The sequence below is a fragment of the Vibrio splendidus genome, assembly GCF_003345295.1.
Lineage (GTDB): Bacteria > Pseudomonadota > Gammaproteobacteria > Enterobacterales > Vibrionaceae > Vibrio > Vibrio splendidus_K.
In genome coordinates this window covers 113452-171122 of sequence record NZ_CP031056.1, presented here as the reverse complement: position 1 = coordinate 171122, position 57671 = coordinate 113452, and the positions used below count along the sequence as shown (strand labels likewise).

The following is a 57671-nucleotide window of genomic DNA, read 5'->3' as shown; positions in this document are numbered from 1 at the left end:
GCGTACTTTACCGTTTCTGATCTTAGCCTACCTGCTCTATTACGGTTTGCCTCAGGTTGGTATTCGATTGGACGCAGTGACAGCGGGAATCATAGCGCTCAGTCTCTATCATGGTACGTATTTCTGTGAGATTTTCCGCGGTGTGCGTAAAGGGTTAGAGCCTGGTTACATCGAAGCAGCGCACGCTTATGGCTTTTCTAAGCTGAAAACCTTCACCCGAGTCATCACGCCCAACGTGTTATTTAAGTCGGTTCCTCTGATCACTAACCAACTCATCATCTGCTTAAAAGACACCGCATTTCTCAGCATTATTACGGTCGCTGAAATTACCGCGGCAGCTAACAGTATTCAATCCACATATTTTATCCCATTGAATGCGTTCATCATTGCTATCGCGCTCTACTGGGCTGTGAGTATTGCACTCGAAACCATCACCAAACGAATCCAAACCAAAGTTGAACTTAGAGGACTAAGCCATGCTTAAACCATCGAAAATTATTGAAACGGAAGCTCCTATTAGCCCTTCTATGGGAGTGAGTTTGGAAGTGATTGAGTGTGAGCCAAAACCGGAAGCACTAGAGACGATTATCAGCATTGAAAACTTGTCCAAACAGTTTGACGGAATTGAGGTGCTACGAGACATCAACCTGACCATTAACAAAGGCGATGTGGTGAGTATTCTTGGTTCATCGGGTTCAGGTAAGTCGACACTATTGCGCTGCATGAATTGGTTAGAACAACCTGAACGCGGCACGATTTTTATGGGTGATGAACGAATTGGGATCAACTCAGAAACGGGTAAGCCACTAAAATATAAAGAGCTTGCGAAACTCAGAGAGCGCCTTGGCATGGTATTTCAAAGCTTCAACTTATGGCCGCATCTAACCGTGTTGCAAAACGTTATGGAAGCGCTGGTACAAGTGAAAAAGATAGCAAAATCTGACGCAGAGGAGATGGCTCGTAAGCAACTTGATAAGGTTGGCATGTCTCACAAGCTAGAGAGTTATCCAAGTATGTTATCGGGTGGACAAAAGCAACGTGTCGCGATTGCTAGGGCGCTCGCGATGGAGCCGGATGTGTTGCTGTTTGATGAGCCAACCTCCGCGCTCGACCCTGAATTGGTAGAAGAGGTGTTACTGGTAATGAAGAAGCTATCGCAAGAGGGCTACACCATGGTGGTGGTGACACATGAAATGGAGTTTGCGCGTCAGGTGTCGGATCAAGTGGTATTTCTTGAGAAAGGCATACTGATAGAGCAATCTAACCCAGAGAAGTTTTTCACTAACCCAGACTCAGCAAGGGTAAGACAGTTCCTTAAGCTCGATTCATGAGCTAGATGGCTTGCACAACTTCAAGGTTCGACAGTTAAAAACTCCGACAGAACCAGTCGGAGTTTTTGTATGTGCTCGTTTTTTTCTTCCTAAGCCTAAACCTAGGCAAATAGTCATGTGACGCTAACCAATGCTATCAATATGAATCACTACAGAATCGGGTCGCCAGTACTCCAATTCGCAATCCATCAACTCGCCGTCTTGTTTGTAGTTCACTCGGCAGATCTTCAATACTGGCTGCCCTTCTGCCAAATTCAACGCTTTGGCGACATGCGCAGGGGCAGAGGTTGGAATCACATCAAAGCGCGAGCGTTGGGTCTCGTAGCCATACTTTTCTCGGTAGATACCTGTCAGTGACATGGTGAGGTTTTCCGACAGCACACCCTCAAACAAGGGGGCTTTTAGGATGTTTTCAACAAATAGTACCGCTCTGCCATCAATAAAGCGCAGGCGCTCTATCACGTGTATTGGTGTTATTTGTTCTATCTCTAGTGCTTTGGCGTAATTGCCCGCTGCCATTTCTGTGCGAGTACCTAGTAATTGAGTTTCTGCAATACGATGTTGCTCGCGAATCATTTGATGAAAGTGAGAACGCGACAATGGGTTATAGCGAATTCGTTCGGGTGACACATACCAGCCACGGCGCTCTTCTCGGTATATCAAACCTTCGGTTTCCAGAGACACCAACGCATCTTTGAGCGTGATTCGTGTGGTGGAAAACAGTTCGCTGAGGTTTCTTTCTGATGGCAACTTTTGCCCCTCGGTGAAGATACCTGATTGAAGTTGTTCTCTAATGCTCGCCTTAATTCTTCCTAGTTGTGTCCCTGATTGCCCGGTACCCAATGTTCTCATTGCTGATCTAGTCCATAAGTTCGTGTACTTAATAAGGTAAACCATGGAGTTAACAGGAATGTGACAGTAAACAATGGCTTATTGTCATATGAGTGAAATATAACTGCCACGTAAATGCACTCGAACTGTCAAATAACTTGCGGCAAACCGTCACATTCCGGCTATAGCATACAAAACGAACTTACTGACCTAGTCCAGAAGGATAGAGACAATGAAAACTTTGCTTAGCCGTTCAACTGTATCGCCAGCCAAACTTATGGGTTCATCTACAAAGCTAATAGGTGCAACATTAATAACGGCAACACTTTCAATGCCAGCGATGGCGAAAGATGCTGATCTTGAGTCACTGATTGAAGCCGCTCAAAAAGAAGGTGCGGTTTACAGTGTGGGTATGCCAGACAGTTGGGCAAACTGGAAAGGCACATGGGCTGACCTGAAAGCAAACTACGGTTTGAAGCATCAGGATACTGACATGAGCTCGGCTCAAGAGATCTCGAAATTTGAAGCAGAGAAGAAAAACGCAACCGCTGATATTGGTGATGTGGGTTTTGCATTTGCACGTGTGGCAGTGAAGAAAAACGTCACTCAGCCATACAAACCAACCACTTGGAATGACATTCCAGACTGGGCAAAGGATAAAGATGGTCACTGGGCTCTGGCTTACACCGGTACTATCTCGTTCATCTCAAACAATAACCTTGTTGAAGATGCGCCGAAAACTTGGAGCGACCTACTAGAAGGTGACTACAAAGTAACAGTCGGCGATGTCGGTGTAGCAGCGCAAGCAAACAACGCGATTCTAGCGGCTGCGTTTGCTAACGGTGGTGACGAGTCAAATCTAAAGCCGGCGATTAAATTCTTTGGCGAGCTAGCGAAGCAAGGCCGTCTGTCTTACACAGACCCAAGCATCGCGAACCTTGAAAAAGGTGAAGTGGAAGTGGCAATCATGTGGGACTTCAACGCACTGAACTACCGCGACAAGATCGACCGTGAGCGCTTTACAGTCAGCATTCCACAAGATGGCTCAGTGATTTCTGGTTACACCACCATCATTAACAAATACGCACAAAACCCAAACGCGGCGAAGTTGGCTCGTGAATACATCTTCAGCGACCAAGGCCAAATCAACCTAGCAGAAGGTTACGCACGCCCAATCCGCAGCAACATTACGCTACCTCAATCAGTACAAGACAAGCTGATCTCAAACGATGAATACAGCAATGTTCACCCAGTGACTGACTTCTCAGCATGGGAAAAATCAGCACGTCGCCTGCCACGTCAATGGCAAGAAAGCGTATTGATTCACCAGCAATAACTCCGCTTAACACGCCACCTTCAGTAGGTGGCTTTTAGAAACAAGCAATAGAGAATAGACCATGAGCAATAAGGTTATCCTTGTTGTTCTAGATGGATTGAACTATCAGGTAGCCCGTGATTGCATGGGCTACCTGAACGGTCTTCTAGAACTAAGCGATTTGCAGACAAAACAGGGCGATTCGCAAAGCAACCAAGGCGATTTGCACAATAAACAGAGCAACTTGCAAAACATGAGCACGCAAAAAAACAAGCTGCGTGCCACGCTTTACCCTGTGCAGTGTGAGCTGCCGTCAATGTCCCGTCCATTGTATGAGTGCATCCTGACCGGTGTTCGCCCTGTCGAGAGTGGCATCGTCAACAATCAAATTGTGCGTTTGTCGAATCACGAGTCGGTATTTAGCTTGGCGAAGTCGCAGAACAAAGTGACGGCAGCTGCGGCTTACCATTGGGTGAGCGAGTTATATAACCGAGCGCCATTTGATGCAGTACGCGACCGTTTCACAAACGATGAAACCATGAACATCCAACACGGTTGTTTCTACCACTGGGACCACTACCCAGATGAAGCCTTGTTCTTGGATGCAGAGCATCTGCGCGTCACTCATCAGCCGGACTTCTTGTTGATTCACCCAATGAACATTGACGACATAGGGCACAAGCACGGGCTGGATTCTCGCCAATACCGTAACAGTGCTCGTGGCGCGGATATCTACCTGTCGAATTACCTTGAGAAGTGGGTAGATGATGGTTATCAGGTGATCATTACCAGTGACCATGGCATGAACAATGACTTGTCTCACGGTGGTATTCTGCCTGAGGAACGTGAAGTGCCTTTCTTTGTGATTGGCGATAAGTTCACACACCAAGAATGTTCAGTGAAACAGACCGACATCTGCGGCAGCGTGTGTCAGTTACTCAACCTTGAACACGATAAATCTTACACTCAGGAATTGTTGGCCCTATGAGCAGTTCTGTAATCATGCAGAGCGATGGCGCTGCGCTTAAACCCAAAACCAAATCTTTGTTTCAACGCTTCAAGCCCGCCTTGTGGCTTGCGCCTTTCGCACTGTTTTTCTACCTGTTCCAACTGGCTCCTATGGTTTGGGTGCTGATTAATAGCTTCTTCTATGACGACGAGCTCTCTCTCGAAAACTACGCCGAAGTCTTCGATTCTGCTTTCATGATGCAGGCCTTCGGCAACAGTTTGTGGCTGTCGATTTGGTCGAGCATTGTTGGCTTGGCGATTGCGACTCTGCTCGTTTCTTCACTGCGCCGTGTTGATTCTAAAATCCGCGATGCGGTGATTGCCTTCACTAACATGAGTAGCAACTTCTCAGGTGTGCCTCTGTCGTTTGCTTTCATCATCATCCTTGGCACAAACGGTGCAATCACCTTGCTGCTAAAGCAGTACGGGCTATTGGGCGATTTTGACTTGTATGGCAAGTGGGGCTTGCTGGCGATTTACATCTACTTCCAGATCCCATTGGCGGTTCTATTACTCTATCCAGCGTTCGATGCACTGAGTGACGACTGGCAAGCAGCCTCAGCACTGCTTGGTGCGAAAACTTGGCAATACTGGACCAAAATTGCGCTGCCTGTGTTATCTCCGGCTTTGTTTGGCACCTTTATCATCTTGATTGCCAATGCGATTGGCGCGTATGCGAGTGTGTATGCGTTAACCTCGGGCAACTACAATGTGATTACGATTCGTATCGCGAGCTTGGTATCGGGCGACTTGTTCTTAGAGCCTAACCTAGCCGCAGCAATTTCCGTAATTCTGATGGCGATGTTGGCCTTTATTACCGTGATTAACCAATGGCTGATCAGCAAAAGCTACGCAGGGAAGAGAAAGTAATGAACACCGTCAATACTCGCTTTCACAAAACGGTTGTCTATTCGATTGTCGGCATCATGATGATTCCGATCTTAGCGACCTTTATCTACTCGATCTCTTCACGTTGGGGCGCAACGATCCTGCCGGATGGCTTCACGTTAGATTGGTACATCAACCTGCTGACGGATCCTCGCTTCTTACAAGCCTTTGGTCGTTCACTGTTTATCTGTGTGGTGGCGTTGTCACTGAGTGTGGTGTTGGTTCTACCTGCGATTTTCGTGGTGTTTTACTATTTCCCGAAGCTCGACAAGGTAATGAATATCCTGATCTTACTGCCGTTCGCGGTGCCGTCTGTGGTGTCATCGGTTGGTTTACTTCAATTGTATGCAGACAGCGAAATCTCACTGATAGGCACGCCGTGGATTTTGATTGGCACCTATTTCACCATCGCGCTGCCATTCATGTATCGCGCGATTGCCAACAGCTTTGAAGCGATTAACTTGCATGACTTGATGGACGCAGCACACCTATTAGGTGCAAGCACCACCAAGGCATTCTTGTTGATTATTCTGCCAAACCTTAAGAAAGGCTTAATGGCGTCACTGTTCTTGTCGTTCTCGTTCCTATTGGGCGAATTCGTGTTCGCCAACATTTTGGTAGGAACACGCTATGAGACACTGCAAATTTACCTATACAACATGCGTCAAACCAGTGGTCACTTCACGTCAGCCCTTGTGATGACTTACTTCCTGTTTATTTTCTTACTGACTTGGTTGGCAAGTCGTTTCAGCCAGGGAACCAAATAATGAGTTATGTAAATGCGAAAAACCTCACCAAGCGCTTTGGTGACAATACGGTTTTTGAGGACATTGAATTTTCCATCGAAAAGGGTGAATTCATCACGCTTCTTGGCCCAAGTGGTTGTGGTAAATCGACTTTGCTACGCAGCTTGGCGGGCTTAAATCCTGTTGATGGTGGCGAGATCTGGGTCAACGGCGAAGAGATTACTCACCAAGTGCCGCAACAGCGTGGCATCGGCATGGTGTTTCAATCTTATGCGCTATTCCCGAACATGACGGTTGAAGGCAACATTGCGTTTGGCCTCAAGATGAAAAAGCTTGCTGCCGATGAAATTAAACGCGAAGTCGCGAAAGTCATTGGGCTGGTGGACTTAACGGGCAAAGAGAAGTTTTACCCGCATCAGCTATCAGGCGGTCAGCGTCAGCGTGTCGCTTTGGCAAGAGCCTTGGTGGTGAAGCCGCGTATCCTATTGCTTGATGAGCCGCTTTCGGCGCTGGATGCGAAGATTCGAAAGCACCTACGTCAGCAGATCCGAGATATTCAAAAAGAGATGAATCTGACCACGATCTTCGTGACTCATGATCAGGAAGAAGCGATGATCATGTCTGACCGTATCTTCTTGATGAACAAAGGCGAGATCGTGCAAGCCGGTACACCTGAAGAGATCTACACTCAACCTGCCAATGAGTTCGTGGCAGGGTTCATGGGGCACTACAATTTGGTGCAAGCGAACAAGGCTAAACAGCTGTTCAACATTGAAACGGAGTGGAAAGTGGCGATTCGACCTGAATCTATCTACGTTAAAGAGCAAGGTCGACAGTATGGCGAGCATATCTCTGCGCCGAAAACTGGCACCATTCGTAACCACCAGCTCTTGGGTAACGTTATTCGATACCAAGTGGACGTTGATGAGTGTGAATTAACGGTCGACCTGCTTAACCGTTCTTCTGAACGACTGTTGGCAAATGGCAGCCAACTTGAACTCCTGTTTAACCTTAACGAAATTCAACCTGTGAGAGCCTAAGATGTTCAAACCTTTGTATGTATTTGATATGGACGAAACGCTGATCAATGCTGATGCAGCGATGCTCTGGAATGAGTTCTTGGTTGAAAAGGGCATTGCCACTGCGCCCAACTTTATTGAAGAAGATAAGCGCTTAATGGGCCTGTATTCGGAAGGCAAACTGAACATGGAAGATTACCTCACGTTTTCCATGCAGCCTTTAGCCGATATGCCAACAGAGCAAGTCACAGCATTGGTCGAAGAGTGTGTTGAGCACTATATTTTGCCTAAACAGTTCAAGCAGTCGAAACCTTTGATTGAGCAGCTAGAGAATGATGACATCGACATGTTGATCATCTCGGCTAGCGTGACTTTCCTAGTAGAAGCGGTCGGTCGCAAGATTGGTATCGAGAACGCACTCGGTATCGATTTGGTCGAAAACCAAGGCCGTTTCACGTCTCAGATCTCAGGCGTACCAAGCTACCGAGAAGGTAAAGTAACGCGTTTGAAAGAGTGGTTAGACAATCAAGAAACCAACTACTCAGACATTCACTTTTATACGGATTCAATCAACGACTTACCTTTGTGTGAACACGCTGATTTTGCCTATCTGGTGAATCCGTGTCCGCGTTTAAAAGCAATAGCCGATCAACCGAATTGGTCGATTCTCGACTGGGATTAATGCGAATCTTATATTCGAATTAGCTTCGTTCTAGAACTCATCAAGCCGCTGACACAGCGGCTTTTTTACGTCATCAGTCTAATGTTCGATTTATTACCTTAGCTGGCAAAAGTACGTCTGTAACAATTCGATAACATCCATTCCTCTGCTGTAAATCAAACCACCACTCTTCAATCCCTTGATAGCACTCACTTTCTTGTTTTAGCAATTCGCGTGTAACAAATATTTTACAAATTGACGGGGTTTAAGCGTTATTGCCCATTTCCTTCCATCCATTCCAATCTGTCGGCTTGTGGGCCAAATTTAATTAAGGACAAAAAACACACAACATCTAATCACGTAATAGAAAGTACGTAATAAAAAACCACGTAATACAAACCAATAGGTACAAGGAGAAAGTTCATGGTGGATACATACAACCCGCTTGGCACGGATGGATTCGAGTTTGTTGAATACACGGCCGTTGACCACAAGGGAATTGAGCAACTTAAAGCGTTGTTTGTGTCACTTGGTTTCGCTGAGGTCGCCAAGCACCGCTCAAAAGAGGCTTGGCTGTATCGACAAGGTGACATCAACTTTATCGTCAATGAACAGCCACACAGCCAAGCGGAAGCGTTCGCCAAGGTACATGGTCCATCGGTATGTGGCATGGCTTTTCGTGTCAACGAGGCAACGGCTGCAATGGAGCAAGCTTTCAAGGGCGGTGGTGAAGAGTACAAAACAGAAATAGGGCCGATGGAGCTGAGCATTCCGGCTATTTACGGCATCGGTGAGAGCCTGCTCTATTTTGTGGATCGTTATGGCAAGCAGAGCATCTATGACGTCGATTTCCGATTCTATGACGATGCGGAAGAGCGTATGGCCGAAGCCAATGTTGGTTTGTTCGAAATCGACCACCTCACGCACAACGTTAAACAAGGCAACATGGACGTGTGGTCTGGGTTCTATGAGCGTCTTGGCAACTTCCGCGAGATTCGCTACTTCGACATCGAAGGCAAGCTGACAGGCCTTGTGAGCAGAGCCATGACCTCACCGTGTGGCAAAATCCGCATCCCTATCAATGAGTCTTCCGACGACAAATCACAAATCGAAGAGTTCATTCGTGAATACAACGGCGAAGGTATTCAACACATCGCGCTCGCTACGGATGACATCTACAAAACCGTGAAGACTCTGCGTGATCGCGGCATGGACTTTATGCCAACCCCAGATACCTACTATGAGAAAGTTGACGATCGTGTAAAAGGCCACGGTGAAGACACTGATCTGTTGCGTGACCTACGCGTTCTGATTGATGGAGCACCGACCAAAGATGGCATCTTGCTGCAAATTTTCACGCAGACAGTAATCGGGCCTGTGTTCTTTGAAATCATTCAGCGTAAAGGCAACGAAGGCTTTGGCGAAGGTAACTTCAAGGCGCTGTTTGAATCGATTGAAGAGGACCAGATTCGTCGAGGAGTATTAGACGATGCATAAATGGATCTCGTTTCCTCATCGGGAGGGGGTGTGCTCTAAACAAGCGCACGCCGACTTCCCCGAAGAGGCAATTTATGAGCGAGAAGCGGGTCGGAGTGGTTTCTTCGGCCCTGCTGCTCACTTTCATCACCAACATGCCCCAACAGGTTGGTCGGAGTGGGAGGGCGATTTACGTCCTCGCGCTTTTGATTTTACGCTGGTGGAAAAAGCCAGCCAGATAACGCCTTGGGCTGTGCCTCATCTTTTGCACAATGCGGACTGCAAAATTCGTGTGTGGCGAATGGATGAGAAGATGGATTTCTTGGTGCGTAATTCCGACGGTGATGAGCTGTTGTTCATTCATCAAGGCAGTGCTGATCTCTATTGCGACTATGGCCATTTAGAAGTGAGTGAAGGGGATTACGTGATGATCCCGCGCTCAACCAACTGGCGTTTAGAGCCAAGCGAGCCGATGTTCATCTTGATGATTGAGAATACAGATGCGGCTTACTCCCTGCCAGAGAAAGGCATGGTCGGCAATCACGCGGTGTTTGATCCTGCTGTGCTCGACATCCCTTCGATCAATGATCAATTCCGCGCTCAGTATTCAGAAAACCAAACTCAGGTGCAGGTAAAACGCCACGACAAAGTCAGTGTGATCACTTATCCGTTCAATCCATTGGATGCAATTGGCTGGCATGGCGACTTAGCAGTGGTGAAAGTGAATTGGCGCGATATCAGACCGCTGATGTCGCATCGCTACCACTTGCCACCCTCAGCGCACACGACGTTTGTTGGCGCAGGATTTGTGGTGTGTACCTTTGTGCCACGTCCGATTGAGAGCGATCCTGGGGCGTTGAAAGTGCCGTTCTACCACAACAACGATGATTACGATGAAGTGCTGTTCTATCACGCTGGTGACTTCTTCAGTCGCGACAATATTGAAGCGGGCATGGTGACTTTTCACCCTGCGGGTTTTACGCATGGGCCTCACCCAAAAGCCTTTAAGGCTGGGCAAGCGTATAAGAAAAAGTTCACCGATGAAGTGGCTGTGATGATTGATACTCGCCACGCGCTGCAGTTTTCTGACGAACTCGATAGCGTTGAAAACAAAGAGTATGTCTACAGTTGGCAAGAGAAGTAAGGGGCAACAAGGATGAAATTAGCAACCAAGAAAAATGGTACTCGCGATGGGCTGTTGATGGTCGTGAGTAAAGATCTCAAACAGTGTGTGCCAGCGACTGATATTTTCCACGCGATGCATCTGGCGCCTACCATGCAGGTAGCCTTGGATAACTGGGACAGCGTTGTTTCTCAGTTGGAAGAGTTATACACCTCGCTCAATAACGGACATGTGACAGGCAGTGAAGTGTTTGCATCTCAGTATTGTGAATCACCTCTGCCACGCGCATATCAATGGGCTGATGGCAGTGCTTATGTAAACCACGTTGAACTGGTGCGTAAGGCTCGTGGTGCTGAAATGCCAGAAAGCTTCTGGGTCGATCCATTAATGTATCAAGGCGGCTCAGATGCCTTTATCGGCCCTCGTGACAACATCGAATTTGCCAGCGATGAGTGGGGTATAGATTTCGAAGGAGAAGTCGCGATTGTGACCGGTGACGTCCCTATGGGCGCAAGTGCTAAACAGGCGCACGAGTCGATTCGTTTACTGATGTTGGTGAACGACGTGTCACTGCGTGGCTTGATTCCCGCTGAGCTTGTGAAGGGCTTTGGCTTCTTCCAGTCTAAACCGTCTTCGGCGTTTTCTCCGGTTGCCGTCACACCCGATGAACTTGGTGAACAGTGGAAAGGCAGTAAGGTACATTTACCATTAATATCGACCTACAACGACCAACCTTTTGGTTGTCCGAATGCGGGCGTGGATATGACCTTCAATTTTGCAGAGTTGGTCGTGCATGCCGCGAAGACTCGCCCACTGTCGGCAGGCGCGATTATCGGTTCAGGCACGGTTTCTAATAAGCAAGGCACTGACCACGGCACTTCAATTGCCGAAGGCGGTGTAGGTTATTCCTGCATTGCCGAAGTGCGAATGATTGAGACGATTCGTGATGGTAAACCGTCGACTCAATTCATGTCGTTTGGTGACTCGATTAAGCTTGAGATGTTTGATGCAGCGGGTGACTCCATTTTTGGTGCGATTGACCAAAAAGTGAGCCAGTATCGAGCGCTATAATCCACGTAATAGGATTTCTGTATGAGCGAGAGCATCGTGAACAAGAACATTATACTTTACGGTTACTGGCGCTCGTCCGCAGCCTATCGAGTGCGTATTGGATTAAACCTGAAGCAACTCAACTACGAGTCTAAATCGGTGCATTTGGTGCGTAATGGCGGCGAGCAGCATGCTCCACAATATCGCGATCTCAATGCCAGTGAATTAGTGCCGGTGCTGGTGGATGGTGACGTTCAACTCAATCAGTCGCTGACGATTTTGCAATACTTGGACGAAAACTATTTGTGTGAGAGCAGCCCAGACAACTTGTTGATTCCAGAGCAAACACCATTGCGCTATCAAGCACTGGCGATGGCTCAGGATATTGCGATGGAAATTCATCCTCTGAACAACCTGCGCGTGTTGCAGTATTTGGAGAGAGAATTATCTTGCGAACAAGAGATGAAAATGGATTGGCTTCACTATTGGATGAGCCAAGGTTTCCGTGCACTAGAAGAGAAGTTAGCGAAGCACAGAAAAACACATGGAGATTCAGTTTATAGCCTCACCGATTCACCATGCATTGTCGATATCTGCATAGTGCCGCAGGTGTATAACGCGTTGCGCTTTGGCGTTGATATGTTGCCGTATCCGCTGATTAACTCGATTGTCGAAGCGTGTAACCAATTACCCGCGTTTATCGAGGCAATGCCGGAGAACCAAGCGGATGCGAATGCACCGATGTGAACGTATTGAATTGTTTTCAATGAACTGGAAACGTTATTTGGATTAAGTCACGTTATAATTAATATTTGGTATATTTCAAATGTCATGTATTCATTCTTTTCAGGTTTAATTAGCTAACCGTATGAATATTTATCTAAATTAGCCATTGAAATGGCACTAACAAAACAAGCCTCATTATAATTAAATTAAGAGGCTTGTTTAATGGCTTTATATTGGTGACGCTTATTGCTCGATAATCTTAGTAATAAACAATACCTTCGCCTTTTGTAATCAGAGTACCAGCTTCATTGGTGATTATTTTATCTAAATCAAATAATGAACCAATCGCCGCATTACCCAATCCAGCTTCAACGAATTTACAAACGGCATCAATTTTTGGCCCCATAGAACCAGCAGGGAATGAAAATTCTGCTAAACCAGCAGGCGTTGCTTGCTTCATTTCTGCTTGGTCTTCTTTACCATAGTTACGGAAAATCGACCCATCGGTTAAGATAATAAATAAGTCGGCATGGATTTTTTCAGCCAGTAGTTCAGCCGTAAGATCTTTGTCAATTACGCACTCTACACCACTACTCTTACCTTGCTCAATACTCACGGGAACACCGCCGCCGCCACAAGCGATAACAAGGTTTTCTGTATCTAGAAGTGTTTCAATTTGCTGAATTTCAACAATGCTTTTTGGCATAGGAGAAGGCACAACGCGTCGGTAGTACTCGCCATCAGCTTTAAATTGCATTGTGCTTTGAGCCATTAATTCTTTAGCTCGTTGCTCTGTATATACAGGGCCAACAAATTTAGTCGGGTTAGCAAACGCAGGGTCTTTTTTGCATACTTCAGTTTGCGTGACTAGCGTCGCTACGTCTAATTCAGGGTCAATGTTTCTTAACTCTTGTTGTAACATGTAGCCCACCATGCCACAGGTTTGAGAGCCGAGTACATCCATTGGGTATGGGGTAGTCTCTGGCGAATATTCGCTATAAGCCGCGTTTTGTTCCATCAACAAACCTACTTGTGGGCCATTACCATGAACGATAACAATCTCATGCTCGCGTGCGATTGCTGCAATACTCGCCGCTGATTTGATTATATTTTCACGTTGGTTCTCAGCCGTTAATGCTTGGCCTCTTGCTAAAAGAGCGTTACCGCCTAAAGCTAATACTATCCGCATGATAATGTCTCCGATCATTTAATAATGATTTTATTTATTTTACGTAGGGATTAACCGCTTGTTTATAATTAAACTCAAGCTTATTAATAACAATGACTAGGTTTTTTAATTACTCTTAAGTAATTGACATGCCGAGATAGTATGGGAAAATAACTGTTCTAAATGTGATAGCTATCAAATTATCATTTCACTAGAAATAGAGCTGTGGGAGCGGAAATTATTATAATTCGATTAAATATCCATAAGCTGGGATACAATCCAGTGGTGGACTCTTTTTTTGTATAAATGATTCGTCTTTAGTGAATATTATCTCAGCCAAAAAAATGAATAATTTAACATTTTTGTTTTAAATATGACGTTCAGATCTCATTAAGAACTTTAGAAACGGTACGGGGCAAAACTGAGGTGGGGGTTCACGAGCTTAAAGAGTAGTTTAGATTCGGTTTTTATTGGCCAATCAAGGGCTGCTTAAAGTGTTCAGTGTTTAATGCTTCTCCCGTTGCTTGCTTCACTCAGTCATCGGTTTTCAATCGGCTGCCTTTACTCTAGATGTTATCTGACAGCCAAGTGAAAATTGGAGATAGCTCGCCACGTTCTTGGTCTAAATACTAAGGCGAAACAACACGCTTTATCTCTTCCAAAACCTCGGCGTTAGCAATGGCACCGAGATTTTCTACACTCTTGCCATTGATCACCTGTTTCACCGCCAGTTCTACCAGTTTTCCTGAGCGTGTTTTTGGCACGTCGCTGATCGCAAAAATTTGGCTTGGCACATGCCTTGGTGAGCATGATGATTTGAGCTTCCTCTTGATGGCTGTCAGTAACGTTTCATCTAGACTCACACCTTGCTGCAGTTGAACGAACAACCAGATCTGCTCATTGCGGTCGACATCTTTACCCACAGCGATGGAGTCTATGATGCCCTCAATGGTGTTCACTTGTTGATAGATTTCAGCGGTACCAATTCGCACGCCACCAGGATTGAGTGTGGTGTCACCTCGTCCATAGAACAGGTAGCCACCATGCACGCTCTGTGCGACTTCGTCACCGTGATGCCACACATTATCGAATCTATCCCAATAAGTGCTGTGATAGCGCTCTCCGGTGTCATTCCAGAAGCCAACAGGGAAGTTGGGTAGGGAATTTACACACACCAGTTCGCCGCGTTCGTGATTGACCTTTTGACCCGACGAATTGAACACCTTGATGTCGACGCCAAGCCCGGCCTGTTGGCACTCACCGCGATACACAGGCGAGATAGGGTTGCCTAAAACAAAGCAGCCACAAATGTCCGTACCGCCAGAAATGGACGCTAAATGCAGGTCTTGTTTGATGTGGTTGTAAACATAATCAAACTGCTCTGGGTAGAGCACAGAACCCGTCGAGCACAGTGTTCTCAAATGAGGAAGCGAGTGACTGTCGATCGGTGAGAGTTCCGCTTTCTCAATCGCCTCTAGATACTTGGCTGAAGTGCCAAATGTCGATACATCAGCTCGCTGCGCTAAATCCCACAGAACGTTAGGTTGCGGATAAACTGGGCTACCATCAAATATCACCAAACACGCACCACTGGCGAGCGCAGAGACGTGCCAGTTCCACATCATCCAACCACAAGTGGTGTAGTAGAACACGCGATCGTTTGGCTTTATATCACAGTGAAGTTGATGCTCTTTTAGGTGATTGATGGTAGTGCCGCCGACAGAATGCACAATACACTTTGGCTTGCCCGTGGTGCCAGAAGAGTAGAGTACAAACAGAGGTTCATTGAAGCCGACACGAGTAAATCGAAGAGGTTTTGGTTGATAGTAACTAATGATGTTTTTCCAGCTTTGGATCGACACATCATGTTCAACTTTGTTTTTCTCTAAATCGCGCTTCTCTAAATGGCTCTTCTCTAAATCACGAGTCGGTTTCAAATAATCGATCTCACACACCTGTTTTAATTCGTTTAAGTGCTCGATGATTTCACGGTTTTTGTCCGTCATATCGAACGTTTTGCCATTGAAGGTGTAGCCATCGCAGGTGAACAGCACCTTTGGTTTCACTTGGCCAAAGCGCTCAATCACACTCTCGACGCCAAAATCAGGCGAGGTTGACGTCCAAATTGCGCCTAAGCTGGTGGTTGCTAACATCGCTATTACGGTTTGTGGTAGGTAAGGCGTATAAGCGGCAACCACATCGCCTTGTTGAACGCCACAATCCACGAGCCACCGTTGAATACGAGAGATTTCTTCAGATAGGGTTTGCCATGTATAACTCTGTTGTTCACCTCGCTCATTCTCAAACCAAATCGCAAGCTCGTTTGGCAACGTTTTTGATGAATGCAGCAAGTTTTCGGCATAGTTTACATGAGCATTCGGGAACCATACCGCATCGCGATTCGATTTTGGTTGCTGCCAGCGGCTCTCGCCTTGAGTTTTTATGAGCTCTCTTTGTGCGTTATCAATACTGTCCTGCGACCCCACCATTCCACAAAACTGCCATACGTTCTGCCAAAACGACTCGGGATGTTCCACAGACCATTGATGGAGATCCGTGTAGTTTTTCAATTTCCGTTCGAGTATGCCCTGCTGATCGAGGCTATCCATAAATCGGGTTACGTTGGCGTGTGCGATACGCTGGTCGCTAGGTTGCCAAATTGGCTTATTGCTCTCGTGCATTCCTTTACCTTTAACAAAAAGTTAACGATTTCAGTCTGGTATTTAGGTTTTACAAAGTCAAAAGATCAGCAAAATAAGGGGATTTCGGAATTGTGTAAATAAAATGTTACACGATCGCTTGTTTCGAAAAATAGCGCAAATTGGCGGATATAAGGAGTGGAGATAGGCTTAAAGGGAGACATTCGAAAGGAGGTGTGTAATGACTCAATATCATTCTAAGCCCGTGAGCCAAGAGGGATGGGTTGAGTGGAGCCTCGAAGAAGACGCCATTTGGCACGACTTAGTGAGAAGGCAACTGGACGTCATTAATGACCGCGCATGCGATGCCTATTTGCACGGTTTGACCCTGCTGGATCTGCCATTAGACAGAGTTCCCCAGCTTCCAGAGATAAATAAAGTGCTAATGGAAACAACGGGTTGGCAGGTACAGCCTGTACCTGCGTTAATCGATTTCGACCGTTTCTTTGATTTGCTCGCCAACAAGAAATTCCCAGTCGCGACATTTCTGAGAACGCGAGACGAGTTCGATTACTTACAAGAACCTGATTTCTTTCATGAAATTTTTGGCCATTGTGCCATGCTGACTAATGCCGATTTTGCGAAATTCACTGAGCATTACGGAAAATTAGGCCAAGCAGCGACAGCCAAACAACGCGCGTATCTTGCCCGTTTGTATTGGTTTACAGTCGAGTTCGGTTTAGTAAAAGAAGGTCATAGGCTGAAAATCTATGGCGGCGGCATTCTTTCGTCTCCGGCGGAAACCATGTATGCGTTGGGAGGGGACTTGGCCGTTCGTGAGCGGTTTGACCTGCAAACCGTGCTAAGAACGCCTTATCGTATCGATATTATACAACCGAAATATTACGTGATTGATGAGCTGTCTGAGCTCTTCAAAATCAGTCAGGAAAACCTATTGCAGCAAGCAGATCTCGCTATAGACGAGGGATTACTACCACCACTTTTTGAACCTAAGGAACCAACACATGTTGAATGAACAAAAATGCGAAGCCTGCAGTATCGACGCGATTGCCCTCAATAAAGATGACCAACAATCTTTACTGTTGGAGCTATCTGATTGGCAGATCATGGAAAGAGATGGCATCCCACAGCTTGAGAAGGTGTTCAAGTTTAAGAACTACAAACAAGCATGGGCATTCAGCAATAAAGTGTCAGAGTTAGCAGAAGAAGAATTCCATCACCCTTCGATCTTATTGGAGTGGGGCAAAGTGACCGTAACGTGGTGGAGCCACTCAATCAAAGGCCTACACAAAAACGACTTCATCTGCGCTTCACGCTGCGATGTGTTCTCGGTGAGTGAATAGTCCTTCTGGGCTGGAGAAGTACTTCTCCAGCCTCAATGATTTGAATATCCCATTATTCGACTCACTTTATGATTTGAATAATAATCTTAAACGGCTCATAATGTGATTTGAATAAGTGTGACTTTCGCATCATGGGGCGTAATATGTGGATTTGGCAGCAAGATAATTGGCCAAACTTTGTTTGGGATAATCAGAAAATAGGCGTGAGGTTAAGAGAAGTACGGCTTAATCAGGGCATTCTATTAGGCAAGATAACCTCTCAATCCGCAGATCAAACGCAAACAATGCTCGATACTTTGCTAGCTAACATTGTCCACTCCAGTGCGATAGAAGGAGAAAAGCTGAATGCCTTCTCTGTTCGTTCTTCTTTAGCCAACAAACTTGGCGTGAGTGAAGAGCGACCTTTTCCTACGACAGAACAAACCGATGGTTTAGCTGAAATTATGTTGGATGCGGTGCAGAACCTCACAGAGCCACTAGCGCTTGATAGGGTTTTGCATTGGCACGATAGGCTGTTTCCTCAGGGCTACACCATGTTTAACCCTGTAGTTGGAGGTCAGCTACGAGGTGACGCTCCGATGCAAGTGGTATCAGGAAGAATTGACCGCCCAACTGTGCACTTTGAAGCGCCTAGCCGAGACATTCTTGATGCTGAGTTAGATACATTTATCACATGGTTTAATGATTCACTTACCGACGCTACACTCGATCCCTTACTTAGAGCTGCGATAACTCACCTTTGGTTTATTACCTTACACCCGTTAGATGATGGTAATGGTCGTATTACTCGATTGTTGACCGACTTGGCGTTAGCACAGGCCGAGCAGCAGTCGGTACGTTTCTATGCGATGTCGGTGGGGATTCTCGCTAACCGCAAGCATTACTACGAGATATTGGAGCGTACCCAGAAAGGGGGGCTCGATATCAGCGATTGGTTGATGTGGTTCTTAGATACGTTAGACGAGACGTTTACAGGTGTTTTTGCTGAGGTCGATCAAACGGTTTATAAGACCAATTATTGGCGAAGTGTTGATCAAACCAAGCTGACGGCAGAGCAAGTAAAAGTGTTGAATAGGATGCTCGATGGTGATTTTTCAGAAGGTATAAATGCTAGTCAATATAAAAAGGTAGCAAAGGTAAGTAGTGCCACTGCAACACGTCATTTGAACGCTTTGATTGAGCATGGCTGCTTAGTCAAATCTGGTTCTGGCGGACGAAGCACCCGCTATCTATTGCCTGAGTAGGGTTTATGCCTTTGATGTATCTCAGGGTAAGTTTGACCTAGCTATTAGCGACCACATACCCCTGCTCTGCTTTCAATTTAGCGTATCAAAAACTCATAAATCTCAAAAGAATAATGTTATGCAACTGCAGTTCTATATTGGTATTATGATACTTTGATAAGCGTGATGAATCGAGTTAAATGATGCAGTTAGATGAGTATATTAAAGAGACGTTAGTACAGATAGTAAAAGGCGTGAATGATGCTGCTCAAGAGGTTTCTTCGTTAGGTGGCACTGTTAATCCTCATGCAACGTTTATTGATGTTGGTTTTGATGTACACCCTGAAAAGCCACCAAAGCAAACTATTAAATTTGATATAGCAATCCAAGTAAAAGAAAGCACTGATGTTGATGCTAGCGCAAAAGCCAAATTATCAGTTTTCTCTATCGGAGGCGGTATTAAAAACTTAGATGAATCAAACATTGCTCATAGAGTCACTTTTGAAGTTCCTTTAGACCTCCCTTGCCAAGCTTTTACTAATATAGAGTAAGCGTGTTAGTTATGCTGCTGCTTTTCTCGAAATGCAGCAGTATTGGCCATACAAAGATAACATTTACCCCCCTACTTTTTATCTTGTAACGGCTCTTTAGCCAAACGCACTTTCCCAAACTAGCTTGACCTGCATCAGTGACTTGTTGCTTTCTCGTCCGACAACCCCCTCTATTGCTCATAGTATTGGTTTTATGAGGCTGCTCTATGATATATTTCTCGGCCAAGTGTATTACAGACGAAGGCTAATAATGTCTATCAACCTTTCACTCCTTCCACCCAGTGAGAAAAATAAAATCGAACTGGATAAGCAGGCATCGTTTCTTGTATGGAAATTGAAGCAGGCGAAATGTGGCCCTGAAGCCATTGTTGAAGAAGCAATGAAGCTAGGTGACCCAGAAGAAAAGGCTTGGTTTGATCAGTCTGTAGAAAAATACAAACGGGTAATGGGTGTCGCATAAACGCACATAAACCTTACCCAGCAAAGCTGTAGAATTGAAATGACACAGTAATTTGCTAGAATTTGCTCCGTTAATTGAATCAGAGAGAAGATCCCGATGGGAAGAAGTTTTGAAGTGCGCAAGGCCTCAATGGCGAAAACTGCAGGCGCAAAAATTAAAGTTTATTCTAAATACGGTAAAGAGATTTACGTACTGGCTAAGAACGGCAGCTCTGACCCAGACATGAACTTACCTCTTAAGCACCTGATTGCTAAAGCTAAGAAAGACCAAGTACCAGCTCACGTTATCGACAAAGCGATCGATAAAGCGAACGGCGGCGGCGGTGAAGACTTCCAACCAGCTCGTTACGAAGGTTTCGGCCCTGGTGGCACAAGCGTAATCGTTGACTGTCTAACTGACAACGGCAACCGTACTTTCCAAGACGTTCGCCAATGTTTCGTTAAAACTGGCGCGAAAATCGGTGTTGAAGGTACTGTTTCTCACATGTTCGCTCACCAAGCTGTATTCCAGTTTGCTGGCGAAGATGACGAGATCATCCTAGAAACGCTAATGATGGAAGACGTAGACGTGACTGACGTTGAGCTAGAAGACGGTGTTATCACTGTATTCGCTCCAACGACTGAGTTCTTCAAAACGAAGACTGCACTACACACTGCGTTCCCGGAGCTAACTCTGGACGTTGAGGAAATCACTTTCGTTCCTCAAACAACTACGCCAGTAGCTGAAGAAGATTCTGAGAAGTTCCAGAAGTTCTTAGACATGCTTGACGACTGTGATGACGTTCAGCAGGTTTACCACAACGCTGAGCTATAATATCAATCTATAATTGATAGCTTTGCTCTTGTGAGTAGAATGTAGAATACAAAAAACCGAGCCTAGTGCTCGGTTTTTTTATGCCGTTGATTCAGAGATAGAAGAATTTGAAAGCGTGCCTCTGAGTGTTGGCTGTTTTCTTTGGTCTGCTTCTGTGATTGCTTACTGTTTTTATTCACTGTACCCGTTCGTAGTATCTGTTCGGAACCGCTGGTCGAATTCTCCTTGATCATCGTTCCATGATAGCGACATGATCCGCCTGGCCTCGTGATCGACTTAGTTAGTCGTTTCAGTTGAAATTAATGGGTTAGGTATCGTTTTAGTTCTTGGCTTACATATCCACGCTGCTAATTTTCGAATCAATGGCAGTACGGTTAGGTTAAGTGTTAATGCGCAAGGCCAAGCAATAAAGAAGCTTTGTAGCCAAATAGGCGGCCATTCGTGGCTGAACCCCATTTTGTAGCCTGAGATAACCCCAGACATAATCATTGCCATGGTCAGGGAAGATAAAATAGCAGTTACCCAAAATTGTTTATTGTTCATTGTATGTTTCTCCCGTGATTTTCTGTTGTTGATGAGATAAAGTTACATCTATCCATTAATGAGAAAAATAGGCACATATAGAAGTATGAATTCCATATTTGGAAACATTGATGATCTGTTCTTATTCTGTGCAGTGGTTGAAGAGGGTTCTTTGCTTTCGGCATCGAAACGCCTGCAATTACCTGTGTCGACCATGTCGCGTCGATTAACCGCATTGGAAGAGCGCCTGAGTATCCGACTTTTAGAAAAGAAAGGTCGTGAGTTGGTGGCCACTAAAGATGGCGAGGCGGCCTTTGCTGCGTTGAGCAGCGGTATGGAGTCGCTGCATCAAGGATTCAGTAGCTTGTTGGAAGAGCGCGATGCGATTCAAGGTAAGATAAAGCTTGCAGTGCCTCATAACTTCTACAGTGGCTTTCTACGTTCGACCATTGAGCAATATCTTGTTGAGTATCCCAATGTGCAGCTTGATTTAACTCTGAGTCAGCAGCAAGTGGTTCCTCAAACTGATCGTGATTTGTTGATTACGTTTAAGATTTCCGACATGGAAGGCATGATTGCTCGGCCACTGTTTAAAGCCAAGCACGGTTTCTTTGCGAGCCCAGATTATTTGGATTCCCACAGTGCGATTAAAAATCCAGGTGATCTAGAGCACCACGACTGGATTAATGTCGATGATGTTTTTGATATGCCGCTCTACAAATCCGACCGCTTAGAGCAGATGGTGACGATTAAACCGAAGTTTATTGTTAATGACATCAATGCTGTGGCCGCCGCAGCGTTGAAGGGGTTGGGGCTTGCTTCACTGCCTTTTCGCCATGTATCTCCAGATATGAATCTGATTCAAGTGCTCCCTGAGTATCATCGGGGTGATCGCCAAGCGTATTTAGTGTACAAAGAAAGAAAATATCAGCCAAAGGCTTTGACCCTGCTTATCGATGCATTGATTGAGAGTGTTCGATCTTTCCATAGTGATGACTTGGTCAAATAAAAGGAGAAAGGAATGAAAGTAAGTTTTATCGGGCTAGGCGTTATGGGTTTTCCAATGGCAGGCCACCTAGTCAAAGCCGGTTTTGAAGTAACGGTATTTAACCGCACTCATAGTAAAGCGCTAGACTGGGCTGATAAACACCAAGGTAAAGCCGCAGAAAGCGTAGCTGAATGTGTAGCAGATGCGGATGTTGTACTTGTCTGTGTTGGCAACGATGACGACGTACGCAGCATGACGACCAGCGAAACAGGCGCACTAGCAGCAATGAAGCCTAACGCGATTCTTGTCGATCACACCACAACGTCTGCAGTACTGTCTGAAGAGCTTGAAATTGCATCGAAGGAAGCAAATGTTCGCTTTATGGATGCACCAGTGTCTGGTGGCCAAGCGGGCGCAGAAAACGGCGTGCTAACCATCATGTGTGGTGGCGAACAAGATTTGTTTGATGACCTTCAACCTGTGTTCAAAGCTTACGGTAAGTCGTCGGTTCTGATGGGTAAAGTAGGTCAAGGCCAACGCACGAAAATGGTCAATCAGATCTGCATCGCAGGTGTATTGAATGGCCTTTCTGAAGGCTTGGTACTTGCTGAGAAATCAGGTTTGGACATCCCAACTCTGGTTGATTGCCTTAAAAACGGCGCAGCTGGTTCATGGCAGATGGAAAACCGCGCCACCACAATGGCGCAAGACAAATTCGATTTCGGTTTTGCTATTGATTGGATGATCAAAGACTTAGGCTTCTGCCTAGATGAAGCAGAGCGCCAAGGTATCCAGCTTCCGTTGACTGAAAAGACTAATAACGCTTACAAGGCATTGTCTGCCGAAGGACAAGGTCGCATGGACACTTCAGTATTGATGAAAGCTGTCGTTGAAGAAACTAAAAAGTAGAAGAAACGAAGAAACAGTCGCAGCGAAGAAGCCGTAAAAGCTTTGCTTAGATAACTAAAAATAGCCGCTGATTAGCGGCTATTTTTGTTTGCGTGAAACGATAACGAGCCTTTTTAACTCGTTTCGGGGCACTAACTATCTAGATTAAAGCATGACCCTTTTAATCACGTCATGAACGGCAAGGTTTAGAGGGCTTTGGCGATCGACAAGACGCATGCAGGACACAAGGTTTAGATCGATTCTAAACTCTTTGGGTGGCTCTATGGTATTAAGCGAAGCATCCTTCCAACTATCGCTTAATACGCAGGCGTGGTCACCCTGTTCTAGAATTTGCCTCGCAACTGAAAAGTTGTCTACCGTGATACTGATGTGTGGCTCAATCCCACTACTTTTCAACATTTCTAAATATCGGTAACGATCTTCATTCCAGCCTTGGCTTCGGATCTTGATAAAAGGCAATTGCAACGCCTCTTCCCATGTTAATTGCCCCAATGACTTTGAAACAGCAATCACCAGTTGATCGGCCATGATGCGTTTCTGGAAGATATTCGTACTGCGGTCTTCATTTAAAAAGTGCACACCTAGAGTGATGTCACCCTCTTCTAACTTTTGCTCTGTATCTGATGCCCAAGTCTTCAGTTCTATTTGCGCTTTGGGAAACGTTTTCGAGAGTTCCCTAAATAGATCAACACCTGAAAACTCCAGTGTGTAGGCGAAAAAAGCAAGAGTGATTGGCCCATCATAGGTGGCAGAATCGAATGTCACAGGTGAAGTCGCAGAGTGCATCAAGGACAAGGCGTGTTCAATATTGGGCAAAATAGATTTGCTATAATGTGTTGGCCTTAGTCCTTCAGTGGTGCGTTCGAAAAGTGGGTGCCCTAATTGATCTCTGAGCTTGGTCATTTGCTTGCTGACTGCGCTCTCAGAGATCCCTAGCTTTATCCCCGCCCTTTTCAGGCTGTTCGACTGACACAGCAATACAAAAGTACGCAGCAAATTCAGGTCTATACTTTCCATTTGGGCAAGTCCTATTTTCCACACTTTCCTTTTGGGAAGTATAAAGTAATCACTATCGGCAGAGCAAATAATACTCTTCCAAATGACATTCACTTTGAAATATAAAGGTCGCTATTATGAAAAAGCTATTCCCTCTTACTGCTGTCGCTTTATTCTCAACCAGCGTTTTTGCAACGCCAACTATCGTCACGGAAGATAATTTTGCTCAGGCATACACCAACATGCGTCTCGGTGCAGTCGTAGAAAAAGCCGGTGGTATTAATACATTCTTTGAGATGCCAGTGCCGAGCAGCGTTCCAGAAGAGCAGTTCGTTGTACGAATGAATCGAGACACTTTTTATTCCGTTTCTGTCATCGATATGTCGAACGATGATGTCTACGTGACGGTTCCAGAAACTGACCAATATGTGTCACTGCAAGTCGTGGACGAAAACCACGAGACTCAGCCAATGATCTACGGTTCAGGTCGTCATAAAATCAGTGCAAAAACCGACCACGCATTTGTCATTGTCCGCGCTCTTGAAGATGACGCACGCCGTAACCTGAAGATTGAAACAGGCAGTGAGAAGCCGTTTGAAGTAAAAGAGTGGGACATGGCGTCGTTCAGTACCACGGATAAAGCTGGCAACATCGATTTCAGTGACGGATATGACCAATCAAAGGCGTTTGGTAACAAAGAAAGCGGCCAAACTGATTATATGAATTATGTTGGTGCAGCTGGCGGTTGGGGTGGCGCGATGGTCGAAGACAATATCTATCAAACCAGCCAGTACTTCGATGCGAATGCATGTTATGAGACGACTTTCAAAGATCCAAAGGCAGGCTCATTTTGGTCCGCGACCGTATATAACGCTGATGGACGAATGTTTAACGATAAAGCCAATATTTCGAGTGAAATGGTCCCCGTTATGAATAGCGATGGAACCTACACTCTCCGTTTTGGGTGTGAAGGTCAGCCAAACAATATCCCAACGATGGAAGGTAATAAGACCGGTAAATTTAATGTTCTTATACGCCATTACAACCCGAGTGAGCCAGTTAGCAAAGGCGAAAAAGGTTACAATCCAGCGACGATGATTAAGAAAGTCGGTTAATCATTGTCGTCAAACTGATGCTATCAAATGTAGTGAACTAACATAATCCATTAAAAGCGACGTGATATCGAATAAGCAAGAGTGCTTTGAAGGTGTCACGGGCTTTTTCTTATGGTTGTTTTCAAATCTGATTAGATAGAGCCAATATTTTTGCTGCCCTCCCACTGATAGATTTTAATCAAATTAAATGGTCCATAAAGAGTTAGCTCTGATCAAGGCTTGAGTTGAAAAGTGTCAGATTGTGTTCTTACAAACTTCCTTTATTCTTTTTCCACTCGCCATTTTTGTTTCCCTACTCACGCCTCAGCTCAACTATTCGCTCCTTTTTATTATCATTCGTCGGATTGATAAAACTGCGTGACAGTTTGTGATTTACCTTTCAACGTAGATGAAACTGAACGCCAAGGCATTCAACTTCCGCTAACTGAAAAGATAAATAACGCATACAAGTCGCTGCCTGTTCAAGGACAAGGCAGCATGGATACATCACTACAGATGAAGCGTTGATTTTGAAAATCACAATTGGGCAGTTATTTGCTCTCATTTCACTCAGCGTAATCGTTCAATCGTTTTCACCTATTGAATCTATCGTTATTTCCCATTAAACAAATGTAAACATTGAAGTTATATTCTTGGTGGGCAGAAAAGAGCTTTTGAATATCCATTAACCACTCGACTGGTTTAATGGTTAGCACGCATTGGAGAGCAACCATGCAGATGTCAAAAAGCTTTTTATTAATTTCAGTTGGTTTAGCCAGCACGTCTCTACAGGCTCAAATCCTGACCAGAGACAACGGTGCACCAGTAGGTGATAACCAAAACTCCATAACAGCAGGTGAGAATGGCAGTGTATTACTGCAAGACGTCCATCTGATCCAAAAATTGCAGCGTTTTGCCAGAGAACGTATTCCTGAGCGTGTTGTTCATGCTCGTGGTACGGGCGCACATGGTGAATTTGTCTCTTCTGGTAATTTTAGTGATTTAACGGTTTCCGCCCCTTTTACTAATAAAGGTAAGGTGACTCCTATTTTCGTTCGTTTTTCGACCGTTATTCACTCAAAAGGATCGCCAGAAACACTTCGCGACCCACGTGGTTTCGCCACCAAATTTTATACTGAACAGGGTAACTGGGATCTGGTAGGGAATAATCTGCCTGTGTTCTTTATTCGTGATTCGATTAAGTTTCCGGATATGGTGCACTCTCTAAAACCGTCTCCAGTAACCAACGTTCAGGACCCAAACCGATTCTTCGACTTCTTTAGCAGTGAACCGGGTGCGACCAATATGTTGACTTGGGTGTACAGTAATTTAGGTACGCCAGCGAGTTACCGCACCATGGATGGCTTTGGGGTTCATGCCTATAAGTGGATCAATAAGCAAGGCGACGTGAACTATGTGAAGTTCCAGTGGAAGAGCCAGCAAGGAATTAAAAGCCTTCGCCCTGATCAAGTCACCGAGATGCAAGGTAAAGAGTTCAACCATCTGACCAATGACCTTTATGCAGAAATTGGCCGACGTAATTACCCCAAGTGGGATCTTTACGTGAAGATATTGTCTCCGGAAGCGTTGATCAAGCTTGACTACAACGGACTGGATGCAACCAAAGTGTGGCTGAATGTACCGGATCAAAAAGTTGGTACTATGACGTTGAACCGTCTACCTGAAAATTTCTTTCTAGACACGGAACAGTCGGCATTTTCGCCTTCGAATCTGATCCCTGGTATCGAGCCATCGGAAGACCGCTTACTGCAAGGTCGCTTGTTTGCTTACGCCGATACACAATTATATCGCTTGGGAGCAAACTTGTTCCAACTACCCGTTAACCGACCGTTAGCGCCAGTGAGCAGCCATAACCAAAATGGGTTGAGCAACAATTCAACGCTAACTCATGGTGATGTGAACTATGAACCAAGCCGTAAGTTGGAGTTAGCTGAAGATACGCAGTTTAAAGCCGTAGAAACCAAGCTGGTTGGTACTGTTCAACAGAGAGCGATCAGCAATCCACGAAACTTCTATCAAGCTGGCGTGCAGTATCGCAACATGAGTGAGCAAGATAAAAGTGATTTAATCGCAAACTTAGCGGGTGACCTAAATAAGGTTATGGATAAAGACGTTAAGGAAATAATGGTGAGCTACTTCTATCGTGCAGACAAAGAGTATGGAACGCATTTGGCTGAAGCAACTGACACAAGTCTCTCACAAGTCAAAAAACGCTCTCAAGAGAACAATTAGGCAACAATGTAAGACGTAAAGTTTTGGCCTGCGGGAGATTTATCTGCTCTTTTCTGCCCGAAAATCAGGGCTCCTGTAGGCCATTCTCTAATCATGTTAGTTAGGGGAAATAAATGAAAATCGTATTTTTACTTAGCTCCGTTTTTTTCTCTTTGATCTTCTCGCTCAGCTTATTGGCTGCTGACGACAAACTGGAAGAGGAATACCAGTCTCTGGTTGGGTTGTTCTTTGATGCCACTCGTACTGGTAACAATGAAGTGGTCGATGCATTTGTTTCTCAAGGCTTCCCCGTTGATCAACGCAATAACCAAAGTTACACCGCACTCATGGTTGCGGCTTATCAAGGAAATAGAGAAACCGTCCGCTTGCTACTCGATTCGGGTGCCAATGCATGCCTGCAAGACAAACGTGGAAACACCGCTTTGATGGGGGCATTGATTAAACGCGAAATCAGTATTGCGAAAGACTTGTACCGAGCGGAGTGTTCTCCAGAGTTACGTAATAAAGCAGGACTTAATTTGAAAGAATTTGCCGAAATTTATGGTCAATCCAATGTGCTGAAATCCCTTTCGCACTAAATGAAGTGCGCTAATAACAATAAAAAGGACGTAATAATATGAACAAAACAACATGGCTTGCTGCACTCGCCCTTATCTCTTCTCCTGTTTTTTCTGAAGTAGTGAATGTTGAAATGATCGATCTTGGCTCGGGTCAGTCAACCGGAACTGTAATGATAAGCTCAAGTGAATACGGAGCTGTTTTTACGCCGGAATTGAAAGGCTTACCCGTTGGTTCGCATGGCTTCCATGTGCACGCGAACGGTTCATGCGATAGCATCACAAAAGATGGCAAAATCATACTCGGTGGAGCCGCTGGCGGACATTATGACCCTGAGAAAACGGGCAAGCATGGTTTCCCTTGGACGGATGACAATCACCTTGGTGATTTACCGTCGCTTTACGTTAATACTCATGGCATAGCCGACCAACCAGTAATGGCGCCAAGAGTTACACTAGATGACGTGAAAGGTAGAGCGTTGATGATCCACGCCGGTGGTGACAACCATTCAGACCATCCAGCTAAACTTGGCGGCGGTGGTGCACGCATTGTCTGTGGCGTGATTAAGTAATCTCTTCTTTAAGAGTTAAAAAAAGCGCTCCAACTTATTTGGGGCGCTTTTTGTATTTAGGGATGACACTTATCTCTAACGCAGAGCTCTCATTAATCACTTAGGCTTTTGTTTGGCTAAAGCAGAGCGTTAAGGCATTGACTTCCACTCACTGAAAAGGCCAGCAACGTTGACTAGACACTGCCTGCATAGAAATAGAAGCAAATTGCTAGCTCTGAGGTTCTCAATTGGATCAGCATACTTACAACTTAAAGTTGGTCGGCATTACAATTCAGAGACATCCGCGAAGATTTTATATTGATGTATCAACCCCTGTTTGAAAGATAAGAAAGTCGCGAACTTAGCGGCATACGCGCTGCCATTCAGGCGCACATAGTTAACTTGCCCCTCACACGCAACCGTATCATCGTTTACGTAGATCCCAGAAAACGTATGCGTCATTGATTCAATTGATCCAAAGAACTCGGCATTGACCGCTTCGACAACTGGCTTTCCTACTACTGGCTCAGCGTTCGAAAAATGAAACGACACGTCATCATGCAGTAGTGTCATTAGGGTGTGGACATCCTTTTGGTCGACGATTTGATATAGATGTTTTGTCTGTTCAATTAATGGTGACATAGCAATTGCTCCTTTGAATTTGAACTAATTTGGATTTGAACGAGATTAAGATTTAGCGTGATTAAATAAGTACAGGCTTATCAACAACAGTATTACGGCGGCGATCAATTGCAGCGTTAATGGCTCGCCATACCACGTGATCCCAATGGATACGCCGACGACGGTTACCACATTTCCCACTTGGCTAAAGCCCAGCCCATCGGTGATCCGTTGAAAACGAAATGTTAGTAAATAACTGAGTGCTGATAAGCTTGCCATGAGCGCAAGTACGCCCGCTCCGTTTGTAATGAATTTACCATCGACTGCATGAATAAACGGAAGCCATATCATGCTCTGTAATGTCAACATGCCAGTGGCCAGAACAATTGGATTGGCAAGGGGAGGGAACGCGTGACTGCGATAGACATTGCCTGCGGCCAAAAATATAGGGACGAGTAGCGCAATGGCCAGCGCTGACCAAGGAGATGACGTATTCATTTGTGGTGATAAAGTTACAGAGAGTGCGGCGATTACACCAACCATGATCCCGAGTACTTTTCGTCTGGTTAACGAGGAGCCTTGAAAAGGTAAGGTGAATAATAAGGTAAAGATGGGGGACAAAGTGACGAGTACACTGAACGTACTGGTATTAAGAGATTGTAGGGCGCAGGTTGACGCCAGATTCGGGATTGCGACACCCAGTAAGCCAGCCCAAAGATAATAACGGTAATGCACCAATGCGGTTCGGTTGAGCTGACCTCGCATAACCAATAGCGTCATCAACAATAAAGCTGCACCTGCCATCGGTATTATCGCAACATCAATCGGTGGAATGCCAATGGTCACAGCATATTTGGCTAACGCAAAATTCACGGCGACAAGACTGCCAATGCTGACCACGTATAACGGAGACTGGAATTGCCGACCGATACCATTAATGTGCTTTTTTGCCGTTACCGGTTTTATCAGTGATTTCATGTCTTGCTCTATTATTGAAGTCGATGAAATCAGCATAAAAGACCTAGATTGATTAGAGAATAGGCTCTACACTCTCCACACTGTATCCAAATTGGCGACAATCATGCAGCACTTAGACGCTATTCCCTATTTCCTTGCGGTGGTAAAACAATCGAGCTTTGCGGGCGCAGCGCGTGAACTGGGCGTGTCACGTTCGGCGGTCAACAAACGGGTGATCCAACTAGAGTCGAGCCTTGGAGTGCGTTTGCTGCATCGTACTACGCGCCAAGTATCGCTTACTGAATCTGGTGAGCAGTTTTATGATCACCTCACCAAAGCCAATTATTGGCTGCAAAAAGCTGAAGATGCAGCAACCAGTCAGCAAAATCAGGCAATTGGCACATTGCGGGTTAATGCGCCAATGTCTTTTGGTCGTCTGGTATTGGCCCCTCTCATCCCACAATTTCTTAAACGCTATCCTCATATTCACATAGACATGACGATGGACGATGGTTACGTCGATATCGTCGAAGGAGGGTATGACGTCGCGATTCGAGCTGGGGATTTAAATGACTCGAGTTTAGTGGCGAAGCGGTTAACCAGTGTCCGTAGCGTCATCTGCGCTTCTCCTACGTATTTTTATGAGAATGGTTTGTCGATCCCAACCGAGATCTGCGAACTCAGTGCGCACAACGCTTTGCTCTATCGTCATACATCTGAGAGTGCCGAGTGGTTTTTTGGTCACCAAGATCAGGTGACCAGTGTTGTCGTGAAAGGCAATTACCGAGTCAACAACAGCGAAGCATTACTGTGTGCGACCACGGCAGGGCTTGGGATCGCTAGGCTTCCCGACTTTATTGCCAATGCACCCATTCAGTCAGGGGAATTGCTGCTCTTGCTACCTAACTATCTGATGCCAGAGAAGAATGTCTATGCATTGCTTCCTGAGCGAGATCCAATGCCACTCAAACTACGATTGTTTATCGATTTCCTTGCAGCTTCGCTCAATGATCGTTAAAAGTTTATGAAGTTGATAAGAGGTTTTAGGCGTACCTAGCCTTTTTATTTTTCACAAATCGCGCTTTTGGTTTCCCACTCACACCCTCGTTCAGATGATCAAAAAATTTAAGCTTCTGTCTAGATGAAGCAGAGCGCCAAGGTATTCAACTGCCATTGACGGAAAAGACCAACAACGCATACAAGGCATTGTTTGCCGAAGGGCAAGGCCGCATGGATACCTCGGTATTGATGAAAGCTGTCGTTGAAGAGACGAAGAAGCAGAAGATACGAAGTACAAGAGGCTAAAAGTCATCGAAGCTTAGTTTAAAAATAGCCGCAGATTAGCGGCTATTTTTTTGCCTAAGATAACTTAGAAATACAGAGAAGCGTTTGTTCTGAAACTCACCATTGAACAAAATTTTGTTACGAATTTAACGCCACAGGGTGATCTCGGATCATTTCCGCGACTGTAAAAACCTTCCTCCCCTAGAAAGTCATGCTCGATTTACTCATCCACTACAAATTGTTACCAACGTCTTCTGATGGGTTGAGTCCTTCGCTAGAGATTGGTTTGGTCAGTATTGTTCATTAATAATTGCCGCATAAACCAAAAACACAGATTTACTTTCTACCTAATTAAGGCGTCAAATCATGACAAAACCATCAAAACTCTTTACCAGTATCGCTTCTGCTTTGGCATTGACCGCTAGTGTTTCAGTATGGGCTGATGAGCAAGACTTTAGTTCGATGCAAATGCAAGGCGTCGAAAAAGTGGATATTCAAGTTGATATAGAAGGCGCTGCGCAACGCTTATCGCAAGCGGTTCAGTTTCAAACTATCTCTAACCAAGATCGCAGTGATTTTGATGAACAGGCTTTTCGTGACTACCACCAATTTCTTGAAGAATCGTACCCATTAGTGCACAAAACACTCAAGCGAGAAGAAGTCGGTGACCCGCGCCCTTTCAGCTTGATTTACACTTGGGAAGGTAAAGACCCATCACTCGCTCCCGCTATTTTTATGGCGCACCAAGATGTGGTACCAATTGCAAAAGAGTCTCGTGATGAGTGGAAAGAAGATCCGTTTTCAGGTGCGATTAAAGACGGTTATATCTGGGGCCGTGGTTCATTAGATGACAAAAACCAACTTCAAGCACTGTTAGAAGCTACTGAAATGAAGCTAAAAGAAGGTTTCCAACCTGAACGTACCATTTTGTTTGTATTCGGCCACGACGAAGAAGTTGGTGGGCCAGAAGGTGCAAAGCACGCCGCTGACATCATTGAACAACGTTATGAGAAAATTGCGTTTGTTATGGATGAATCTGCTCCTCTTGTCCCTGGTATATTCCCTGGCATCCGTGAAAACACGGCACTAATTGGTATTGCTCAAAAAGGATTCGTTAGTCTAGAGATTGCCATCAATGGTGTTGGTGGTCACTCATCACAACCGGGTGAAGAATCGAATATTGTCGCGTTAGCAAAAGCCGTTGAGAAAGTTGAAGCAGCGCAATTCCCTTACAAAATTCATGATGCGGTGAGATACCAATACCGATACATGGGGCCGGAACTTCCAGAAGCGCAGCAACCACTTTACAAAGCCGTAGCCTATGGCGAAAACGACACGGTGACGGACCTAGAGAAAAAATTTATTGATGTAATGTCTAAAAATGAGGTTACTCGCGCCATGCTTCATACCACAACGGCAGTTACTATGTTTAATGCTGGTATTAAAGACAACGTATTACCGCCAGCAGCAACTGCAGTTGTAAACTTTAGACCAATGCCAGGTGACACTCCTGAGGTGATTATTGAGCATGTGAAGAAAGCGATCGGCGACGAAAGAATGACCATTCGTGATATCTCAGCATCAACGCCTGCAACTAATGTTGCGGATCCTAGCGGTCCTGGTTATGCCATGTTGGAGAAAACGATTCGCCAAACTTGGGGAAATGACCTGATTGTCTCACCGTTCTTTGTTATTGGTGGTTCAGATTCTAAGCACTTTCAAGCACGAGATTTTGCCCCTGATGTATATACAATGACGGCGATACAATTAGAAAGCGTAAAAGAATTCGAAGGCTTCCACGGTGTGAACGAGCGTATCTTAGTTGAAGAATACGGTCGCTCTATTGGGTTCTTCTACCAACTAATGGATAACCTCGAAAGTCTGTAATTCAAATATTATTGACTGATATAAAACGAGATGATGGCTAAGACTTTCTTAGCCATTTTTTCATTAGCCCTTGTTCTAATTAGAAAATATTGACATGAAAAATACATTATTAATGGTTATGGCTTGTTGTTTTAGTTTGTTCACACAAGCTGCTGAAACGATATCTTGGGAGTCATTAAGACCTGTGCAAAATCAGTATCAGGTTCTTTCTCCTGGGAATAAGGCGCTACTTTCTGAGATTTACGCCTACGAAGCCGTTCAAAAAACGCGTCAGTTAAGTCCAATGGAAAACGATGGATACAATCAACGCGTGGTATTGGCTGAAAAGTTTGGCTTAAACGTACGTGAGCTGCTTTTACAAAGAACACAACAAGCGAACGATATAGTTCCCGAGCTTAGTATTAACGATATGAAACTGGCCGGGTTTTTAGTACCGCTCGAAATGGAAGGTTTAATAGGAAAGCAGTTCATTTTGGTGCCAACTGCAGGGGCTTGCATTCACACACCTCCCCCACCTGTAAACCAAACGATTTTAGTCGAATTTCCTGAAGGTCATGAATTACAAAGTTTATACACACCAGTATGGGTGACAGGGAACATTAAAACAGGGGCGGTTGATACGTCGATTGCACTTTCTGATGGCAATCAAGATATTGAAACTGGGTATGTCATTGACGCGTCGGATATTGAGCTTTATCACTAAATCTGATCAACGAACTTAGAATTGAAAGGTGACTAACGGGGAACAGTTAGACTAAAATTGATCGCTATGTGCCGTTTAATTCACTTCTCTTCATGCTCTACACATAGCAGCGCTAAATATAGTAAATATTAGAATCACTTGGGGTAGGTAAACCACCGAGAAAACAATATTCATGTTTCCAACTTCAATGTTTGATGGAAGCAATCCATCGGAGGCGATGAGGCGTTATTCCGTTTTCCTTGTAACGTGTCTGTATTAACAAAGGCAACTGGCTCGCAGCTTTTGCATACAGTTCGCACTACAGCACTTATATACCAATAGGAAAACCAATATGAAAAGCTTAATCGCTATATCCATAGTAACGGCTCTATCTGCAGGCTCTGCGTTTGCTAATGAGATCGTTAATGAATCATCCACAAATGTAGATGTTTACAACACTCATGACTTCTTCTTGCAAAAAGGCAATCGCGTTAAACTTCAGTTTCCTATTGAACAGTCTAAGTTTGCTTGGCAGAACCTAAGTCGTTTCTATCCTACCGCTCAAATTGAACGTGATGGACCTGTCTACCAATTCCCATATCAGATTGACCAAGAAATTGGTGAAATATCAGCGACTGTGCACGGTGAAAGCAAGACATTAAATGAACACCTAGATTCTTACCCTGTCGATGCTTTTCTTGTTGTTAAGAGTGGAGAGGTTGTCTTTGAACGTTACAACACGATGCGAAAAACAGATAAGCATAATTGGTTTTCAAACTCGAAAATTACAGCAGGTATAGAGCTGGCTAAGTTGGTCAATGAGGGCAAAGTTAACCCTAATGACCCTATTTCTAAATACATTCCTGAATTAAAGGGATCTGACTGGGATACAGTATCTGTTTCTGATACTGCAAATATGGCGACAGGCTTAAACGCAACAGAGCACGATGAGCCTGAGGCAGACTCACGTATAAACCCAGAACAACCTTGGTTTAAATGGGCGGTTTCCATTGGCGTGTTTGAGGGTGAAGGCAACCAAAGCCCACTTGAAGTGCTGGCCGAAATGAAGCGAAGAGCACCGGGCGGAAAAACATTCGAATACAATTCAATTAATACGTTTGTTCTGGCTCGACTTATTGAGAATGTTCGTAACTTACCCATGAATGAGATTGTCAGTCGTGATATGTGGCAGAAAATGGGGGCAAATAATGACGCTTACACTGTCGTTTCTCCACAAGGGGGATACCCTTTAATGTTTTTCTCAATGAATACCACAATTGAAGATATGACTAAATTCGGTATGTTACTTACTCCGTCAGCCACAAAGTTGGGTAATGGTGGTGTTAGCAAAGAAGTCATTACGTTAATTCAAGACTCTGGTAACCCTGAAGCTTACGGTGGTGGTTATGTTGGTAAGATGATGGAAAACTCTTTCTACAACGACACAAACATCAAGAATGGTTATCAATTTGATGCAATCTTTGAGGATGGCGACTTATTCAAGGCCGGTGTTGGCGGTCAAGGTGTGTATATTTCACCAGAAAAAGACTTAGTTATATCTTTCTTTTCAACCAGTAATGGCAAAAACCAAGAAGAAACTTATGCTCGTGAGATTGCGAAATATTTTAGCCGCTAATTATGCAATCGGTGATTGCCACTTGATGTGATTAATCATTGATAGATTTGATCATTGAATAGAGTTTTATCTTTTTGTAACGCCAGTCGCCTGACTGGCGTTTTTTTGTTTGTTGAACTTGGTTATTGATTCCCTGTGATTGGGTGATTAAGTACCACGATATCTTTGGGTCATCTCAACACCACTATCCATTATCGCTTGTGTTAACGCTTTTATGCGCTTTAGGCTCGTGGTTACACACCAATGCCATGGCGTAAAGAAGTTCACATTATATAGATACGATTGTTTGAGCTTCTTCCCGTTACTCATTGTGTTCAGACTATACATTCGATCTCCTTACCCTCTACTCATTGGCAATGCGCGTAGTGTTGGGATGCTATGTAAGCTCAAGAGTGGCTTCGTTTGAATCAAGCTATATTGATGGGGTTTAGGTATGCACTAGCAAACGTAAACATCAATAACGGCATTGAAATAGGCCGCTAGAATAAGGTTTTGAGTGTTGAATCAATATGGGATGTAGGCGTAACTTGATAGAGATAGAGATAGAGATAGAGATAGAGATAGAGATAGAGATGGAGATAGAGATAGAGATGGAGATAGAGATAGAGATAGAGATAAGGCCGAACTGAATAGTCAATCGTGGCTATTTTAATAAAGAAGAGTGAGAGGGTGTAAGGTAAGGAAAACAAAACTAAAAAAAGGCGAATCTCTCGATTCACCTTTAACATATTATGGATTTTGGTCGTTTTAGAAGAATACTTTGTATTGAAACCAAACCACGGTGTCGTCAATGTCTAGTTTTTGATTGGTTGATTCCATGCTTCCATAAGTATTTTCAACCTTGACTTGTCCCCAACGTGTTTTGTCTGCCGAAAAAGGAGTCGCTGCGAGTAGAGTGGTTTTAACGGTACTCGTTTCAATATCACCATCCATGTATGTAAATTCTGGGTAGGCTGCAAAATAAGTACCATCGGCGCCCGGCTTCCAAACTGCATAAGCAGCAGCCATACCACCTACGATGCTATTGTCTGTCACACCGAAGGCACCTGTTGTGCTGTCTGAATATTCACCGCCCATCAGTGCTGCACGGCCAAAAAAGGTCAGAGAGTCGATTGGAGTTCTAAAAATAGCGACACCACCTACTGCAGCAGTAGTAAAGCTTGCATTATCAATGATATCTAATGATGCGGCTACACGAGGTGTAATAGCACTATTTATGTTGAACACATGGAAATATTGAGCTCGGCTGTCTTTATATTTACCTTCATTATCCATCGAACCTTCCAATGTGAACATAGACATCTGCCCGTTGTCATAAGCGTATGATAGTGCCCCTGATAGCTTTAGGTCACCTTTGTTGTTGGTTGCTACATACATATTAGAGCTGGCACGAGTCATATCGGATGGATCGACTTTTTGAATGTCATCGCCAGCAAATGCAGAAATAGAAATAGTAGCAAGTAAAGCCGTAGACAAAGCGGTCATTTTTAGAGTGTTCATGGGACGTTCCTGAGTTATTTAAGTTAAGTTGCCGAAGCAATGACGCAACTTTACATAAGGTTTTTAGACTCATTAACTCTCTAGCGATGGGCTCGAACCATCGTTGTCATTCAAACAGCGTCGGTAAAGGGAGGGAGGGCGGTTTCTGGTGGTAAAAAGTATACTAATTCGTATGTTTAATGTGTATTTGGGAAGATATTTGAATTCAAGTCAGAACGTGCTGATAGAAATGTGTCACTTAATAAGAGAAACATACGTTGTATTGGTTAATGTAGACTCTGGTGGTAAGATTTATTATCGAATATAAGGACTCGCAGGGCATAATATGAATTTTAGTCTTGAACAATTAAATACTTTCGTTGCGGTATATGAACAGAAAGCTTTTAGTAAAGCGGCGATAAAATTGAATAAGCACCGAACAACGGTTGCACAAGTAATTACGAGTTTAGAAGACCAGTTAGCGATCACTTTATTCGATAGATTGAGCCGCAGTGTCGAACCGACTGAAGATGCAGTACTCCTTTATCATTACGCAAAACAAATTCTAGAGCAGGCTAAAACTCTTGATCGATTTGCATTAAGCCTTTCATTTGGCGGGCTAGAGTCGGTGACGATAGCCTATGCGAGCTTTTTACCTCATCACGTTGTTTCTAAAATTCGTCGACAGCTTTATGAAGACTTCCCATCCATGCGTGTTAATTTTTTGGTCAGAACGAAACCAGAAATAAAAGCAGGGATCGAAGATGGAAGCATTCATTTTGGGATTGTGAATATATACGAAAGCAAAGTGATTAATAGTATTGATTTTACCTTTTTGGGGAATATGCCTTTTGTTCCATTTGCTCATGCAGGAAGTGAATTATCGGCTAAGCCCTCCAACGAAACGCTCTCAACGATGAAATCTTTACGCCAGTTTGTACTCAAATCTATGGTCGATGATAAAATGACGGAGAAGGTTGTTGTTTCTTCAAAACATGAATATGTTGATCAATTAGCGGTCATTGTTAAGCTTGTCCAAGATGATTTTGGCTGGGCTCTTTTACCAAAGTCGATAATTGAATCTGAATATATGACTGAGAATTTGGTAGAGATAAAATGTGACGAGATCAAACAAGAAATAATGGTTCCCATATCCCTTTGGTGTCCACATTCAAAACAGATTGCTCAGGTAAAAAAATCGATCATCAAGGTCGCTGATTATTATATAAATAAATCAGCGTACTAAAAAACGGACACTGTATTGGGATGAGTTCATCAGGCTATAGAAGTATTTATCTTGATGAGCTATCTATTATGAGTTTGTTTTAGCGCACTTTGAGTCATAAAGTGCCAAGAGTTAAATATTGGACTATCCAAGTTCAGGACGTAAATGAGTTGGCAACCAAACTATGCGAGGCAGGAAGACTTCAAGTATTGAAAGCTGCACATAATTCGTTAACTTATGATTAAAAAGTAACTTCAATATTCTCATACCTATATATGTTGCAACCAAAAGAACAAACGCGAGATCTATTGGTTCTCGCGTAATCTTTTACCTTACTGGTGCGCCTTCTTGCTTATCGGCTTTAATACTTTCATAACTGACGACTGTTTCCACATACCAATACCTGTTAAAGCAAGAGCTGGTATTAAGCCCCATAGCGTAGCGGTAAGATATGCTTCATTGCTTCCTAAGGGTGAATAGAACGCTGCACCAACAAATAGCGCTAAAGTTATGTGTATCCATCTCAAAATTATTCTTATGTTCTTACCATTCATGACGCTTTCCTTGTGCTGTTGTTTTAAGCTCTATGGTAAGGCTGTTTTATCTACAGTTCTTATCATTGCGACAAGCGGTGTTTCCAGAGCGTGAGTTGCTTTACCTTAAGATAAATGGGAAAAATTCATTACAATTGCCAATATAGACACTCAAACACTTAGAAAATAATAACTAGGTAAGTAAGTCTAATTGAGGAGGTCGAAATCAAGTTTAATCCCGCTTTGGCACACTTAAAGGGGCAGAAATGAGTCAGCTTTGATCAAGGCTTGAATTGGAAAATATCGGATTATGTTTTGATCCATCCATTTTATTCTTTCGCTACTCTTTCTTTTTTGAATTTTCCACTCACACCCCAACTTAACCATTCACTCCTTGTTACTACCGTTCGTCGCATTGATAAAACGGCGTGACAAATTCTAGTTAACCTTTCAACGTCAACATTTGAAAGGGATTAGAAATCATGACTACTTCACACTCATTTAATTCAAGCTCTACCACTTCTCTGCTTAAGCGTTCATTACTGATTGCTCTTGTTTCGTTTGTACCGTCATTAGCTTTGGCTAACCCAAGTTCAGACGTGCTTGATATCTACAACCAAGCCGCGCAAGGCAATGAAGACTTGGTTGAGGTGGCTTATGAACGCCTGAATGACACGCTGCAACAAGACGGTGCTACGCCACTGACCTTGGTTTACTTAGGCAGTACAGAAACCTTAATTGGACGTGATGCATTCTTGCCTTGGAACAAGATGAAGTATGTGGAGAAGGGCTTATCGACAATTGATAAATCACTGGTGCTGCTTAAAGACGAAGTCCAACCGATTCATGAACAACCTCGTGTTCAAGGGTTGCCGGATTCTTACCTAACTCGCGCAATGGCTGCGGTGACTTACACCTCTCTGCCAGACATGTTTAACCATTTTGACCGTGGTTATGACTTGTTCCTATCGTTACTCGCTGAAGATGATTTCCAACAACAACATTTCGCTGCGACATCGTGGATTTACCGTTACGCCATTACCGCATCGATTCGTGCTGAAGACTTCAAGCAAGCACAGGTGTGGCTTGAAAAAATGGAAACTGCCGATGCTGGCAACATCGAAACTATGACGGCTAAAGCGCTCATTGCGAAAGCTAAATAACGGTTTACTCAAGCTCAATAACAGCAGCGAACGCTTAAGAGTGATTGGCAATCAGAGGACAACGAAATGATTGAATTTAAAGATATCGGCAAAGCATATGTCACGGGCGGTCAACGTGTTGATGCATTAAATGGGGTCGATGGACACATCCAGCGCGGTGAAATGGTGGCGTTATGTGGGCCATCAGGGTCTGGCAAAAGCACACTTTTGAATATTCTTGGTTTGTTGGATATGGATTATCGAGGGCAGATTAATATTGATGGCCAACCGTATCCGACAGAGCAAATCGCCGCTGCGCGTTTTCGTCGTCAGTCGTTGGGTTTTGTGTTTCAGCGCTTCAATCTGGTTCCTGTAATGACAGCACTTGAGAACGTCGCTTACCCATTGATGTTGAACCAATGCTCGAAACAAGAACAGCAGGCCAGAGCACAAGATATGCTGGAGCGTGTTGGGTTGGGAGATTACGTTCATCATCGACCAGATAACCTTTCAGGTGGCCAACAGCAACGTGTTGCGATAGCCAGAGCGCTGATTCACAACCCAAGCCTCGTGATTGCTGATGAGCCGACCGCGAGCCTAGACAGCCACACTGCGAACCTTGTGATCGACATTATGAAAGAGCTTGGCCACGAAATGGGCACGACTTTTATCGTTGCCACCCACGACCCAAGAATGGCGCAGCGTTGCGATCGAGTGATTGAACTTATCGACGGTCAATTGGCTCCACAAGCTGCAACCACGGAGGCGATCTCATGGGCAAGTTAACACAAAGAATGAGCACGTTTTTACTTCCAACCTCGGTACGTTTAGCGTGGTTGAATTTATTGAGAAACGGTCGACGCAGTCTACTTTCAGTGTTGATCATCGCGATTGCGGTATTTGCACTGACCAGTGCTGGTGGTTATGGGCTTTACACCTATGAGTCACTGAGAGAATCGACTGCGCGTGATACTGGCCACCTTACTTTGAGCACGCTAGGTTATTTTGAACAAGATGAAGACATGCCGCTGAGCAATGGTCTGGATAACGTGCAAGCGCTAACCCAGAGCATTATTGGCGATAGTGATGTGCGTGGTGTGCAGCCGCGAGTCTATTTCAGTGGCTTGGTTTCTAATGGCAGTAAGTCGACCATTTTTATGGGAACGGGCGTCAATGAGCGCGAGTTCGACATGAAAGGTCCTTTCCTTGATGTACGCAGCGGGCAAACCCTGTCGGATGTGAAATCCCCAAGATACGACAGTCAAGAACCACAAGTGATGCTGGGTACTGACTTGGCTCGTAACCTTAAAGTTGCGGTAGGGGATTGGGTGACTCTGCTCGCGACCACAAGTGACGGCGCATTGAATGCCTTTGATTTTAAGGTGCAGGGCATTTACTCAACAGGCGTACCTGAGTTGGATAAGCGTCAGTTGTACGTGCACATCACAACCGCACAAGAGCTTTTGGCCTCAGATAAAGTCAGCACCTTGTCGGTGTTCCTATTTGAAACAAGCAAAACCTCGACCGTTCAACAGCGCATCCAAACTGCTTTAGAGCGAAATAGCGCTAGCCAAAACGATCAAGGCTCAGAGATCGAGATTACCCCATGGCAAGATCGCGCGTTTTTCTACACCAAGGTTAAAGATCTTTACGACCGGATCTTCGGCATCATGGGCGCAGTGATGGCGTTGGTGGTGTTTGTGTCGTTGTTTAACACCATGACTATGTCGGTGACGGAACGTACTCGAGAGATCGGCACCTTGTCAGCACTTGGCAGTTACCCCTTTGAAATCGTCGCAGGCTTCTTAAAAGAGGCGGGTTTGCTGGCACTGATTGGTAGCGTTATTGGAGCACTAGTGAGTGGCTTGGTGTCGTTGCTACTGTTGGTGGTTGATATACAAATGCCGCCACCTCCCGGCAGAACCGAAGGTTACCCGCTCAACATTTACTTCTCATTGGAATTGGTTGGTTACGCCACCTTAGGTGTGCTGACAATATGTTTAATCGCTGCTTATTTCTCTGCTCGTAAAGGCGTGAACAAGCCAATCACGGAGGCGCTGGTTTATGTGTAAATTAACTCGCTCAATTAAAACGTTGGGCTCTGTTTTGGCCTTGGCCTCGGTTCTAACACTAGCTGTAACATCGACGCCAAGCTGGGCAGTCGATTCACAACAAGTCACTGAGATGATTGCCAAGGCGGATAGCTACCGCTTGAACAGTGCACAAGCCTCTAAGGTGGTTTCTTTGGTGGCGCTATACCAAGACGAACAACTGGATAAAACCCGTGAATACAATGTCTACACAAGGCCAAATCGAGAGTCATTGGTCGTCTTTAAATCAGCTGTTGAAGCCGGTCAAAAGATGCTGATGATTGAAGATAACTATTGGTTACTGATGCCGAAATCTCGTCGACCAATTCGTATCACACCGATGCAAAAGCTATTGGGTGAAGCCTCGGTGGGCGATATCTCGACACTCACTTGGAGTGAAGATTACCAAGGTGAGTGGGTTGCTGAGCAACGAGTTGAGATGCCAAGTGGTGAACAGCTCGATACCCATCATCTAAAGCTAGTGGCGAAAACCAAGGGTGCCAGCTATCAATCGATTGACCTGTGGTTAACGGCAGACCGAGCGTTTCCAGTTAAAGCGGATTTGTACCTGCGTTCAGGAAAGTTAGCGAAGCAAGCGTGGTTTGCTGAAGGTGTGCGAGATGGCTTGCCAAGTGTGGTATCGATGACCTTGCTCGATAAGATTCAGCCGAGTAAGAAAACCGTGATTGAGTATCGTGAAGTAATAGAACAAAGCTTGGAAGACAAATACTACAACCCTGCTTATTTGTCGCGTAACAGTGTATCTGGATTGTAGGTGATCGTATGAGAGCGCCCAATCGCCGATTCCACATAAAGTCTTCAATCACTACTTTGCTTGCTTTGTCTTGTGTAAGTAACACGATTCAAGCAGACGATCTGAGCTTGGCGTGGGACTGGCAACTGAGCGCTGAGTCGGTTGAATCGAGAGAGTCGCCATTCAGCCCTTTACCATCTGATAATCGTCAGTCATTCAATGGCTTGCTGGATCTTGAGGTTGGATATGGCAATTGGCTTGGTCTGTTCGCAGTGAAAGCCAGCGATATTCTAAGCAATAACCCTCAAGAACAAGATGCGAGCTTTGAGTCTGAATTCATTGTGCGTGAGTTGTTTTGGCAAGGTGGTGTTGAGTTGTCGAATTCAGTAATCGGTGACCACTACCTTGATGTCACGCTTGGTAAGGTTCGTTTGGATTGGGGTGTGGGTTATGGCTATCGACCGTTAGACATCATCAAGCCGTATCGACAAAACCCAGTAGGCATTGTCGCAGAAGAGGGCGCGGGTGTTGCGTCGGCGTCACTGTTCGATATGACGGGCGAATGGACACTGCTTTACAGCGATTCCTCGTGGACTTCCCAAGACGTGAATGAGTTCGAAAAGCAGAATCAGCAACAAGGGCTTGGGATACGTCGTTATAACTTAGTGGGCGATCACGAATATCAATGGGTCGCCTATTATGACGATGTGCGCCACGGCTTGTTTGGAGCGAGCTTGGTGTCGGTGTTGAACCTCGCTTGGGAGTTTCATGGTTCGATGGTTTATCAGCGACAAAGCCTTGGCTACAGCCAGTCTGATTCCATACTTAAACCTGTTTACTTAGAAGAACAGGGCGAGGCCTATCAAGCGTTAGCCGGACTAACATGGGCCAATGACTCGGGGCACAATGTGGTTCTGGAATATTGGTTTGATAGCCGAGCGTGGAGTGATTCTGAGTGGCAAAGCGCAATAGAAAGTGCCGAGTCTTTGTCGGTTAATCCAATGACAGCATCGTTGGCAGGCTCTTACGCGCAAGGTTATCAGCACGCTAATTTGGTTCAACACAACATCATGTTTCACTGGTCTTTGGATTCGACACATGGCTGGTTTGAAGATATCACCCCGACATTCGACGTCATGTTGTCTCCTCAAGACGGCGGCTTTATTGCTACCCAGTGGCTCAACTATCAGGCTTTAGATAATGGCGACTCATCGTTGGATTTGGAACTTGCTGCACGCTTTCTAGGCGGTAAAAGTGATTCTGCTTACGCCAACTTACCCGATAGTCATATGATTCTCTTAAATATCAAAGGACGGTTTTAATGAGTACTTCTTCTAAAAGTGAATTTTCGTGGCCAAAGAGTTTCACTCTGACCACCATTTTCTGCGCTTTGATTGCTGTGACCACGCAAACCATATGGGGAGGCGATTTCATCCTCAACCTCGCGATCAGCTTTGGTTTTGGTTTGAGTGCGGTCGGCTCTTCTTTCATTTTGGTTAAGTTGTTCAAAACCGAATCTCGTGTGTTTGAAGTGGGTATCTCGATGTTGGTGGCGATGACGGTTGGTACGTTAAACGCACATTATTGGTTAAATGGTTTCTTTGGTGACAATTTCTCTGGGCTGAAATCGGTGATGTTGTTGGGTGTCATTTTCTGCTCGGTTTGTTACTACTATTTTTATACGAGAGGCGAACAACTCCGAGCCGAAAATGAGTTGGAGATTGCTAAACGCCGTCAAGCTGACCAAGAGAAAGTCGTGGTGATGAGTCAGCTAAAGCAACTTCAAAGCCAAATTGAACCTCATTTTTTGTTCAACACTCTCGCCACCATAAGCGTGCTAATTGATACTGATGGCGCTAAAGCCAAGCTGATGTTAGAAAAGCTGACGGATTTACTGCGCGTGACATTAAAAAATAGTCGTGCCGATCAATCTACGGTTTCTCAAGAAGTCGATTTGATTGATGCTTACCTTAATATTCAGAAAATTCGATTGGCAGAACGATTGGAGTTTTCGATTGAAGCGCATGGCATCAGCGACTTGCAGGTGATTCCGCCATTCTTGATTCAACCTTTGGTCGAGAATGCATTAACCCATGGGATTGAGCCAAAAGCTGCGGGTGGTAAAGTGAAGATCTGCATTATTCAACAAGCGCAGCAGCTAAAAATCGAAGTTGCAGACAATGGCGCTGGGCTGAACTCCACTTCTAGTAGTGCGGGCCATGGTGTGGGGCTTAGCAATATTCGTCAGCGAATAGAAACTCTTTACGGTGAGAAAGCTAGCTTGATGATCACTGAGCAAGCTGAGGGTGGGGTGGTATCGACAATCTTATTACCGCTTATCAGCGAAACTAGATCTGAGAACGATGAGCCGAACCTCTATGATCAGTGATTACAAACAGACGATTTACAGTGTGAATTTAAAGGAATAATAATGACTAACCCAGCAGTAAAGCCGAACGTAACGGCAATTATCGCAGACGATGAAGCACTGTTAAGGCACCATTTAGACAAGAGCCTTGCTGAGGTTTGGCCTGAGCTAGAGATCGTCAGTAAGGCAACCAATGGTTTAGAGGCGATGCAGAGTATTCAACAGCTTAAGCCCGATGTGGCTTTTCTCGATATTCGCATGCCAGAGCTCGATGGAATCTCGCTGGCGAAACAATTGAACAAGTTAGACTCTCCGCCATTGGTGGTATTCATCACCGCTTATGACGAATATGCAGTCAAAGCCTTTGAGCACAATGCGATGGATTACCTACTGAAGCCAATCAACGAAGAGCGTCTACTCGCTACCTGTCAGAAGGTTCAAGCGCGCTTGTCGAGCAATCAAACACAATCAGGTAGCACGCCTGAGCAGCCTGATATTGCTGCGTTAATGAGTCAGCTTCAGCAATTATCTCAATCAACATCACAGCAAGCTCAACCTCCTTATCAATCGCAGCCCCTTTATCAACAGAAGAAGAAACATCTCACATGGCTTAAAGCCAGTGTTGGGGAAGACATTCACCTGATTGCCGTCGATGATGTGGCGTATTTCAAAGCAGAAGATAAGTACGTCTCGATATTCAAAAAAGGCCAAGACGGTTCGTTAGAGGAGTATATTCTTCGCGTGTCGCTAAAAGAGTTGATCGCTCAACTCAATCCTGATGAGTTTTGGCAGATCCATCGTTCAGTGGTGGTTAAAGTGTCGGCCATTGATAAGGTGAAGAAAGGGCTCTCCGGCCAAATGTCGGCGTATGTTTCTGGAGAGAAATTACCCATTAGCCGCGCTTCGCAAGGGCTCTTTAAAGGTATGTAGAGAACGAGCTTAAGGGGATGTAGCCATTGATTTTAAAAGTATGTGGAGTAAGCGAGTTTAAATGGATGTTTTAGGCTCTTATCAAAACGCTGCTTTAAACGAGTACAGTGGGTCTTACACAACGTATAGCAATTTATAAAATAAAGATCCAGATCACAAAGATACTCATCCGGTTCAATATTAAATAATAATCGTTAACTCAATCTGTATATTGTCGATGAATGACATTAAGAGGTTGTTATGAAAACATATTATTTAGCGGCGGCAGTATGCTTCACCTTAGTTGGCTGTAGCTCAACATCAAAAACTACCGAAACTCCAATCCAGCCGGATCCGGCATGGACATCAGGCCAGCTAGAAAATGGCCTTACCTACCATGTTTATCCAGATCATGAAGAATCCGCATCTGTTCGTTTAGTTGTGCATGCGGGCTCAATTCAAGAGACTGTTCAGCAAGAAGGCTACGCGCACTTCTTGGAACACATGGCATTCAATGGCAGTAAGAATTTCTCTCAAAATGATGTGATTCGTTTATTCGAAGATGCAGGCGCTAGCTTTGGTGCAGATATTAATGCCTACACCTCTTATGAAGAGACGGTCTACCAGTTAGATTTGCCAGATAACATCCAATTGCAGTCTGCTTTGACGTGGATGCGTGACATTGGTGATGGCCTGGATCTATCAAGTTCAGAAGTAGAAAAAGAAAAAGGCGTTGTTCTTGGTGAGTTCCGTATGGCTCGCCTCGATGATAAGTCATTCGGAGAGATATTTTATGATCACTTCATTGAAGGCGGCCCGTACGAATCGCAAGATGCACTAGGGACTAAACCGTCGATTGTGAATGCCACTCCTCAAGGCATCACCAACTTTTATCAGACTTGGTATCAACCTCAAATAGTTGAGCTGGTCGTTTCAGGTGATGTGGACATCAAAACCGTGATTCCACTCATTGAAGAAAAGTTTTCTAGCTGGGAGCGTGGCGACACGCCGAGACCAGAGAAACAGAAAGTGACGTCATTCAATGAAGATGATTATGTTGAGTACGCAGGAAGAGAAGCGCCAAGCATCACTCTGACGTTTAACCGAGGTTTAAATAGAGTTGAAAATCATGCTCAGCAGAACCAACGCAGGTTAGATGAAACCTCTCAACAATTGATTCGACAGCGATTAGAAGCGGTGTTCAATGATGCCGCGCTGCCGACTCAATGGATAGCGTCTGATAGCTATCGAATGGGTTCTCTGTACTATTCGTCAATAAGTGTTGGGTTTCCGACTGGAGGCCGCGAAGTTATCCAAAAAGATCTGCTTTCTACATTGGCATCACTGCGTGATTTTGGTGTTTCGGAAACGGATATTGCTGGCGAACTGCACTACTACCAAGACTTGCTGGATAACATTGAGCATGACTGGGATAAAATGGACAGCGTTGAACACGCGAACTACAAAGTGAGTGCGTTAGTCACTGATCGAATTGTCCAATCACAGAAAGACTATCAAGTCAGCTTGGAAGCCTTCATTGATAACTTGAGCCTTGAAGTGATTAACGACAACATCAAGAATCTACTTTCTGATGATTACTTTATTGTTATTGGGATGGATGATTCCGAAGACAGAACAGCGGTCATCAACTCTCTAGATAGTTTAAAAGCCGCGTATAGCGAGGCGGGAGTTCCGCCGCTTGCGATTGGAACAGCCAGTGCCTTTGCTATACCTAGCTCGCAAGGCGAGGTTGTACTTGCTGAACAAATGTCCGTAGACCCATACATCCAAAAGTGGACGTTAAGTAATGGTATCGATATGTGGTACCTGCGTGATTATGTGGCAGGTGATGATATCGGTGTAATGTACATGAGCCTCGGCGGAAAAGCCGCTTTGGATCCGAGCTTGTACCCAGCGGTTGAGGTTGCGTTACCTACCTTCGCTCGAAGCGGTGCCGGTGAGTTTACGGGCTCTGAGCTTTTAGCGTACTTTGATCGTGAAAATATTCGCGCCGATTCCTTCATTGGTAATACTCGTCATGGTATTGAATTTAATATTAACAAAGATGGGCTTGAAGACACGTTTGCTGCGCTTTATACCTTCATCACTGCGCCTAAAATTGTTCCCGAGCAGTTAGAGGCGGTGAAGCAGGAGTTTGTACAAGGTCAAGAATCTTTCTTGAGCAGCCCTGTTGGTCAGTTTGAACGCGCAAGAAACCAGAACATCTATGGTCAGGACAGTGGCCACCTCTTTGTTGATAAAGAACGTGTTGAAGCGGTTTCTGTGGAAGACATCGCTAATCTTCACCAGCAGCTGTTTGGTCAAATGAGACATAACCAATTGGTGATCGTGGGTGATATCGACCCAAGTGAATTAAAGCCTTTGGTTGAGCAATACTTGGCTTCGATTCCATTAGAAAAAGCCGAGGTTCCTGACTTTAAGGTGGCTTACAAGCAGCCATCTGAATCACGCATTGATTTAGCCATCAACAATGTGAATAGCGCAGAGTACGTCTTACGAGTCATCTCTGAACCTGCAACCGAAACCGACCAAGGCGTAACGGCAAAAGATATCTTCACGGAAAGCTTGCTAGAACGACTGCTGGCGACTCGCTTAGATGCTTATATTCGTGAAGAGTTGAGTTTAGATTACTCACCTTATGCATATTCGGCGTCTGCAGATAGAGAGCTGAGTCATGAGTGGGTTATTGGTGCGATGATAGCGCCTGAGAACGTTGATAAAGTGGAAGTGGCGATCGATAAGGTGATTGCAGACCTTCTACAAGGTGTCTCTGAAGAGGAAATGCGAGCGGTAGTGAAACAGTTTGAAGCTGACTTCACGCCTCTCGAGATGAGCTCTATCGACCAAGCGTGGTATCTGTCTCGTTATTTACTTCATGGCTACGACATCGAAGCGTTGTCTCAAGTAGAACGAGTGGCGAGATCGGTCTCTGTAGAAGAGATGAATGCGCTAGTGCAAAGTATCTTTGGTGAAAATAGCCGTAAGGTTAAGAACATCATGCGTCCTAAAGCCTAAAGCCTAAAGCCTAAAGCCTAAAGCCAACAGAAAGAGACAACTGAAAGCCAAGCGCACACTGCTTGGCTTTTTTGTTTTTTTACATTATTCATAACGTCAATGTATTACGTGTTGTTGGCCGTATTTAAAGGCATGTAATTCTAAATGCGAGGGTGCTTAATCGGTTGCTTCGTATCATTTTCTAAAAAAATGTTTTAAATCAAGACAGCATTTCATTTGTATTGTAGATTGGCGATCTACGAGAATGTTGTTTGGATATTAGATTGCTTAAATTAGGTACCCGATTAGTCTTAATGTTGTTTTTACTGAGCTTTGGCTTAGTGAATTCTAACGGCTATTCGTTCCCTTCTAAGCCATTCCAAATCCAATCCGCTCAAGAGCAGCCTTCGCAGAATAATCTTTGTAAACAAGCTGTTGCGGATAACCCGTCGAGCTACATGGAATGCGACCAGGTTCAGTTTGACACTGTGTCTTTAGGTGATAGTTCCAATTATCACGACACTGAATCGAGTCTCCAAGCGGTAACCTTTAGACGTATGCTCAGCAACGAGCAAGAAAGCGTGGCCGACCTTGAGCCTGCTTATCATCTACTGATCGATTTCTCTCCCCCATCACTACTGGCTTCTCTGCTCTTCAACACGCCGATGTTGGATACTAAGCAGCATTGGACCAGCATTGTGAGTTCTCCGTCCTCCCGGCTTTCGGGGTGGAAAGAGGGCAACATCCAATACTCGCATTTCCGAGAACTTCTTAGCTAATCGTTTGACCCTAAATTGGTCGTATTGATGGTCGCCTCGCGCCCGTTGAACTCGCCAATTAACCAAGACAAACATAGCGACATCAGCTTTAGCATCACTACCGTCCAATCAGCTTGTTCTGGTTTCAGCTATCGATCGTGTTCGCAAAACATTAGTTATACCAATCGCAGTAAATAACTGGTCACCCTCGCTGGTTAAAATGCTCGATCACTGCTTTTTCCTGGCGCTATTTTTGAGCACGTGTTTACGGTGATTGGTAAAAAGAAGAGATCTTGACTGTGAAAAAACGCATTCCAAGAAAACAAATCAACCACTACTCAAAGTGGAAATACGTGGTGCTTATCGCCACTATCATCGTTATGGTTCTGAGTGCTTTACCTTCTTGGTATGGCGAGAACGCCTCGGTTCAAATTAGCAACCGTTCTGAACAGACGATCGACGCCACTCAAATTACTCAATATCTCGCGAGCGAAGGCATCCAAGCGACATCAGCCTTTCAAAAAGACAAACGCTTAGTTGTGATTTTAGAAGATGCAGAGCAGCAAGCGAAAGCTAAAGAAGTACTTAATGAGCGCCTACTAGACAGCGCAACCGTTGCTCTAGCGATGGAGCCAGCTGCACCTAAATGGCTAACTGATATGGGTTTTGCGCCGATTCAACTAGGTCTTGATTTACGCGGTGGCGTGCAGTTCTTGCTAGAAGTGGATATGGCACCGGTTTATCACGCGCAAGCTCAAGCGGTGGTCGACGAGATCACAAGCGAAGTGCGTTATGCCCGTGGTGAAGTGGTGAATAACCAAGTTAAGTTTAATTTCCGCACTGATGCTGATTTTGAACAAGCGCAAAAGCTGATTCGTGAAGAGTTCCCACAATGGCAACGTGATCGTTCAGATAAATCGCTAACGTTAACCCAATCTGAAGAAGAGCAAAGAACGCTACGTAACCTAACGGTTCAACAAAACCTGCAAATCATGCGCAGCCGTATTGAAGAGCTAGGCATCACAGAAGCATCAATTCAACGCCAAGGTGAAAGCCGTATTCGTATTGAACTGCCGGGCGTACAAGACCCTGCAGCAGCGAAAGATGTGATTGGTGCAACCGCATCACTTGCTTTCTATTCTGTGTACGACAACCCAACGCGCAGCACTCAAACGCTGAAGGACACAGACGGCAACCGCGTGGTAGTCGACCGCAAGGCTGTGTTGAGTGGCGAACATATTATCGATGCTCGTAGTGGCATTGGTGAGATGGGCAGCGCAGAAGTCAACATCACACTGGATTCTTCTGGCGGCAAGAAAATGTCTGAGTTTTCTCGCCATAACATCGGTAAGCCAATGGCGACTGTTTACAGTGAATACAGCCGCGACAGAGCCGGTAACAGCGAGAAAACCAGTGAAGTGATCAGCGTTGCGAACATCCAATCTCAGTTGGGTAGCCGTTTCCGTATTACAGGTGCTGGCACGCTAGGTGAAGCACAAGAGTTGGCTCTACTCCTTCGTGCGGGTTCATTAACCGCGCCCGTTACCATCATTGAAGAACGTACTATTGGCCCATCTCTGGGTGCAGAAAACGTAACCAACGGCTTTGCTGCTCTGGCGCTTGGCCTTGGTCTTACTCTGACGTTTATGGCGCTATGGTATCGCCGCTTAGGTTGGGTCGCGAACTGTGCATTGGTGGTGAACATGACCACATTGTTTGGCTTGATTGCCTTGCTACCAGGTGCGGTATTAACCCTGCCGGGCATTGCGGGCTTGGTACTGACCGTTGGTATGGCGGTGGATACCAACGTGCTCATCTTCGAGCGTATTCGAGACAAGATGAAAGAAGGACGCAGCTTTGCGAGTTCTATCGATCGTGGCTTTGACAGTGCGTTCTCTTCTATTTTCGATGCCAACGTCACCACCATGATTGTTGCTGTAGCCCTATACACCATTGGTAATGGACCGATTCAGGGCTTCGCTCTGACACTGGGCTTAGGTCTTCTAACCAGTATGTTTACGGGCATTTTTGCTTCACGAGCGATCATCAATTTGGTTTGGGGGCGTGACCAACGCCACGATGTAAGGATTTAAGCATGAGTACTTCAAAAATGACTATTTCAGACCGCTATTTTTCAAATAGCAATATGACTCGCCTTCGTAAGGTGATGTCTGTGATTTCTATTGTGCTGTTCATGAGCTCTGTGATGCTGGTGGCAGTGAAAGGTTTTAACTGGGGGTTGGACTTTACAGGCGGTGTAGTTGCCGAGGTGCAACTCTCTGAACAAGTGACAAAAGACGCGTTAAAAACAAAACTCGATACCGCTTTCCAACAAGACGTTCAAGTGGTTGGTATGGCAGAGCAGGATCGTTGGACGATTCGTTACAGCCAACTGACAGATACTCCACAGCCAAACTTAGTGGATGCTTTGACAACGGTTAGCGACCAAGTAAAAGTACTCAACAGCAGCGTGGTTGGCCCTCAAGTAGGCCAAGACATGGTTGACCAAGGTGGCTTGGCGGTATTGGTGTGTTTCCTAATGATAATGCTGTACCTGAGTGTACGATTTGAGTGGCGTTTGGCTCTGGGTGCGCTTGCCGCGATCATCTATGACGTGACGCTTATCTTGGGTCTGTTCGCTTTTACTCAGTTTGAGTTCAACCTGACCGTATTGGCGGCCGTGCTAGCGATTCTCGGTTACTCATTGAATGACTCGATCATCATCGCCGACCGTGTACGCGAAATGCTGCGCGGCAATCCAAACGGTGATACTGATAACCTGCTTAACGAATCGGTTAAAGCGACCTTCTCACGCACCATGGTGACTTCAGGTACAACGCTAATCACCGTATCAGCGCTTTGGCTACTGGGTGGCGCTGCGCTGCAAGGTTTCGCTATTGCACTCGTTGTCGGCATTGTCAGCGGTACGTGGTCTTCAGTGTCTGTCGGCATCACACTGCCTAAGCTACTTGGTCTACAACCTTGCCACTACCAAGTGAAAGCGCCAGTAGAAGTTGAGGGAGAGTACCCTTAGGTTGTCTATGCTCTAGCAGTACAAGTTAGCAAGTAACGTCAGTAAAGCCCTTCGTTTGTAATAAAACGAAGGGCTTTATTTTTTATAAGAGTCAGACAGTTAGCGAAAGGAGAAGCTATTTCAAAAAACGATGGATTGAATAGGCAACTGCGTGTGATATGAAGTATGTTTAGATGACGTTAGTAGAAATGAGGCAAGGGAATGGAATATCGACATCAATGTCATGTAGGCGACCATGGTGATGCACTGAAGCATCCAGTATTGAGTGCACTTGTTCAGTCATTAATGCAGCAGCATTCACGTCTCAATGTTATCGACACGCACTCAGGTACAGGGTGTTATGACCTCACCACCGCACCAAGTAATCATGCAGGTGAGTTTGCTGAAGGGGTCGGGTACTTGTGGCGCAATAAGGCTTATCTTCCTCCGGCATTCGCTTCTTTTATGTCGGTACTGGAATACTACAATCCGAATCAACTTATCTCTTTGTACCCCGGCTCTGCGGCCATCACTTACCAACAAGGTCGCAGCCAAGATAGCTTCTATTTTTCAGACATTCAGCAAGATGAAGCTGATTTACTGCAAACCAATATCGAGAGGTTACAGTGTAACTTAGATATTTCAAGCAAGCTTACGATTAGCGCAGGTGATGGGCTTAAAGCGTTACCTGATGACGTAGCTAAACATGACAATCATCATCTGATTGTTATCGACCCACCCTATGAAACCGATTCAGAATATCTCGCGGTGATTGATGCCTTAGTTAAGGCATATCAGCAGTCGGAGAAAGTATCTGCACTAATTTGGTACCCGCTCTACACGGATGACAAGAGCTCACTGATTTTGAACCACTGTGTGACCGCAGTGAAAGATGGTTTGCTGCCAAGTCCGATTAAGTCGGAGCTTCGCCTTCGAGATCCTAAGGGTGATGATCGCCTGATCGGTAGTGGTTTACTGTTGTTCAATCCACCACAAGGCATTGCCGGACAGGTTGCTGATACGCTTGATTATTTACACAGCCAACTCGCGACAAATGGTGAAGGGTATTGGCAAATGAGAAGTCTATAAATCTGATTTCTATGGATTTTATGATGATTTTCTAGACGCCGTTCACTAAATCACTGTTATTTATGTGGTTTAAATTGACCAAACGCTAACTTTTATCGATTGATTAATTGCAGTGAATCATTTAAAAATAGAATATCAATGCGCACAAGTGCATAATGGCTCATAAGTTAAATAATTAATCTTAAGATTAAACTAGATTGTGGTTTACCCCCTAAACTGCATAAGGCTCGCACTAGTCATGCGAGCCTTTCTTTTGCCTGTCGGAAATGTTTCTAGCAGTTAGTATCTACCAGTTTTTCCCAATTCATTACAACGCTGGGTAATCGATGTAGCCTTTTTCGTTACCGCCGAATAGCGTTGCGCCGTCAAGATCGGATAGTTCGTTGCCGTTTTGTAGGCGTGAAACTAGATCTGGGTTCGCAACAAATGGGCGACCAAATGCGACGAGATCGGCGTAGCCTTTACTCAATACTTCTTCGGCACGTTCTGGTGTGTAACTACCAGCGACAATGATGGTGTTGGAGAACAATTCTCTTAGTTCTACGCGGAAGCTTTCAGGAATAACCGGCGCGTCATCCCAGTCGGCTTCTGATAGATGCAGATAAGCGATGTCACGCGCTTGCAGTTCCTTTGATGCTTCTAAAATCGTTGGCACGATGTCTGGGCAGTTCATGTCTTTGAAGGTGATGAAGGGAGCTAAACGCACACCAACTTTATCGGCGCCAATCGCTTCAATCACAGCATCGACCACTTCGATTAGGAAGCGAAGTCGGTTCTCGCGGCTGCCACCATAGTTGTCGGTACGTTGGTTTGAATTGGTGCGTAGAAATTGATCGATGAGGTAGCCATTACCACCGTGGATTTCCACTCCGTTGAACCCTGCCTCGACCGCTTTTTTCGCCGAGTGAGCAAAATCTTGAACAACGCGATCGATGTCTGCTTGGGTCATCTCTCTTGGTTGGATGCAATCCACCATGTTGCCGTTACCATTTTCATCAGAGATCCAAACCTGCGTTTCTACAGGTGCGAGTGCAGAAGGTGCAATCGGCAACTCGCCTTTTTGAAAGGTAGGGTGTGATACTCGGCCTACATGCCATAGTTGGCAGAATATCGCTGCACCTTGCTCTTTTGCTGCTGTTGTTACTGATTTCCAACCTTCGATTTGCGCATCGGTATAGACGCCGGGTGTGAATGAGTAACCTTGGGAGTCATCTGAAATTTGTGTGGCTTCAGTGATGATGAGCCCTGCACTTGCTCGTTGTTGGTAATAAGTCGCCATCATGTCGTTTGGCACGTTTCCAGGTTGGCTAGTACGAGCGCGTGTCATAGGTGCCATAACCACACGGTTTTGCAGCTCTAGGCCTTTCAGTTCTGATGTTTCGAATAACTTGTTCATGATCTCTACCTTTATGAATTTTTAGTGCTGTGCCAATTCCAGTTTGATAATGAATTGGCACTTTGACGTTACGGAGTTCTTAAATTATTTAGCTTCTGTTGGTGCAAATATTGAGTTGCTTTGTGGCTTCTCGTTTCGGTTAGCTTTAGCGATTAAGAACAAGCCGACGATAGGAACCACAACGGCTGCGAACGGAATCATTCCTGCGCCTAGTTGGCTGTCGAGTACCATGCCGCCTAGGAAACCACCGAAAGCATTGGCTAAGTTAAACGCTGAGATATTCGCAGTTGCTGCTAGCTCTTGTCCTTCGCCACCGTGGTTCATTACTCGAAGTTGCATTGCTGGAACGTTGGCAAATGAAGCGATACCAAAAATGAATGCGGCTGCAACGAAGAGGATTTTGTTGTCTACCACAAGGCCAACCACCACCAATGACACGATCATTGCTACAGCCCAAAACATTGAAGCTTTGCCTAGGTTTTTGTCAGAAGATCGTCCGCCTAAGGTGTTACCGATGATTAAGCCAACTCCAACAACCACTAAAATCCAAGTTACTGATTCTTGACTGTAGCCAGTGATGTGCATGGCGATTGGCGCAAGGTAGCCGTAAAGCGTCATGAAGCCAGACCAAGCAAAAGCGGTGATTGCTAAGCTGAGAATGAGCATTGGGTTTTTGAATGCCATGAGCTGAGTTTTGATGTCTTTCGCTTCACTGTGACCTGTGGATTTGATTGACGTTAGGATAGAGATCATTGCAACTGTGCCAAGTGCTGCCACGGTAAAGAAAGTGGTGTGCCAGCCGAATTGCAAGCTCACCCAAGTACCTGCGGGAACGCCAAGAACGTTAGCGAGCGTTAAGCCTGCGAACATTTGGCCAACGGCACGACCTGCCATTTTCTCAGACACTAAATTGGTCGCGACAACTGCCCCTATGCCATAGAAAGGACCTTGCACTAAGCCTGCGATAACGCGGCTTGCAAGTAGAAGTGGGTAGCTAGGAGCAAGGGCTGATAAGACATTGCCAATAATGAACAGAGCCATTAAACCGATTAGCACTATCTTCTTATTAAAGCGTGCGAGGTAGATGGTTAAGATTGGCCCTCCGACAACGATAGCAAGCGCGTAAGCACTGATTAGGTAGCCTGCTTGACCTTCAGTGATCGAAAGTGATGTGGCGATTTGTGGGAGAATACCTGCAATAACAAACTCAGCTGTACCTATGGCAAAAGCCGCGAGTGTCAGTATCCAAACCTGAAACGGCATCTTTTCTTGTTTCATGACTTGTTGTTTCATGTTGAGTGACCTGTGTTGATATGGTTGTTAAGGGCGCTTGAATTACGCGCCCTGCATTCAATTTTTCTGTGAGTTATATAGCCTGAAATTTTGAAAAAAATTCGGGAACTAGCCGAGCAGTGCACCGCCATCAATGTCGATGATCGAGCCCGTAACGTAAGGGTTATTAATCGAGAACAAGTAACCCATAGCTATCTCTGAAGGTTCACCAACCTTGCCTGCGGGTAGGTTGTTTTTGGCGTTGTCATACATGCTTGAACGAGTTGAGTCGTCCATGTTTTTGTAGGCTTCCGTCATGGTAAGGCCGGGGCTGACGGCGTTTACTCGAATCGGTGATAGTTCTTTCGCTAACACTTTAGTGACGCTTTCTAGCGCTGCATTTATCGCAGTTTTTACGTAAGTGCCAGCAACAACTTTGCGTGACAGCATGCCGGTCGTGAGTGTGATAGAGCCGTTTGATGTCATGTAACGTGCAGCATGCTTAGCAACGTTTAGGCTTCCCCAGAATTTGGTATCAAAGGCTGTTTTCGCGTCTTCGATGGCAACGTCGGTGACTTTTCCGCCTGGAGCGTATGAGCCTGCCGTTACTACCAAATGATCAAAGGCACCAATTGATTCAAAGTAATCACAAATCGATTTTTCATTGCTGATATCGAGGCCTGTATGTCGGCTAGCAATGTGTACCGTGTGCTCTTCATTTCTCAATTGCATAGCCAAAGCTTTGCCGATACCTGATGTGCCACCAATGATGACGAATGTGTGTTTTTCTTGGTTTTTAAGTTCGTTGGTCATGTTCTGAATTCCTGCGTTGTTCTGCTGATGGTTGTTATTATATTTATTCGATTAATTTTGATAATTAGCTAAAATATAAAATCATTATTCGGTTAGGCTGAATAATGAGATTGAGTAACGGGGAATAGGCAATAAGTGAATAAGCGAAAGGGCGAGAAATGGACAAATTTTCAGATATGGCAATGTTTGTGGGTATCGTGAAGCATCACGGGCTAGCAGCGGCAGGGCGTGAATTGGGCTTGTCTCCTGCGACAATGACAGCAAGGCTGCAGGCGCTTGAAGAGCGATATGGTGTGAAGCTGTTGAACCGTAGCACTCGCCATGTGTCGTTGACCGATTCAGGGGAGCTGTATTACAAGGCGTGTCTTGAGATATTAGATAACGTTAGCGAAGCTGAAAACCTGATTCAAAATGGCGTAAAAGAAGTCAAAGGTTCACTAAAAATCGCCGCGCCAAAAGACATCGGTAAGCAGTACATATTGCCTA

The 57671-nt window shown here is 45.0% G+C and carries 55 protein-coding genes and 3 pseudogenes (2 of these 58 only partly in view); 44 read left to right on the top strand and 14 right to left on the bottom strand.

Features of this window, described 5'->3' with window-relative positions; all coding sequences use genetic code 11:
* On the top strand, nucleotides 1-484 hold the 3' portion of the coding sequence (locus DUN60_RS16755; protein ID WP_016767936.1) for an amino acid ABC transporter permease. 182 nt of this gene lie to the left of the window's left edge; 484 of the gene's 666 nt are visible here — the last part of the coding sequence; its start codon lies beyond the left edge, outside the window; the stop codon is at nucleotides 482-484.
* A 43-nt stretch (nucleotides 485-527) separates the two neighbouring features.
* Entirely contained in the window at nucleotides 528-1331 is an 804-nt protein-coding gene (locus tag DUN60_RS16750) for an amino acid ABC transporter ATP-binding protein (protein ID WP_422641394.1), read from the top strand.
* A 123-nt stretch (nucleotides 1332-1454) separates the two neighbouring features.
* On the opposite strand, the gene DUN60_RS16745 is transcribed toward DUN60_RS16750, so the two are convergent.
* Nucleotides 1455-2183, bottom strand: a complete 729-nt coding sequence (locus DUN60_RS16745; RefSeq protein ID WP_114634427.1) for a UTRA domain-containing protein — start codon at nucleotides 2181-2183, stop codon at nucleotides 1455-1457.
* 211 nt (nucleotides 2184-2394) lie between these two features.
* Between DUN60_RS16745 and DUN60_RS16740 the strand changes: the two genes are divergently transcribed.
* From DUN60_RS16740 to DUN60_RS16715, 6 genes are all read left to right on the top strand, one after another.
* Nucleotides 2395-3498: an ABC transporter substrate-binding protein gene (locus DUN60_RS16740; RefSeq protein ID WP_114634426.1), complete on the top strand. Its 1104-nt coding sequence runs from the start codon at nucleotides 2395-2397 to the stop codon at nucleotides 3496-3498.
* Nucleotides 3499-3559: 61 nt separating this feature from the next.
* On the top strand, nucleotides 3560-4465 hold the full coding sequence (locus tag DUN60_RS16735) for an alkaline phosphatase family protein (protein ID WP_114634425.1): 906 nt from the start codon (nucleotides 3560-3562) through the stop codon (nucleotides 4463-4465).
* The gene (locus DUN60_RS16730; RefSeq protein ID WP_114634424.1) at nucleotides 4462-5355 is read left to right on the top strand and encodes an ABC transporter permease; all 894 of its coding nucleotides are present in this window, start codon (nucleotides 4462-4464) and stop codon (nucleotides 5353-5355) included. Before DUN60_RS16735 ends, DUN60_RS16730 begins: the two co-directional genes overlap by 4 nt.
* A complete protein-coding gene (locus tag DUN60_RS16725; protein WP_114634423.1) occupies nucleotides 5355-6140 on the top strand; it encodes an ABC transporter permease in 786 nt (261 codons plus the stop codon). Before DUN60_RS16730 ends, DUN60_RS16725 begins: the two co-directional genes overlap by 1 nt.
* On the top strand, nucleotides 6140-7159 hold the full coding sequence (locus DUN60_RS16720) for an ABC transporter ATP-binding protein (protein ID WP_004732593.1): 1020 nt from the start codon (nucleotides 6140-6142) through the stop codon (nucleotides 7157-7159). Before DUN60_RS16725 ends, DUN60_RS16720 begins: the two co-directional genes overlap by 1 nt.
* A gap of 1 nt (nucleotide 7160) precedes the next feature.
* Nucleotides 7161-7820: an HAD family hydrolase gene (locus tag DUN60_RS16715; RefSeq protein ID WP_114634422.1), complete on the top strand. Its 660-nt coding sequence runs from the start codon at nucleotides 7161-7163 to the stop codon at nucleotides 7818-7820.
* Nucleotides 7821-7913: 93 nt separating this feature from the next.
* Here DUN60_RS16715 and DUN60_RS24765 read toward each other — a convergent pair.
* Nucleotides 7914-8096: pseudogene (locus DUN60_RS24765) on the bottom strand (hypothetical protein).
* A 126-nt stretch (nucleotides 8097-8222) separates the two neighbouring features.
* On the opposite strand from DUN60_RS24765, the gene hppD reads away from it, so the two are divergent.
* Genes hppD through maiA form a run of 4 tightly spaced genes read left to right on the top strand, consistent with a single transcriptional unit; the run spans nucleotide 8223 to nucleotide 12195 of the window.
* A complete protein-coding gene (hppD, locus tag DUN60_RS16705) occupies nucleotides 8223-9296 on the top strand; it encodes a 4-hydroxyphenylpyruvate dioxygenase (protein WP_114634421.1) in 1074 nt (357 codons plus the stop codon).
* Entirely contained in the window at nucleotides 9289-10419 is a 1131-nt protein-coding gene (locus DUN60_RS16700) for a homogentisate 1,2-dioxygenase (RefSeq protein WP_114634420.1), read from the top strand. The genes hppD and DUN60_RS16700 overlap by 8 nt, the downstream gene beginning before the upstream one ends.
* Before the next feature lie 12 nt (nucleotides 10420-10431).
* Nucleotides 10432-11469 carry a fumarylacetoacetate hydrolase family protein gene (locus tag DUN60_RS16695; RefSeq protein ID WP_114634419.1) on the top strand — a complete coding sequence of 346 codons (1038 nt, stop codon included), beginning with the start codon at nucleotides 10432-10434 and terminating at the stop codon, nucleotides 11467-11469.
* Between the two features lie 21 nt (nucleotides 11470-11490).
* On the top strand, nucleotides 11491-12195 hold the full coding sequence (gene maiA, locus DUN60_RS16690; protein ID WP_114634418.1) for a maleylacetoacetate isomerase: 705 nt from the start codon (nucleotides 11491-11493) through the stop codon (nucleotides 12193-12195).
* Nucleotides 12196-12433: 238 nt separating this feature from the next.
* Here the strand turns inward: maiA and DUN60_RS16685 are convergent, their stop codons facing one another.
* Nucleotides 12434-13363, bottom strand: coding sequence for a carbamate kinase (locus DUN60_RS16685; protein WP_004732606.1), 930 nt, complete (start codon nucleotides 13361-13363; stop codon nucleotides 12434-12436).
* 608 nt (nucleotides 13364-13971) lie between these two features.
* Nucleotides 13972-16023 (bottom strand): acetoacetate--CoA ligase, encoded by a 2052-nt coding sequence (locus tag DUN60_RS16680; protein ID WP_114634417.1) that lies wholly within the window; start codon nucleotides 16021-16023, stop codon nucleotides 13972-13974.
* 199 nt (nucleotides 16024-16222) lie between these two features.
* Here DUN60_RS16680 and phhA point away from each other — a divergent pair, with 199 nt between their 5' ends.
* The 6 genes from phhA (at nucleotide 16223) to DUN60_RS16650 (ending at nucleotide 20392) form a co-directional block, all read left to right on the top strand.
* On the top strand, nucleotides 16223-17017 hold the full coding sequence (gene phhA / locus DUN60_RS16675) for a phenylalanine 4-monooxygenase (protein ID WP_114634416.1): 795 nt from the start codon (nucleotides 16223-16225) through the stop codon (nucleotides 17015-17017).
* Nucleotides 17007-17345 (top strand): 4a-hydroxytetrahydrobiopterin dehydratase, encoded by a 339-nt coding sequence (locus tag DUN60_RS16670; protein WP_114634415.1) that lies wholly within the window; start codon nucleotides 17007-17009, stop codon nucleotides 17343-17345. Before phhA ends, DUN60_RS16670 begins: the two co-directional genes overlap by 11 nt.
* A gap of 143 nt (nucleotides 17346-17488) precedes the next feature.
* The gene (locus DUN60_RS16665) at nucleotides 17489-18589 is read left to right on the top strand and encodes a Fic family protein (protein ID WP_114634414.1); all 1101 of its coding nucleotides are present in this window, start codon (nucleotides 17489-17491) and stop codon (nucleotides 18587-18589) included.
* Nucleotides 18590-18768: 179 nt separating this feature from the next.
* On the top strand, nucleotides 18769-19119 hold the full coding sequence (locus DUN60_RS16660; RefSeq protein WP_229647570.1) for a hypothetical protein: 351 nt from the start codon (nucleotides 18769-18771) through the stop codon (nucleotides 19117-19119).
* Nucleotides 19120-19369: 250 nt separating this feature from the next.
* Entirely contained in the window at nucleotides 19370-19579 is a 210-nt protein-coding gene (locus tag DUN60_RS16655) for a DUF3283 family protein (protein ID WP_004732615.1), read from the top strand.
* 96 nt (nucleotides 19580-19675) lie between these two features.
* Nucleotides 19676-20392 carry a YebC/PmpR family DNA-binding transcriptional regulator gene (locus DUN60_RS16650; RefSeq protein WP_004732617.1) on the top strand — a complete coding sequence of 239 codons (717 nt, stop codon included), beginning with the start codon at nucleotides 19676-19678 and terminating at the stop codon, nucleotides 20390-20392.
* Between the two features lie 276 nt (nucleotides 20393-20668).
* Here DUN60_RS16650 and DUN60_RS16645 read toward each other — a convergent pair whose 3' ends face one another.
* Nucleotides 20669-20935, bottom strand: a complete 267-nt coding sequence (locus tag DUN60_RS16645; RefSeq protein WP_065206511.1) for a DUF2798 domain-containing protein — start codon at nucleotides 20933-20935, stop codon at nucleotides 20669-20671.
* An 85-nt stretch (nucleotides 20936-21020) separates the two neighbouring features.
* Between DUN60_RS16645 and DUN60_RS16640 the strand changes: the two genes are divergently transcribed.
* On the top strand, nucleotides 21021-21923 hold the full coding sequence (locus DUN60_RS16640) for a LysR family transcriptional regulator (protein ID WP_065206510.1): 903 nt from the start codon (nucleotides 21021-21023) through the stop codon (nucleotides 21921-21923).
* A gap of 12 nt (nucleotides 21924-21935) precedes the next feature.
* Nucleotides 21936-22811, top strand: a complete 876-nt coding sequence (locus tag DUN60_RS16635; protein WP_114634413.1) for an NAD(P)-dependent oxidoreductase — start codon at nucleotides 21936-21938, stop codon at nucleotides 22809-22811.
* A gap of 144 nt (nucleotides 22812-22955) precedes the next feature.
* On the opposite strand, the gene DUN60_RS16630 is transcribed toward DUN60_RS16635, so the two are convergent.
* Nucleotides 22956-23828 carry a LysR family transcriptional regulator gene (locus DUN60_RS16630; RefSeq protein WP_114634412.1) on the bottom strand — a complete coding sequence of 291 codons (873 nt, stop codon included), beginning with the start codon at nucleotides 23826-23828 and terminating at the stop codon, nucleotides 22956-22958.
* 116 nt (nucleotides 23829-23944) lie between these two features.
* On the opposite strand from DUN60_RS16630, the gene DUN60_RS16625 reads away from it, so the two are divergent.
* The 5 genes and pseudogenes from DUN60_RS16625 (at nucleotide 23945) to sodC (ending at nucleotide 28283) form a co-directional block, all read left to right on the top strand.
* Nucleotides 23945-24922, top strand: coding sequence for a DUF1254 domain-containing protein (locus tag DUN60_RS16625; RefSeq protein ID WP_114634411.1), 978 nt, complete (start codon nucleotides 23945-23947; stop codon nucleotides 24920-24922).
* Nucleotides 24923-25291: 369 nt separating this feature from the next.
* A pseudogene (locus tag DUN60_RS24465) lies at nucleotides 25292-25429 on the top strand (NAD(P)-dependent oxidoreductase); the annotation flags it as partial.
* A gap of 204 nt (nucleotides 25430-25633) precedes the next feature.
* Nucleotides 25634-27154 carry a catalase KatE1 gene (gene katE1 / locus DUN60_RS16620; protein ID WP_162808232.1) on the top strand — a complete coding sequence of 507 codons (1521 nt, stop codon included), beginning with the start codon at nucleotides 25634-25636 and terminating at the stop codon, nucleotides 27152-27154.
* A 113-nt stretch (nucleotides 27155-27267) separates the two neighbouring features.
* Nucleotides 27268-27732, top strand: a complete 465-nt coding sequence (locus tag DUN60_RS16615; protein ID WP_114634409.1) for an ankyrin repeat domain-containing protein — start codon at nucleotides 27268-27270, stop codon at nucleotides 27730-27732.
* 38 nt (nucleotides 27733-27770) lie between these two features.
* Nucleotides 27771-28283, top strand: coding sequence for a superoxide dismutase family protein (gene sodC / locus DUN60_RS16610; protein ID WP_114634408.1), 513 nt, complete (start codon nucleotides 27771-27773; stop codon nucleotides 28281-28283).
* A 264-nt stretch (nucleotides 28284-28547) separates the two neighbouring features.
* Here sodC and DUN60_RS16605 read toward each other — a convergent pair whose 3' ends face one another.
* Both DUN60_RS16605 and DUN60_RS16600 read right to left on the bottom strand, forming a co-directional pair.
* The gene (locus DUN60_RS16605; RefSeq protein ID WP_114634407.1) at nucleotides 28548-28904 is read right to left on the bottom strand and encodes a nuclear transport factor 2 family protein; all 357 of its coding nucleotides are present in this window, start codon (nucleotides 28902-28904) and stop codon (nucleotides 28548-28550) included.
* Between the two features lie 45 nt (nucleotides 28905-28949).
* Entirely contained in the window at nucleotides 28950-29861 is a 912-nt protein-coding gene (locus DUN60_RS16600) for a DMT family transporter (RefSeq protein ID WP_114634406.1), read from the bottom strand.
* 103 nt (nucleotides 29862-29964) lie between these two features.
* Here DUN60_RS16600 and DUN60_RS16595 point away from each other — a divergent pair, with 103 nt between their 5' ends.
* From DUN60_RS16595 to DUN60_RS16575, 5 genes and pseudogenes are all read left to right on the top strand, one after another.
* Complete coding sequence (locus tag DUN60_RS16595; RefSeq protein ID WP_114634405.1) at nucleotides 29965-30858, top strand: LysR family transcriptional regulator; 894 nt, start codon at nucleotides 29965-29967, stop codon at nucleotides 30856-30858.
* 101 nt (nucleotides 30859-30959) lie between these two features.
* Nucleotides 30960-31145 (top strand): annotated as a pseudogene (locus DUN60_RS16590) (hypothetical protein); the annotation flags it as partial.
* A 345-nt stretch (nucleotides 31146-31490) separates the two neighbouring features.
* Nucleotides 31491-33011 (top strand): M20 family peptidase, encoded by a 1521-nt coding sequence (locus DUN60_RS16585; protein ID WP_017075587.1) that lies wholly within the window; start codon nucleotides 31491-31493, stop codon nucleotides 33009-33011.
* Between the two features lie 94 nt (nucleotides 33012-33105).
* Entirely contained in the window at nucleotides 33106-33714 is a 609-nt protein-coding gene (locus DUN60_RS16580) for a DUF3299 domain-containing protein (RefSeq protein ID WP_017075586.1), read from the top strand.
* Between the two features lie 331 nt (nucleotides 33715-34045).
* Complete coding sequence (locus DUN60_RS16575; protein ID WP_054546068.1) at nucleotides 34046-35329, top strand: serine hydrolase domain-containing protein; 1284 nt, start codon at nucleotides 34046-34048, stop codon at nucleotides 35327-35329.
* Between the two features lie 454 nt (nucleotides 35330-35783).
* On the opposite strand, the gene DUN60_RS24685 is transcribed toward DUN60_RS16575, so the two are convergent.
* A complete protein-coding gene (locus DUN60_RS24685; protein ID WP_171307305.1) occupies nucleotides 35784-35966 on the bottom strand; it encodes a hypothetical protein in 183 nt (60 codons plus the stop codon).
* 110 nt (nucleotides 35967-36076) lie between these two features.
* A complete protein-coding gene (locus DUN60_RS16565) occupies nucleotides 36077-36829 on the bottom strand; it encodes a hypothetical protein (RefSeq protein WP_114634403.1) in 753 nt (250 codons plus the stop codon).
* A 325-nt stretch (nucleotides 36830-37154) separates the two neighbouring features.
* Between DUN60_RS16565 and DUN60_RS16560 the strand changes: the two genes are divergently transcribed.
* Nucleotides 37155-38054, top strand: coding sequence for a LysR family transcriptional regulator (locus DUN60_RS16560; RefSeq protein ID WP_114634402.1), 900 nt, complete (start codon nucleotides 37155-37157; stop codon nucleotides 38052-38054).
* A 311-nt stretch (nucleotides 38055-38365) separates the two neighbouring features.
* Here the strand turns inward: DUN60_RS16560 and DUN60_RS16555 are convergent, their stop codons facing one another.
* Nucleotides 38366-38587 carry a hypothetical protein gene (locus DUN60_RS16555; protein WP_054546072.1) on the bottom strand — a complete coding sequence of 74 codons (222 nt, stop codon included), beginning with the start codon at nucleotides 38585-38587 and terminating at the stop codon, nucleotides 38366-38368.
* A gap of 461 nt (nucleotides 38588-39048) precedes the next feature.
* Here DUN60_RS16555 and DUN60_RS16550 point away from each other — a divergent pair, with 461 nt between their 5' ends.
* The 12 genes from DUN60_RS16550 (at nucleotide 39049) to rlmJ (ending at nucleotide 53704) form a co-directional block, all read left to right on the top strand.
* Entirely contained in the window at nucleotides 39049-39729 is a 681-nt protein-coding gene (locus tag DUN60_RS16550; protein WP_114634401.1) for a hypothetical protein, read from the top strand.
* A gap of 66 nt (nucleotides 39730-39795) precedes the next feature.
* Nucleotides 39796-40494 (top strand): ABC transporter ATP-binding protein, encoded by a 699-nt coding sequence (locus tag DUN60_RS16545; protein WP_114634400.1) that lies wholly within the window; start codon nucleotides 39796-39798, stop codon nucleotides 40492-40494.
* The gene (locus DUN60_RS16540; RefSeq protein ID WP_114634399.1) at nucleotides 40482-41780 is read left to right on the top strand and encodes an ABC transporter permease; all 1299 of its coding nucleotides are present in this window, start codon (nucleotides 40482-40484) and stop codon (nucleotides 41778-41780) included. Before DUN60_RS16545 ends, DUN60_RS16540 begins: the two co-directional genes overlap by 13 nt.
* A complete protein-coding gene (locus tag DUN60_RS16535; RefSeq protein WP_114634398.1) occupies nucleotides 41773-42573 on the top strand; it encodes an outer membrane lipoprotein-sorting protein in 801 nt (266 codons plus the stop codon). Before DUN60_RS16540 ends, DUN60_RS16535 begins: the two co-directional genes overlap by 8 nt.
* Before the next feature lie 8 nt (nucleotides 42574-42581).
* The gene (locus tag DUN60_RS16530) at nucleotides 42582-43874 is read left to right on the top strand and encodes a hypothetical protein (protein ID WP_114634397.1); all 1293 of its coding nucleotides are present in this window, start codon (nucleotides 42582-42584) and stop codon (nucleotides 43872-43874) included.
* Entirely contained in the window at nucleotides 43874-44941 is a 1068-nt protein-coding gene (locus DUN60_RS16525) for a sensor histidine kinase (RefSeq protein WP_114634396.1), read from the top strand. The genes DUN60_RS16530 and DUN60_RS16525 overlap by 1 nt, the downstream gene beginning before the upstream one ends.
* 42 nt (nucleotides 44942-44983) lie before the next feature.
* Entirely contained in the window at nucleotides 44984-45850 is an 867-nt protein-coding gene (locus DUN60_RS16520; protein WP_114634395.1) for a LytR/AlgR family response regulator transcription factor, read from the top strand.
* 240 nt (nucleotides 45851-46090) lie between these two features.
* Entirely contained in the window at nucleotides 46091-48865 is a 2775-nt protein-coding gene (locus DUN60_RS16515) for a M16 family metallopeptidase (RefSeq protein WP_114634394.1), read from the top strand.
* Nucleotides 48866-49158: 293 nt separating this feature from the next.
* A complete protein-coding gene (locus DUN60_RS16510; RefSeq protein WP_114634393.1) occupies nucleotides 49159-49623 on the top strand; it encodes a hypothetical protein in 465 nt (154 codons plus the stop codon).
* Between the two features lie 272 nt (nucleotides 49624-49895).
* Nucleotides 49896-51695, top strand: coding sequence for a protein translocase subunit SecD (gene secD, locus DUN60_RS16505; RefSeq protein ID WP_017075565.1), 1800 nt, complete (start codon nucleotides 49896-49898; stop codon nucleotides 51693-51695).
* Between the two features lie 2 nt (nucleotides 51696-51697).
* Nucleotides 51698-52636: a protein translocase subunit SecF gene (gene secF, locus DUN60_RS16500; RefSeq protein WP_114634392.1), complete on the top strand. Its 939-nt coding sequence runs from the start codon at nucleotides 51698-51700 to the stop codon at nucleotides 52634-52636.
* A gap of 201 nt (nucleotides 52637-52837) precedes the next feature.
* On the top strand, nucleotides 52838-53704 hold the full coding sequence (gene rlmJ, locus DUN60_RS16495) for a 23S rRNA (adenine(2030)-N(6))-methyltransferase RlmJ (RefSeq protein ID WP_114634391.1): 867 nt from the start codon (nucleotides 52838-52840) through the stop codon (nucleotides 53702-53704).
* 307 nt (nucleotides 53705-54011) lie between these two features.
* On the opposite strand, the gene DUN60_RS16490 is transcribed toward rlmJ, so the two are convergent.
* The 3 genes from DUN60_RS16490 to DUN60_RS16480 form a co-directional block, all read right to left on the bottom strand.
* A complete protein-coding gene (locus tag DUN60_RS16490; RefSeq protein ID WP_114634390.1) occupies nucleotides 54012-55100 on the bottom strand; it encodes an alkene reductase in 1089 nt (362 codons plus the stop codon).
* A gap of 84 nt (nucleotides 55101-55184) precedes the next feature.
* Nucleotides 55185-56393, bottom strand: coding sequence for an MFS transporter (locus DUN60_RS16485; RefSeq protein ID WP_114634389.1), 1209 nt, complete (start codon nucleotides 56391-56393; stop codon nucleotides 55185-55187).
* Between the two features lie 108 nt (nucleotides 56394-56501).
* Nucleotides 56502-57185, bottom strand: a complete 684-nt coding sequence (locus DUN60_RS16480; RefSeq protein ID WP_114634388.1) for an SDR family oxidoreductase — start codon at nucleotides 57183-57185, stop codon at nucleotides 56502-56504.
* A 158-nt stretch (nucleotides 57186-57343) separates the two neighbouring features.
* Here DUN60_RS16480 and DUN60_RS16475 point away from each other — a divergent pair, with 158 nt between their 5' ends.
* Nucleotides 57344-57671 carry the beginning of a LysR family transcriptional regulator gene (locus DUN60_RS16475; RefSeq protein WP_114634387.1) on the top strand. It continues 632 nt past the right edge of the window, so only the first 328 of its 960 coding nucleotides appear in the window; its start codon is at nucleotides 57344-57346; the stop codon falls past the right edge of the window.

Excerpts from the sequence above, each read along its gene's own strand:
- DUN60_RS16750 (WP_422641394.1), top strand. The coding sequence starts at position 528 with ATGGGAGTGAGTTTGGAAGTGATTGAGTGTGAGCCAAAACCGGAAGCA.
- DUN60_RS16745 (WP_114634427.1), bottom strand. The coding sequence starts at position 2,183 with ATGAGAACATTGGGTACCGGGCAATCAGGGACACAACTAGGAAGAATT.
- DUN60_RS16740 (WP_114634426.1), top strand. The coding sequence starts at position 2,395 with ATGAAAACTTTGCTTAGCCGTTCAACTGTATCGCCAGCCAAACTTATG.
- DUN60_RS16735 (WP_114634425.1), top strand. The coding sequence starts at position 3,560 with ATGAGCAATAAGGTTATCCTTGTTGTTCTAGATGGATTGAACTATCAG.
- DUN60_RS16730 (WP_114634424.1), top strand. The coding sequence starts at position 4,462 with ATGAGCAGTTCTGTAATCATGCAGAGCGATGGCGCTGCGCTTAAACCC.
- DUN60_RS16725 (WP_114634423.1), top strand. The coding sequence starts at position 5,355 with ATGAACACCGTCAATACTCGCTTTCACAAAACGGTTGTCTATTCGATT.
- DUN60_RS16720 (WP_004732593.1), top strand. The coding sequence starts at position 6,140 with ATGAGTTATGTAAATGCGAAAAACCTCACCAAGCGCTTTGGTGACAAT.
- DUN60_RS16715 (WP_114634422.1), top strand. The coding sequence starts at position 7,161 with ATGTTCAAACCTTTGTATGTATTTGATATGGACGAAACGCTGATCAAT.
- hppD (WP_114634421.1), top strand. The coding sequence starts at position 8,223 with ATGGTGGATACATACAACCCGCTTGGCACGGATGGATTCGAGTTTGTT.
- DUN60_RS16700 (WP_114634420.1), top strand. The coding sequence starts at position 9,289 with ATGCATAAATGGATCTCGTTTCCTCATCGGGAGGGGGTGTGCTCTAAA.
- DUN60_RS16695 (WP_114634419.1), top strand. The coding sequence starts at position 10,432 with ATGAAATTAGCAACCAAGAAAAATGGTACTCGCGATGGGCTGTTGATG.
- maiA (WP_114634418.1), top strand. The coding sequence starts at position 11,491 with ATGAGCGAGAGCATCGTGAACAAGAACATTATACTTTACGGTTACTGG.
- DUN60_RS16685 (WP_004732606.1), bottom strand. The coding sequence starts at position 13,363 with ATGCGGATAGTATTAGCTTTAGGCGGTAACGCTCTTTTAGCAAGAGGC.
- DUN60_RS16680 (WP_114634417.1), bottom strand. The coding sequence starts at position 16,023 with ATGCACGAGAGCAATAAGCCAATTTGGCAACCTAGCGACCAGCGTATC.
- phhA (WP_114634416.1), top strand. The coding sequence starts at position 16,223 with ATGACTCAATATCATTCTAAGCCCGTGAGCCAAGAGGGATGGGTTGAG.
- DUN60_RS16670 (WP_114634415.1), top strand. The coding sequence starts at position 17,007 with ATGTTGAATGAACAAAAATGCGAAGCCTGCAGTATCGACGCGATTGCC.
- DUN60_RS16665 (WP_114634414.1), top strand. The coding sequence starts at position 17,489 with ATGTGGATTTGGCAGCAAGATAATTGGCCAAACTTTGTTTGGGATAAT.
- DUN60_RS16660 (WP_229647570.1), top strand. The coding sequence starts at position 18,769 with ATGATGCAGTTAGATGAGTATATTAAAGAGACGTTAGTACAGATAGTA.
- DUN60_RS16655 (WP_004732615.1), top strand. The coding sequence starts at position 19,370 with ATGTCTATCAACCTTTCACTCCTTCCACCCAGTGAGAAAAATAAAATC.
- DUN60_RS16650 (WP_004732617.1), top strand. The coding sequence starts at position 19,676 with ATGGGAAGAAGTTTTGAAGTGCGCAAGGCCTCAATGGCGAAAACTGCA.
- DUN60_RS16645 (WP_065206511.1), bottom strand. The coding sequence starts at position 20,935 with ATGAACAATAAACAATTTTGGGTAACTGCTATTTTATCTTCCCTGACC.
- DUN60_RS16640 (WP_065206510.1), top strand. The coding sequence starts at position 21,021 with ATGAATTCCATATTTGGAAACATTGATGATCTGTTCTTATTCTGTGCA.
- DUN60_RS16635 (WP_114634413.1), top strand. The coding sequence starts at position 21,936 with ATGAAAGTAAGTTTTATCGGGCTAGGCGTTATGGGTTTTCCAATGGCA.
- DUN60_RS16630 (WP_114634412.1), bottom strand. The coding sequence starts at position 23,828 with ATGGAAAGTATAGACCTGAATTTGCTGCGTACTTTTGTATTGCTGTGT.
- DUN60_RS16625 (WP_114634411.1), top strand. The coding sequence starts at position 23,945 with ATGAAAAAGCTATTCCCTCTTACTGCTGTCGCTTTATTCTCAACCAGC.
- katE1 (WP_162808232.1), top strand. The coding sequence starts at position 25,634 with ATGCAGATGTCAAAAAGCTTTTTATTAATTTCAGTTGGTTTAGCCAGC.
- DUN60_RS16615 (WP_114634409.1), top strand. The coding sequence starts at position 27,268 with ATGAAAATCGTATTTTTACTTAGCTCCGTTTTTTTCTCTTTGATCTTC.
- sodC (WP_114634408.1), top strand. The coding sequence starts at position 27,771 with ATGAACAAAACAACATGGCTTGCTGCACTCGCCCTTATCTCTTCTCCT.
- DUN60_RS16605 (WP_114634407.1), bottom strand. The coding sequence starts at position 28,904 with ATGTCACCATTAATTGAACAGACAAAACATCTATATCAAATCGTCGAC.
- DUN60_RS16600 (WP_114634406.1), bottom strand. The coding sequence starts at position 29,861 with ATGAAATCACTGATAAAACCGGTAACGGCAAAAAAGCACATTAATGGT.
- DUN60_RS16595 (WP_114634405.1), top strand. The coding sequence starts at position 29,965 with ATGCAGCACTTAGACGCTATTCCCTATTTCCTTGCGGTGGTAAAACAA.
- DUN60_RS16585 (WP_017075587.1), top strand. The coding sequence starts at position 31,491 with ATGACAAAACCATCAAAACTCTTTACCAGTATCGCTTCTGCTTTGGCA.
- DUN60_RS16580 (WP_017075586.1), top strand. The coding sequence starts at position 33,106 with ATGAAAAATACATTATTAATGGTTATGGCTTGTTGTTTTAGTTTGTTC.
- DUN60_RS16575 (WP_054546068.1), top strand. The coding sequence starts at position 34,046 with ATGAAAAGCTTAATCGCTATATCCATAGTAACGGCTCTATCTGCAGGC.
- DUN60_RS16565 (WP_114634403.1), bottom strand. The coding sequence starts at position 36,829 with ATGAACACTCTAAAAATGACCGCTTTGTCTACGGCTTTACTTGCTACT.
- DUN60_RS16560 (WP_114634402.1), top strand. The coding sequence starts at position 37,155 with ATGAATTTTAGTCTTGAACAATTAAATACTTTCGTTGCGGTATATGAA.
- DUN60_RS16555 (WP_054546072.1), bottom strand. The coding sequence starts at position 38,587 with ATGAATGGTAAGAACATAAGAATAATTTTGAGATGGATACACATAACT.
- DUN60_RS16550 (WP_114634401.1), top strand. The coding sequence starts at position 39,049 with ATGACTACTTCACACTCATTTAATTCAAGCTCTACCACTTCTCTGCTT.
- DUN60_RS16545 (WP_114634400.1), top strand. The coding sequence starts at position 39,796 with ATGATTGAATTTAAAGATATCGGCAAAGCATATGTCACGGGCGGTCAA.
- DUN60_RS16540 (WP_114634399.1), top strand. The coding sequence starts at position 40,482 with ATGGGCAAGTTAACACAAAGAATGAGCACGTTTTTACTTCCAACCTCG.
- DUN60_RS16535 (WP_114634398.1), top strand. The coding sequence starts at position 41,773 with ATGTGTAAATTAACTCGCTCAATTAAAACGTTGGGCTCTGTTTTGGCC.
- DUN60_RS16530 (WP_114634397.1), top strand. The coding sequence starts at position 42,582 with ATGAGAGCGCCCAATCGCCGATTCCACATAAAGTCTTCAATCACTACT.
- DUN60_RS16525 (WP_114634396.1), top strand. The coding sequence starts at position 43,874 with ATGAGTACTTCTTCTAAAAGTGAATTTTCGTGGCCAAAGAGTTTCACT.
- DUN60_RS16520 (WP_114634395.1), top strand. The coding sequence starts at position 44,984 with ATGACTAACCCAGCAGTAAAGCCGAACGTAACGGCAATTATCGCAGAC.
- DUN60_RS16515 (WP_114634394.1), top strand. The coding sequence starts at position 46,091 with ATGAAAACATATTATTTAGCGGCGGCAGTATGCTTCACCTTAGTTGGC.
- DUN60_RS16510 (WP_114634393.1), top strand. The coding sequence starts at position 49,159 with ATGTTGTTTTTACTGAGCTTTGGCTTAGTGAATTCTAACGGCTATTCG.
- secF (WP_114634392.1), top strand. The coding sequence starts at position 51,698 with ATGAGTACTTCAAAAATGACTATTTCAGACCGCTATTTTTCAAATAGC.
- rlmJ (WP_114634391.1), top strand. The coding sequence starts at position 52,838 with ATGGAATATCGACATCAATGTCATGTAGGCGACCATGGTGATGCACTG.
- DUN60_RS16490 (WP_114634390.1), bottom strand. The coding sequence starts at position 55,100 with ATGAACAAGTTATTCGAAACATCAGAACTGAAAGGCCTAGAGCTGCAA.
- DUN60_RS16485 (WP_114634389.1), bottom strand. The coding sequence starts at position 56,393 with ATGAAACAACAAGTCATGAAACAAGAAAAGATGCCGTTTCAGGTTTGG.
- DUN60_RS16480 (WP_114634388.1), bottom strand. The coding sequence starts at position 57,185 with ATGACCAACGAACTTAAAAACCAAGAAAAACACACATTCGTCATCATT.